Annotated in this window: 28 protein-coding genes and 1 pseudogene (1 of these 29 cut by a window edge); 9 read left to right on the top strand and 20 right to left on the bottom strand. The window is 75.1% G+C overall.

What is annotated here, in order from left to right; genetic code table 11:
- The 14 genes and pseudogenes from FRCN3DRAFT_RS45630 to FRCN3DRAFT_RS0221795 form a co-directional block, all read right to left on the bottom strand.
- On the bottom strand, positions 1-18299 hold an 18299-nt coding region (locus FRCN3DRAFT_RS45630; RefSeq protein ID WP_007509290.1), incomplete at its 3' end, for a non-ribosomal peptide synthetase.
- 140 nt (positions 18300-18439) lie between these two features.
- A complete protein-coding gene (locus tag FRCN3DRAFT_RS0221740; RefSeq protein WP_007509289.1) occupies positions 18440-20116 on the bottom strand; it encodes a (2,3-dihydroxybenzoyl)adenylate synthase in 1677 nt (558 codons plus the stop codon).
- Entirely contained in the window at positions 20113-25224 is a 5112-nt protein-coding gene (locus FRCN3DRAFT_RS45635) for a salicylate synthase (RefSeq protein ID WP_007509288.1), read from the bottom strand. The genes FRCN3DRAFT_RS0221740 and FRCN3DRAFT_RS45635 overlap by 4 nt, the downstream gene beginning before the upstream one ends.
- Positions 25221-25496: an MbtH family protein gene (locus FRCN3DRAFT_RS0221750; protein WP_007509287.1), complete on the bottom strand. Its 276-nt coding sequence runs from the start codon at positions 25494-25496 to the stop codon at positions 25221-25223. The genes FRCN3DRAFT_RS45635 and FRCN3DRAFT_RS0221750 overlap by 4 nt, the downstream gene beginning before the upstream one ends.
- 147 nt (positions 25497-25643) lie before the next feature.
- Entirely contained in the window at positions 25644-26567 is a 924-nt protein-coding gene (locus FRCN3DRAFT_RS57825; RefSeq protein WP_425343350.1) for an ATP-binding cassette domain-containing protein, read from the bottom strand.
- A 3-nt stretch (positions 26568-26570) separates the two neighbouring features.
- A pseudogene (locus FRCN3DRAFT_RS57830) lies at positions 26571-27395 on the bottom strand (ABC transporter transmembrane domain-containing protein); the annotation flags it as partial.
- A complete protein-coding gene (locus tag FRCN3DRAFT_RS45640) occupies positions 27388-29133 on the bottom strand; it encodes an ABC transporter ATP-binding protein (RefSeq protein ID WP_007509285.1) in 1746 nt (581 codons plus the stop codon). The pseudogene FRCN3DRAFT_RS57830 and the gene FRCN3DRAFT_RS45640, both read right to left, overlap by 8 nt.
- A gap of 184 nt (positions 29134-29317) precedes the next feature.
- Positions 29318-30238, bottom strand: coding sequence for an ABC transporter ATP-binding protein (locus FRCN3DRAFT_RS0221765; RefSeq protein WP_007509283.1), 921 nt, complete (start codon positions 30236-30238; stop codon positions 29318-29320).
- 79 nt (positions 30239-30317) lie between these two features.
- Positions 30318-31388, bottom strand: a complete 1071-nt coding sequence (locus FRCN3DRAFT_RS0221770) for a FecCD family ABC transporter permease (RefSeq protein WP_007509281.1) — start codon at positions 31386-31388, stop codon at positions 30318-30320.
- Positions 31385-32440 (bottom strand): FecCD family ABC transporter permease, encoded by a 1056-nt coding sequence (locus tag FRCN3DRAFT_RS0221775; RefSeq protein WP_232794110.1) that lies wholly within the window; start codon positions 32438-32440, stop codon positions 31385-31387. Before FRCN3DRAFT_RS0221775 ends, FRCN3DRAFT_RS0221770 begins: the two co-directional genes overlap by 4 nt.
- Positions 32437-34191 (bottom strand): ABC transporter ATP-binding protein, encoded by a 1755-nt coding sequence (locus tag FRCN3DRAFT_RS0221780; RefSeq protein WP_007509278.1) that lies wholly within the window; start codon positions 34189-34191, stop codon positions 32437-32439. Before FRCN3DRAFT_RS0221780 ends, FRCN3DRAFT_RS0221775 begins: the two co-directional genes overlap by 4 nt.
- Entirely contained in the window at positions 34188-35939 is a 1752-nt protein-coding gene (locus FRCN3DRAFT_RS0221785) for an ABC transporter ATP-binding protein (protein ID WP_007509276.1), read from the bottom strand. The genes FRCN3DRAFT_RS0221780 and FRCN3DRAFT_RS0221785 overlap by 4 nt, the downstream gene beginning before the upstream one ends.
- The gene (locus FRCN3DRAFT_RS0221790; RefSeq protein WP_007509274.1) at positions 35939-37867 is read right to left on the bottom strand and encodes an ABC transporter ATP-binding protein; all 1929 of its coding nucleotides are present in this window, start codon (positions 37865-37867) and stop codon (positions 35939-35941) included. The genes FRCN3DRAFT_RS0221785 and FRCN3DRAFT_RS0221790 overlap by 1 nt, the downstream gene beginning before the upstream one ends.
- Complete coding sequence (locus FRCN3DRAFT_RS0221795; RefSeq protein WP_007509272.1) at positions 37864-39795, bottom strand: ABC transporter ATP-binding protein; 1932 nt, start codon at positions 39793-39795, stop codon at positions 37864-37866. Before FRCN3DRAFT_RS0221795 ends, FRCN3DRAFT_RS0221790 begins: the two co-directional genes overlap by 4 nt.
- A 302-nt stretch (positions 39796-40097) precedes the next feature.
- Between FRCN3DRAFT_RS0221795 and FRCN3DRAFT_RS0221800 the strand changes: the two genes are divergently transcribed.
- The 4 genes from FRCN3DRAFT_RS0221800 (at position 40098) to FRCN3DRAFT_RS0221815 (ending at position 44420) form a co-directional block, all read left to right on the top strand.
- Positions 40098-41102 carry an ABC transporter substrate-binding protein gene (locus FRCN3DRAFT_RS0221800; RefSeq protein ID WP_007509270.1) on the top strand — a complete coding sequence of 335 codons (1005 nt, stop codon included), beginning with the start codon at positions 40098-40100 and terminating at the stop codon, positions 41100-41102.
- Positions 41103-41105: 3 nt separating this feature from the next.
- Positions 41106-42311, top strand: a complete 1206-nt coding sequence (locus FRCN3DRAFT_RS0221805; RefSeq protein WP_007509269.1) for a FecCD family ABC transporter permease — start codon at positions 41106-41108, stop codon at positions 42309-42311.
- A 137-nt stretch (positions 42312-42448) separates the two neighbouring features.
- Positions 42449-43513: a FecCD family ABC transporter permease gene (locus FRCN3DRAFT_RS0221810; RefSeq protein ID WP_035925053.1), complete on the top strand. Its 1065-nt coding sequence runs from the start codon at positions 42449-42451 to the stop codon at positions 43511-43513.
- Between the two features lie 49 nt (positions 43514-43562).
- Entirely contained in the window at positions 43563-44420 is an 858-nt protein-coding gene (locus FRCN3DRAFT_RS0221815; RefSeq protein WP_007509265.1) for an ABC transporter ATP-binding protein, read from the top strand.
- 136 nt (positions 44421-44556) lie between these two features.
- On the opposite strand, the gene FRCN3DRAFT_RS0221820 is transcribed toward FRCN3DRAFT_RS0221815, so the two are convergent.
- The 3 genes from FRCN3DRAFT_RS0221820 to FRCN3DRAFT_RS45645 form a co-directional block, all read right to left on the bottom strand.
- Entirely contained in the window at positions 44557-45312 is a 756-nt protein-coding gene (locus tag FRCN3DRAFT_RS0221820) for a class I SAM-dependent methyltransferase (protein WP_007509263.1), read from the bottom strand.
- A 101-nt stretch (positions 45313-45413) separates the two neighbouring features.
- The gene (locus FRCN3DRAFT_RS0221825) at positions 45414-46247 is read right to left on the bottom strand and encodes an alpha/beta fold hydrolase (protein ID WP_198536016.1); all 834 of its coding nucleotides are present in this window, start codon (positions 46245-46247) and stop codon (positions 45414-45416) included.
- Between the two features lie 307 nt (positions 46248-46554).
- The gene (locus tag FRCN3DRAFT_RS45645) at positions 46555-47163 is read right to left on the bottom strand and encodes a TetR/AcrR family transcriptional regulator (protein ID WP_035925058.1); all 609 of its coding nucleotides are present in this window, start codon (positions 47161-47163) and stop codon (positions 46555-46557) included.
- 432 nt (positions 47164-47595) lie between these two features.
- Here FRCN3DRAFT_RS45645 and FRCN3DRAFT_RS57835 point away from each other — a divergent pair, with 432 nt between their 5' ends.
- Positions 47596-47766 carry a DUF4411 family protein gene (locus FRCN3DRAFT_RS57835; RefSeq protein ID WP_007509258.1) on the top strand — a complete coding sequence of 57 codons (171 nt, stop codon included), beginning with the start codon at positions 47596-47598 and terminating at the stop codon, positions 47764-47766.
- 37 nt (positions 47767-47803) lie between these two features.
- Here FRCN3DRAFT_RS57835 and FRCN3DRAFT_RS45650 read toward each other — a convergent pair whose 3' ends face one another.
- On the bottom strand, positions 47804-49276 hold the full coding sequence (locus FRCN3DRAFT_RS45650; RefSeq protein WP_007509257.1) for an aldehyde dehydrogenase family protein: 1473 nt from the start codon (positions 49274-49276) through the stop codon (positions 47804-47806).
- Between the two features lie 376 nt (positions 49277-49652).
- Here FRCN3DRAFT_RS45650 and FRCN3DRAFT_RS0221855 point away from each other — a divergent pair, with 376 nt between their 5' ends.
- The 3 genes from FRCN3DRAFT_RS0221855 to FRCN3DRAFT_RS0221865 are packed head-to-tail and all read left to right on the top strand — an operon-like array spanning position 49653 to position 52314.
- On the top strand, positions 49653-50675 hold the full coding sequence (locus FRCN3DRAFT_RS0221855) for a daunorubicin/doxorubicin resistance ABC transporter ATP-binding protein DrrA (RefSeq protein ID WP_007509255.1): 1023 nt from the start codon (positions 49653-49655) through the stop codon (positions 50673-50675).
- Positions 50672-51517: an ABC transporter permease gene (locus FRCN3DRAFT_RS0221860; protein WP_007509254.1), complete on the top strand. Its 846-nt coding sequence runs from the start codon at positions 50672-50674 to the stop codon at positions 51515-51517. The genes FRCN3DRAFT_RS0221855 and FRCN3DRAFT_RS0221860 overlap by 4 nt, the downstream gene beginning before the upstream one ends.
- Positions 51514-52314 (top strand): ABC transporter permease, encoded by an 801-nt coding sequence (locus tag FRCN3DRAFT_RS0221865; RefSeq protein WP_007509252.1) that lies wholly within the window; start codon positions 51514-51516, stop codon positions 52312-52314. Before FRCN3DRAFT_RS0221860 ends, FRCN3DRAFT_RS0221865 begins: the two co-directional genes overlap by 4 nt.
- Before the next feature lie 162 nt (positions 52315-52476).
- Here FRCN3DRAFT_RS0221865 and FRCN3DRAFT_RS0221870 read toward each other — a convergent pair whose 3' ends face one another.
- Positions 52477-54648 carry an MMPL family transporter gene (locus FRCN3DRAFT_RS0221870; protein ID WP_232794111.1) on the bottom strand — a complete coding sequence of 724 codons (2172 nt, stop codon included), beginning with the start codon at positions 54646-54648 and terminating at the stop codon, positions 52477-52479.
- 166 nt (positions 54649-54814) lie between these two features.
- On the opposite strand from FRCN3DRAFT_RS0221870, the gene FRCN3DRAFT_RS51710 reads away from it, so the two are divergent.
- Positions 54815-55030, top strand: a complete 216-nt coding sequence (locus FRCN3DRAFT_RS51710; RefSeq protein ID WP_007509249.1) for a 2TM domain-containing protein — start codon at positions 54815-54817, stop codon at positions 55028-55030.
- An 83-nt stretch (positions 55031-55113) separates the two neighbouring features.
- Here FRCN3DRAFT_RS51710 and FRCN3DRAFT_RS0221875 read toward each other — a convergent pair whose 3' ends face one another.
- A protein-coding gene (locus FRCN3DRAFT_RS0221875; RefSeq protein ID WP_007509247.1) for a BTAD domain-containing putative transcriptional regulator crosses the window boundary here: on the bottom strand, positions 55114-57671 show its 3' portion. The gene runs 631 nt beyond the window's last position; only the last 2558 of its 3189 coding nucleotides appear in the window; the start codon falls outside the window, past its right edge; the stop codon is at positions 55114-55116.

Below are 57671 nucleotides of genomic sequence, written 5' to 3' on the forward strand. Positions count from 1 at the left end.
CGGGTGACGACGGTGGCGAGCGCCTCGGGCGTGCGATGGCCGAACAGCAGGCGCGGGGTGACGGTGAGGCCGGCGGCGCGGATCCGGTTGACCAGCCGCATCGCGACGATGCTGTCGCCGCCCAGGGCGAAGAAGTCGTCGTCGACGCCGACCTCGTCGACCCCGAGCACCGCGGCGAACGTCGCGACCAGGGTCGCCTCGATCTCGTTCGCGGGCGCGCGCCCGGCCACCGGCTCGTCGACGTCACCGGCGGGCCGCGTCGGCGGGTCCTCGTCCGGCGGGTCCTCGTCCGGCCGGTCGACGACGTCCAGCGTGCCGTCCGGGCGCCGGCGGGCCCGACCGCCGGTCCGGTTCGTCCACTCGTCCGGGCCGCCGATGTCCAGCACGCTGACCGGTATTTGCTGGTCGGCCGCGACCGCGGCGAGGACGCGCAGCAGCCGCTCGCCGAACCGCTCGGCGGTGGCGCGGTCGAACAGGTCGTCGCTGTAGCGGACACCGACGGCCATGCCGTCGTCGGTGCTGGTCCGCTCGAGGAAGTCGAAGGACAGGTCGAACTTGGCACTCGCGGTCCTGACCGGCTCGGGGCTGGCGCCCACGCCGTCGAAGGCCAGCTCGTCGACGGCGTCGGACGCCGCCAGGTACACGATCATGACCTGGAACAGCGGGTGGCGGGCCAGCAGCCGTGGCGGGTTGACGGCGTCGACCACCCGGTCGAACGGCAGCTCCTGGTGGTCGAACGCGGCGAGGTCGCTGGCGCGGACCCGCCCCAGCAGCTCGCCGAACGTCGGGGCGCCCGACAGGTCGGTCCGCAGCACGACCGTGTTGAGGAAGAAGCCGACGAGGTCGTCGAGGGTGTCGTCGACCCGGCCGGAGACCGGGCTGCCGATCGGGATGTCCTCGCCCGCGCCCACCCGGTGCAGCAGGGTCGCGACGACGGCCCGCAGCACCATGAACAGGCTGGCGTTGTGGGCTCGGCCGACGGCCCGCAGCGCGGCGACGCGCTCGGCGTCGATCGACAGCTCGACGATCCCGCCGGTGTGGGTCGGCTCGTCCGGGCGCGGCCGGTCGGTCGGCAGCGCCAGCTCGGCGGGCAGGCCGGCGAGCTGGCGGCGCCAGAACTCCCGCGACGTGGCGGCGGGGCTCGTCGCGTCCGCCTCGTCGCCGAGCAGCTCGCGCTGCCACAGCGTGTAGTCGACGTACTGAACGGGCAGCGGCGCCCAGTCCGGCGCCCCGCCCGCGGCCCGCGCCCGGTAGGCGGCCGTCAGGTCCCGGGCCAGCGGCCGGTCGGAGCCCTCGTCGGCGGCGATGTGGTGGATCAGGAACTGGGCGATGTGCAGGTCCGGGGAGCACCGGACGACGGTCACCCGCATCGGCGGCTCGCGCTCCAGGTCGAACGCGTAGGACGCGGCGTCGGCGAGGACGTCCGCCAGCCCCGGGTCGCCCGGCTCCGGATCGGGCCTGCCGGCGCCGGCCACCGACGCCCACTCGACGACGTCGAACGGGATCTCCGTGTCGGACGGGTCGAGGATCCACTGGACCGGCTCGCCGCCGGGCGCGGGGAAGACGGTCCGCAGCGCCTCGTGCCTGGCGACGACGTCGCCCACCGCCGCGCGCAGGGCGGCCAGGTCCAGCGGCCCGGTCAGCCGCCAGGTGATCGGGATGTTGTATGTCGGGCTGGGGCCCTCCACCTGCCCGAGCACCCAGAGGCGCTGCTGCGCGAACGACAGCGGCGGGTTCACCGGGCGCCGCGCGCGGCCGACGGCCGGCCGGGCGGCGCCGGCCTGGTCCATCCGCCGCGCGAGCCGGGCGACCGTCGGGTCCTCGAAGACCGCGCGCGGCGTGATCTCCACGCCGAACGTCGACCGGATCGCGGCGCACAGCCGCATGACGAGCAGCGAGTGGCCGCCGAGGGCGAAGAAGTCGGCGTCGGTCCCGACCCGCCGGACGCCGAGGACGGCGGCGAACCGTTCGGCGAGCAGCTCCTCGCGCGCGTCACGGGGCCGGCGGCCGGCCGCCGGCACGGGCGCGGGCGGCCCGGGCAGCGCGGCCCGGTCCACCTTGCCGTTGACCGTCCGGGGCAGGCGGTCCAGCGCGACGAACGCCTGGGGAACCATGTAGGCCGGCAGGATCCGGGCCACCTGCGCCCGAACGGCCTCGACCAGGCCCGACCCGGCCGGCAAGCCCGGCCCGGTGGGGTCGGGTACCAGGTAGGCGATGAGCTGGAGGGCGGGCGGGGCGTCCGGCCGGAACCAGACCGCCGCCTGGGCGACGCCCGGCGCCGCCTCCAGCGCCCGTTCGATCTCGCCGAGCTCGATCCGGAACCCGCGCAGCTTGATCTGGTCGTCGGCACGCCCGAGGAACGCGAGCGAGCCGTCGGGGCGGCGGCGCGCGAGGTCCCCGGTGCGGTACATGCGCTCCCCCGCCGCGCCGTACGGGTCGGCGACGAACCGGGCCGCTGTCAGGCCCGCGCGGCGCAGGTAGCCCCGGGCGAGCCCGGGACCGGACAGGTACAGCTCGCCGGCGACCCCGTCGGGGACCGGGCGCAGCGCCGCGTCCAGGAGGTAGGCGCCGGTGTTCCCGATGGGCGCGGCCCAGCCCGCGCTGTGCCAGCCGTAGGCGTCGACGGAGTACTCGGTCGGCCCGTAAAGGTCGTGGGCCACCGTCCCCGGCAGCGAGCGCAGCCGCTCCCACAGCGCCGGCGGGGTGGCCTCGCCGCCGACCAGGAGCACGCCCGGCCGGTGGCCCTCCGGCCGCAGGAACCCGTTCCTGATCAGTTCCTGGAGGTAGGTCGGGGTCAGGTCGAGCACGTCGATCCGGGTCCGCTCGACGTAGTCGACGAGGGCGGCCGCGTCCCGCGCGACCCGCTCGTCGACGACGTGCGTCTCATGCCCGGCCAGCAGCCACAGCAGCGGCTCCCAGGAGCCGTCGAAGCTGAACGAGGCCGCGTGCAGGACGCGCTGGGCACCCCGGTCGGGACCGGCGGCGCGCTCGGCCTGCGCGATCAGGTCGACCGCGTGCGAGGCGAAGAGGTTGACCAGGCCCCGGTGGGTGCCGACGACCGCCTTGGGCACGCCGGTCGACCCCGACGTGTAGATCACGCTCGCCGCGCCGGCCGGGTCGGGCGCCGGCACGGGCGGCGCGGCCCCCAGCGGCGCGGCGTCGAGCGGCGCGGCGTCGAGCGGGATGACGGCGGCCGCGACGTCGGGCAGCAGCCCGGCGTACGCGCCGGTCGTGAGGACGGCGGCCGGCGCCGCGTCGGCCAGCAGGAACGCGAGCCGGTCCGCGGGCACCTCGACGTCGATCGGCAGGTAGCTCGCGGCCGCCGCCAGCACGCCGAAGATCGCCGGGACCATCAGCGCGCGGGGCAGCGCGAGCGCCACCACGGCTTCCGGGCCGGCGCCCAGGCGGGACACCACGGCCGCGATCCGGTCGACCTCGCCGGCCAGCTCCGCGAAGGTCGTCCGGCCCTCACCGGTGACCAGCGCGACCCGGTCGGGATACGCGGCGACGACCCGGGCCAGCAGGTCCGGCACCGTCGTCCCCGGCGCCGTCGTCCCCGGCGGCGTCGCGGCCGCCGCGGCACCATCGGCGCCGAGGACGGGCAGCGCCCGCCGGGGGCCGCGGGCCACGCGCAGGGCGGCCGCGCGCTCCTCCTCGTCGACGATCTCCAGCCGGCTGACCGGCAGGTCGGGGTCACGGACGATCTCGGCGAGCAGCCGGACCAGCCGGTCGGCCAGCCGGGCACCGCTGCCCGGGTCGAGGACGTCGGTGGCGAACTCGACGAGCGCCGTGATCTCGCCCTGGGCGAACCGGTCGACGAAGGTCACGTCCAGGTCGAACTTCGCCGTCCCGGCCTCGGGGTCGATCCAGGTCACCGGCGCGCCGAGCAGTTCCCGGTCGTCGCCGGCGAGGTGGTGGTAGCCGGCCATCACCTGGAACAGCGGGTTGACGCCGGGCACGCGGCGCGGGTTGACCGCCGCGACGACGTCCTCGAACGGCAGGTCCTGGTGGTCGAAGGCGGCGAGGTCGGTCTGGCGGGTCCGGCCCAGCAGGTCCCGGAAGGTCGGGTCGCCGGTCAGGTCGGACCGGATCACCAGCGTGTTCACGAAGAAGCCGACGAGCCGGTCGAGGGCGGCGTCGGTGCGCCCGGCGATGGGCACCCCGATCGGGATGTCGTCGCCGGAGCCCAGCCGGTGCAGCAGGGTCGCGATGGCCGCGTGGGCGAGCATCGACATGCTCGTCCCGGTGGACGTGCACAGTGCGCGCAGCCCGGTCGCCACCGGCCCGGGCAGCACCCGGACCACCCGCGCGGACGCCCCGTCCCGCTCGGCCGGGCGTGGCCGGTCCAACGGCAGCGGGATCTCCTCCGGCAGGCCACGCAGGGTCTCCAGCCAGAAGGCGAGCTGCCGGGCGGCCAGGCCGCTCTCGTCGTCGGGCCCGCTGAGCAGGTCTCGCTGCCAGAGGGTGTAGTCGGCGTACTGGACCGGCAGCGGCTCCCAGTCCGGCGCATGCCCGGCCAGCCTCGCGGCGTAGGCGGCGTCCAGATCGAGCAGGAACGGGCGGTCCGACCACTCGTCGGTCGCGATGTGGTGCAGGACGGCCACCAGCACGTCGGCGTCCGGGCAGCGCAGCAGGGCGATGCGCAGCGGCGCCTCGCGGGTCAGGTCGAACCGGCGCGCCGCGGCCCGGGTGATCCAGCCGGCCACCTCGTCCTGGGCGCATCTGAGCACCTCGACCCCGAGGTTCGCCTCGGCCGGGTCCAGGATCCGCTGGTAGGGCTCGCCGTCGACGACGTCGATCACCGTGCGCAGCGCCTCGTGCCGGCCGAGGAGGTCAGTGACGGCGGCGCGCAGCGCGGCGACGTCGAGGCGGGCGCCGGTCCGCAACGCGAGCGGGTAGTTGTAGGCGTCGGTGCCGCCGGCCAGCGCCTCGACGAGCCACAGCCGCCGCTGCGCCGGTGAGAGCGGGATCCGCTCGGGCCGGTCCGCCGGGACCAGCGGCGGGCGCCCCGCCACGGTGCGGCTGGCCACCTTCGCCGCCAGCGCCTCGACCGTCGGCGCGTCGAACAGGTCGCGGATGGCGAGCTCCGTGTCGAGCGCGGCCCGGGCCCTGCTGACCACCCGGGTGGCCAGCAGGGAATGGCCGCCGAGGGCGAAGAAGTCGTCGTCGGCCCCGACCTCGGGCAGGCCGAGGATGTCGGCGAACAGCTCCGCCAGGGTCCGTTCGACGGGGGTGGCCGGTGCCCGGCCCGACCGCGGCGCGGCCACCGGCTCGGCCGGTGGCAGGGCCGCCAGGTCGAGCTTGCCGTTGGCGTTGCGAGGAATGGCCGGCAGTGGCACGAACGCCGACGGGACCAGGTAGTCCGGCAGGACCGCGGCCAGGTCGGTGCGCAGCCGGCCGACGAGCGCGGCGGCGGCGCGGGCCGCCGTCGGGTCGTTGGTCAGCGCCGTCCCCGGGTGCGGCCGGCTGGCCGGGTCGGTGGCCGGCCGGGTCACCGGCAGGGCCGCCGGCCCCGAGCCGCGCACGAGCAGGGCGTCGAGCCGGCCGGCGTCGTCGGGGCGCGGCGTGAGGGCCGCCTCGTAGCCGAGGGCGTCGGCCAGCGCGTACACGTCGTCCGGGTCGACCGCGCCGGCCTCGGCCTCCGCCGGGACCACCTCGCCCACCGGTCCGAGCCCGGCCGCGGCGAGGTCGGCGGCGACGCGGGCGTCGGGGATGGCGGTGAGGCGGATCCGCCGCGGCCCATGGGCGCGCACGAGCGCGCCGAGCCCCTCGAGGCTGCGCACCTCGACGCCCCAGGCCGCGACGAGCGGCTCCGACCCGGCGGCGGGCGCCGCGACGGCCGGCCCGGCCGGCAGGGAGTCGCCGACCGGCTCCAGGGCGGGGCGGCGCAGCACGACGTCGAAGCGGTGCTGGGTGAGCTCGTCACGGTGACGTCCGCGCCGGACCCGTACGCACACCTCGAGGTCGCTGGTCCTGGCCACGTCGAGGAAGAACGCGGGCGCGACCACCAGCTCCTTCTCCAGCAGGACGCGCCGGTCGACGGCCGCCGCGAGCCGGGCCGGGTCGAGGCCGGTCAGCGCGGTCGCGGTGTCGGTGCCGGTCGTCGTCTCGGCGGCGGACGCGGTGGCGGCGGATGCCTGGCCGCAGCGGGCCAGCTCGATCGTGCTGTGGAAGAGGCGCAGCCGGCCCAGGTCCCGGACGTCGCCGACGAACAGCGAGCCGCCAGGGGCGAGCAGGTCGAGCGCGCCGTGCAGCACCGAGCGCAGGTAGTCGGCGCTGGGGAAGTACTGGATCACCGAGTTGACGACGATCGTGTCGAAGAACGCTGTCGGCAGCCCGTCGGTCACGTGGGCCGGCTGGTGGCGCAGCTCGACCCGGCCGAAGCGGGCGGGGTCGGTGGCGAGCTCGGCGCGCAGCTTCGCGATGACGGGCGCGGCGAAGTCCGTGCCCCAGTACTCGTCGCAGCCGGGAGCCAGCTGCCCGAGCAGCAGGCCGGTGCCGACCCCGATCTCCAGCACGCGCCGCGGCGCGAGCGCCCGGATCCGCTCGACGGTCCTCGCCCGCCACTCCCGCATGTGCTCGAGCGGGATCGGCTGGCCGTCGTAGCTGGAGTCCCAGCCGTCGAAGCTCTCCGCGCGCAGCGCGGTCGGGATCCGCTCGTACTCGTCGGTGTAGACCTGCCGCCACTCGCCGACCTGGTCGGCCTCGATCGCGGCCCGGTCGGCGGCCGAACGGTCGGCCGGCACGACGTAGGCGACGAGGCGCTTCGCCCCCGGCGTCACCGGGTCGTCGGTCGCGATCACGGCGGACTGGCTGACCGCCTCGTGGCCGTCGACGGCGGCGGCGACCTCGCCCAGTTCGATCCGGTGGCCACGGATCTTGACCTGGTCGTCGGTGCGGCCCAGGAAGTCGAGGTTGCCGTCGTCGGCCCGGCGGGTCACCAGGTCACCGGTGCGGTACATCCGCCCGCCCGGGCTGGCCGGGTCGGCGACGAACCGGGTCGCGGTCAGGCCGAACTGGTCCAGATAGCCGCGGGCCAGGCCGTCGCCGGCGATGTACAGCTCGCCGGGGACGCCGTCCGGGACCGGGCGCAGCCAGCGGTCGAGCACGTAGACGGCGGTGTTGCGGATCGGCCGGCCCACGGTGGGGGTCCTGCTGTCGGCCGTCGCCGCGCCGAGGGTGTTGATCGTGTACTCGGTCGGGCCGTAGAGGTTGTAGCCGGCCGTCCCGTCGGTGTCGCGCAGCCGGTTCCAGATCGAGTCGGGCACGGCCTCGCCGCCCAGCATGACCAGGGGCGGCCGGTGGCGGTGCCCGCTCGCCGGCGCACCACCGTGGTCCGCCACAAGCGACGCCGGCGACGTCGCTTCGACGTACGCCCCGGCGCCGTCGGCGGCCGGCTGCTCGGTCCGGTCCAGCAGCCCGGACTCGAACAGGTGGGCCGCGTACGTCGGGGTGACGTTGACGACGTCGATCCGGTGGCGGTCGCAGTAGGCGACGAGGCCCTCGGCGTCGCGGCGCAGGTTCTCGTCGCAGATGTGCACCTCGTGGCCCTCGACGAGCCAGAGAAGCTCCTCCCACGACATGTCGAACGCGAACGAGACGGTGTGCGCGATCCGCAGCCGGCGGCCTCCCGCCGCCGCCACGGTCGGGTCGAAGATCTCGTCCCGGTGGTTGAGCCACATGTTCGTCAGCCCGCGGTAGGGGGTGACGACGCCCTTGGGCCGGCCGGTCGATCCCGACGTGTAGATCACGTAGGCCGGGTGGTCGAGCCGGTCCGCGCGGTCGCGGGCGAAGGCGCCGAGCTCGGCGTCCGAGAGCACGCCAGGGGTGGTCGCGGCCAGCTCGGCGGCGACGGCCTCGTCGTCGAGCACCAGCCAGGCCGCGGCGGTCCGGTCCGGGTCGCCGGCCGTCCCGACCGTGACGGGAGCCACGGTGCCGGGAGCGTCGGTGCCGGGCTGGGCCGTTTCGCCGGTGAGGTAGCCGCCGGCGGCCCGGGTGGTGACCACCAGCTCGGCCCCCGCGTCGGCCACCATCTCCAACAGGCGGGCGGGCGGATGGTCCAGCTCCAGCGGCAGGTAGGCGGCGCCGGTGCGCAGGACGGCGAACAGGGCGACGACCATGTCCACCGTCCGGCCGATCCCGAGGGCGACGACGGTCTCCGGGCCGGCGCCGTGGGCGATCAGGAGGCGCGCCAGCCGGTTCACCCGGTCGTCGAGCTCGCGGTAGGTCAGCCGCTGGTCGCCGAGGACCAGCGCGACCTGGTCGCCGAGGTCGCCGGCCCGGTCGGCGAGCAGGTCGGACACGGTCTGGCCGCCGACCGGCCGCCACGGCGCCGCCGCGGCGGCCAGCCGGTCCCGCTCGGCGGGCAGCAGCAGATCCAGGGAGCCGACCGGGGCGTCGAGATTGCCGACCAGCGCGTCGATCGTCGCGACGAGCCGGGCGAACAGCGCCTCGGCCACCGCCGGTGTGACGACGTCGGCGCGGTACTCCAGGCGAGCCGTGATCCGCGCCCCCGGGAACAGGACGAACGTCAGCGGGTAGTGGGTGTGGTCGAGGCTGCCGCCGCCGATGATCCCGTGGCGGGCGGTGGTCTGCTCGTTCGCGACCTCGTCGATGAAGTTCTGCAGGACGTAGAGGGTGTCGAACAGCACCGGGTGGCCGCTGGCCCGCTGGATGTCGCCGAGGCCGAGGTACTCGTGGTCGAGCAGGTCGAGGCGCTGCTCCGCGACCCGGCGCAGCAGCTCGCCGACCGTCTCGCGCGGGTCGAGCCGGACCCGGACCGGGACGGTGTTCAGAAACAGCCCGACGACCTCGTCGATCCCGTCGAGCTCGGTCGGGCGGCCGGCGACGGTCGTGCCGAACACGACGTCGTCCGTCCCGGTCGCCGTCGCGAGCACCAGCGCGAGCGCGGCGTTGAAGACCGTGTTCAGGGTGACGCCGTGTGCGCGGGCGGCCGCCCGTGCCGTGGTCGCGGTCGCCTCGGGCAGCTCGGCGGTGATCCGGGCCGGCGCGACCGGCCGCAGGCCCCGCGCCGCCGGCACCACCAGCGTCGGGCCCTCCAGGTCGGCCAGCGCCGAGCGCCAGGCCTTCTCGGACGCGGCGGTGTCCCGCTGGCGCAGCCACACCAGGTAGTCCCGGAACGAGCCGCGCGACGCGGGCGGGGACGCCGGGTCCGGCGCGCTAGCGCCAGCCGTGCCGGTGTTGGTGTCGGTGTCGGAGGCCTCGGCGGGGTCGGCGGCGTAGAGGTCCAACAGCCCCTCGACGAACAGGGCGCCCGACCAGCCGTCCCACAGCAGCACCTGGCGGTTGACGACCAGCCGGTCGCGCCCCTCGGCCAGGTGGATCAGGATCAGGCGGAACAGCGGTGGCCGGGCGACGTCGAACGGGCGGGCGCGGTCGGCGGCGGCGATCCGCTCGGCCTCGGCCGACCGGTCGGGCTCGGCCAGGCCGGACAGGTCGATCTCGTCGACCGGCGCGGGCAGCTCGCTGGCGATGACCTGCACCGGGCGGGGAAGGCCGTCGGACAGGAAGCCGGCGCGCAGCGTCGGGGTGCGGGCCATCAGCGTCCGACAGGCGCGGCGCAGCCGCTTGGCGTCGAGCCGGTGGTCGAAGTCGAAGGTGAACTGGGCGGTGTAGGCGTCGCTGGTCTGGTCGAGGGCCGAGTGGAAGTACAGGCCCTCCTGCAGCGGCGAGAGCGGCCAGACGTCCTCGACCGGGGCAGGGAACGCGCCGGCGATCCGGGCTGACTCCTGCACGGAGAGTGTGAGCAGCTCGACCGGCGGCTGGGCCGTCGCCGGCCCGACGGCCGTGGTCGCCGTGGCCGGCGCGAGCGTGGCGGTGGCCGGCGCGAGCGCGGCCAGCTCGCCCAGGGCGGCGAGGAAGCCGTCGGCGATGCGCGCCGTGTCGCCCGCCGCGAGCACCGTCGTCAGGTAAGTGAACGTCGCGCGCAGCGCCGGCCCGTCGGCGGTCTCGACGCAGACCGCGTCGACGGTCAGCGGGTAGCCGACGCCCAGGCCGGGGTCGGGCCTGGCGGCGAGCGCGTCGAACTCCTCGGCCGGTCCCCAGTCGGCCCGGCGGTCGGCGCCGAACCGGCCCAGGTAGTTGAACAGCACCTGGGCCCGCCCGGCGCGGGCGAGCGCCGGGCCGGCGAGCGGGTTGGCGTAGCGCAGCATGCCGAAGCCGAGGCCGCCGTCGGGCGTGGCCCGCAGCCGGGCCGTCACGTCGGCGAGCGTCGCGCGCACCTGCGGCCGGGCCGCCGGGAGCCTGACCGGCGCGATGCTGGTGAACCAGCCGACGGTCCGGGAGAGGTCGACCCCGGGGACGACCTCCTCGCGGCCGTGGCGTTCGAGGTCGACGAGCAGGTCGCCGTCGCCGGCTCCCACCGGCTCGCCGCCGGGCTGACCGCCCGCCGGCCCTGCCGGGAGCGCGAGACGCAGGCCGGCCAGCAGCACGTCGGTGACCTCGGCACCGGTCGCCACGGGGACGCCGGTGAGCAGCGCGGCCGTGACCGCCGACGGCAGCTCGACGACCAGGCTCGCGGTCTCGGCCACCGTGCCGACAGCCGCCGGGCCCGGCTGGGGCTCGGTCGGGCCGCCGGCGGCGGCGGTGACCGGCCCGATCGGCTCGGCGAACGGCCGCCCGCCCGGCGCGAGCGTGTCCAGCCAGTGGGTCAGTTCGCCGAGCCGGGCCGGGGCGGCCGCCTGCTCACCGAGGACCTGACTGAAGCCGCGCAGCGACGTGCCCACCGGGTCGAGCGCGGGCCGCCCGCCGGACCCGGCCGCGAGGTACCCGGCCTCCAGGTCGGCCAGCAGGATCCGCCACGACACCCCGTCGACGACGAGGTGATGGGCGACGAGCACCAGCCGGCCCGGCTCGGCGGGGCCCGCGTCGAGCCAGACCGCGCGCAGCATCACCCCCGCGTCCGGGTCGAGACGGCCGGCGGCCGAGCCGGAGGCGGCGGCGATGACCGCGCGCAGCGCAGTCGGGTCGAGCCCGGCGACGTCGATCCGGGTCAGCAGGTCGGCGCCCGTCGGCCCGCCCGCCGCCGTCGCGTCCCGCGTCGCCTTGCCTGCCGCCGTCGTGCCCTCCGCTGCCCCGTCACCAGTCGTGGACGCCGCCGGGTCGATCTGGAGCAGCCAGACACCGGGCGCGGGCCGCAGCAGCCGGGAACGCAAGCCGTCGTGGTGCGCGACCAGGGCCGCGAGCGCGGCTCGCAGCGCGGCCTCGTCGGCACCGGGCGGAGTCCGGACCAGGAACGCCTGGTTGAACCGCCGGATCTCGCCGCCCCACTCGGCCAGCCGGGCCACGATCGGCAGCGGGGTGAAGATCCCGGTCGCCGTCGCGTCGAAGGCCGGGAGCATGACCGCGGCCGGATCGGCGGACGCGGTGGCCGGATCGGCGGACGCGGTGAGCCGCGGCGGCCGCCCGGACGGGGCGGATTGACCCCGCGGAATCAGCTCGCCCTCGGGGACAGGTCCGCCCTCGGGGACAGGCGCAGGCTCCACCGCTGCGGCGCGGCCGGCGACGAGTGCCGCGAGCGCGGCCGGCGTCCGCTGGACGAAGACCTCGCGCGGGGTGAGCCTGATGCCCTCGCGGCGGGCCCTGGTGACCAGCTGGATCGCGAGGATGCTGTCGCCGCCGAGCGCGAGGAAGTCGTCGTCGGCGCCGACCCGGTCGAGGCCGAGCACGGCGGCGAACACCGCGCACAGCGCGCGCTCCAGCTCGGTGCCACCGGGCCGGGACGAGGTGGCCGCGGACAGGTCGGGGGCCGGCAGCGCGGCCCGGTCGAGCTTCCCGTTGCCGGTGAGCGGCAGCGCGTCCAGGGCGACGACCGCCGCCGGGACCATGAAGTCCGGCAGCGCCGCCGCGGCCCTCGCCCGCAGCGCCGCGCCGTCGACCCGCTGGTCCGCGCGGGGGACGACGTACGCGACGAGCCGGTGCCGGTCGGCGCCGTCCTCCCGGGCGAGGACGACGACCCGTTCGACCGCCGGGTCGGCGGCGAGGACGGCCTCGATCTCGCCCGGCTCGATCCGGAAGCCACGGATCTTGACCTGGTCGTCGGCCCGGCCGAGGTATTCCAGCGCGCCGTCCTGGCCCAGCCTGGCCAGGTCGCCGGTGCGGTACATCCGGTCGCCGGGCTCGCCGTACGGGTCGGCCACGAACCGGGTGGCGCTCAGGCCCGAGCGTCCCAGGTAGCCGCGCGCGAGCTGACCACCGCTGACATAGATCTCACCGGGGACGCCCGGCGGCACCGGGGCGAGGTGGCGGTCGAGGATCCGCGCGCGCAGGCCGCGCAGCGGCTCGCCGATCAGGCCGTGCCGGCCGCCGACGGCCTGACCGAGGCGCAGGTACGTGACGTGCACCGTGGTCTCGGTGATCCCGTACATGTTGACCAAGGTCGGCGCGTCGTCCGGGTGGCGCTCGTACCAGGGGGCGAGCCGCCCGACGTCCAGCGCCTCGCCGCCGAAGATGACCAGGCGGAGGCTGAGGTCGGCGCCGCCCTCGGCCGCCTCGGCCGCCTCGGCCGCGACCAGCGCGCCGAAGGCCGACGGCGTCTGGTTGAGGACGGTGACGGACTCGCGGCGCAGCAGGGCGAGGAACTGCTCGGGGGAACGGGAGACGTCGTGGTCGACGACGACGAGCCGCCCCCCGTGCAGCAGCGGCCCCCACAGCTCCCACACCGAGAAGTCGAACGACGCCGAGTGGAACAGCGTCCACACGTCCGCGGAGTCGAAGTGGAAGTGGTCCCGGCTGTCGGCGAACAGGCGCACCACGTTGCGGTGCGGGATCAGCGTGCCCTTGGGCCGGCCGGTCGAGCCGGAGGTGTAGATGACGTAGGCGAGGTTGTCCGCCCCCGCCCGCGCGTGCCCGTCCGGGCCTGGTGACGTGGACGTGGACGGGGACGGGGTCGGCGGCTGCTCGGCCAGCGCCGCGGCGACCAGCGGGTCGTCCAGCGCGATCAGGGGTACGCCCGTCCGGGTCGGCAGCGCCGCCCGGGTCGCCGCGGTGGTCACCGCGCACACCGGCGCGGCGTCGCGCAGCATGAACGCGATCCGGTCGGCGGGGTAGGTCGGGTCGATGGGCAGGTAGGCGCCGCCGGCCTTCTGCACCGCCAGCAGGGTCACGACCAGGTCGGTCGACCGGGGCAGCGCGACCGCCACGATCGACTCCGGCCCGACGCCCCGCGCGCGCAGCAGCCGCGCGAGCCGGGAGGCCTGCGCGTCGAGCTCGGCGTAGGTGAGTTCCTCGTCGCGCCAGCGCAGCGCCACCGCGTCAGGGGTCCTGGCGGCCTGGGCCTCGAACAGGTCGGGCAGGGTGGCGTCCGCGCCCCAGGCGCCGCGCCGGGGCGCCGGGGCGAGCGCGGCCTGGTCCCGCTCGGCCGGGGGCAGGGCGGCGGCGGCGCCGATCGGCCGATCCGGATCGGCGGCGATCTCGCCGAGCAGCGCGAGCAGGCGGTCGGCGAGGCCGGCGACGGTCGCGCCGTCGAGGACGCCGCGCTGGTAGCCGAAGGTCAGCCTCAGCCGGTCGCCGGGGATCACCCGGATCGTCAGCGCGTAGTGGGTGGCGTCGTGACCGTCGACGGCGACGAGCCGCGGCCTGCCGGCGGGGATCAGCGTGGCCGCGTCGAACGGGTACGACTCGAGCACGAGCAGGGTGTCGAACAGGTCCCCGTGGCCGGCCAGGGCCTGGATGTCGGCCAGGCCGAGGTGCTGGTGCGCGAACAGCCGGCCCTGGGCGGCCTGCAGGTCGGCCATGAGCTCGGCGAATGTCCGCTGCGCGCTGACCGCGGCCCGGACCGGGACGGTGGTGACGAACAGGCCGATCATGGCGTCGACGCCGGTCAGCTCCGGCGGCCGGCCGGCGGTCGCGGCGCCGAGGACGACGTCGTCGCGGCCGACGGCCCGCGCGAGCAGCACGGCGTGAGCCGCCCGCAGCACGGTGCTCAGCGTCAGGCCCCGCTCGCGGCCGAGCGCGGCGAGCCGGTCGGCCAGCGCCGGGTCGACCTCACGGTCGAGGGCCGCCGCTGGGCCCGGCTCGGCGGCGACGCGGTGCCCGGCGCCCGGTGCCAGCAGGGTCGGGCCGTCGAGACCGGCGAGCTCCGCCCGCCACGCCGCGCGCGCCGCGTCCCGGTCCTGGGCGCCCAGCCAGCGCAGGTAGTCCTCGTAGGGGCGGGCGGCCGGCTGGTACCCCGCCACCGTGGCGGCGGTGTCGGCACCGCCGCCGGAGCTGGAACCGGAACTGGCGTCGGCGTCGGCGTCGGCCAGCGCGAACAGCTCGCGCAGCAGGAGAGGCAGCGACCAGCCGTCGACGATGACGTGGTGGGCGCAGACCGCCAGCCGGGCGCTGTCCGGGCCGGTGCGGACCCAGAGGAAACGGATGAGCGGGGGCGCCGCCAGGTCGAACCTCGCGGCCCGGTCGTCCGCGACCAGCCGCTCCGCCTCGGCCACCCGCTCGGCGGCGGGCCAGCCGGACAGGTCGACGACGGTCCACTCGGGTTCCGCGTGGTCCAGGATCGCCTGGGCCGGTGCCCGGCCGTCGGCGAGGACTGCGGCGCGCAGGATGGCGTGCCGAGCGGTCAGGGTCCGGGACGCCGCCCGCAGCCGGTCGAGGTCCAGCTCGCCCGCCAGGTCCAGGACGAACTGGATCACGTACACGTCTGGCGCGTCGTCGCCGTCGACGAGACGGTGGAACAGCATCCCCGCCTGCGACGGCGACAGCGGCCACACCGCGGTCAGGCCGGGCAGCCGGTCGCGCCAGCGGGCCAGGTCCGCCGGGTCCGCGGGCGCCAGCCCCGCGAGGTCCGGCCCGGCCGGAGAGCCCTGCCCGGCCGGGGCAGCCTGCCCCGGGGCAGCCGTCAGCTCGGCCGCGGTCGTGACGTCCGCCGTCGTGGTCGCCACGGCGGCGAGACCGGCGACGGTCGGGGTGCTGAACACGTCGGCCAGCGCGACCGTCACGCCGGCGGCGGACGCCCGGGTGACCACGGCGAAGGCGAGGATGCTGTCCCCGCCCCGGTGAAAGAACGAGTCGTCGACGCCGAGGTCGGGCTGGCCGAGCACGGCCGCGAAGACGTCCCGCAGGACCGTCTCGGTGCGGGTGGCCGGCGTCCGGCCGGGCTGGGCGGCCGCCGCGAAGTCGGGAGCGGGCAGGGCGGCGCGGTCCAGCTTCCCGCTCGTGTTCGTGGGCAGCGCGGGCAGTGCCACGAAGGCCGCCGGCACCATGTAGCCAGGCAGGAACGACGCCGCGTGCGCGCGGAGCCGGTCCGCCAGCGGCTCGCCGTCGGCCGGGACGGCCTCGCCGTCGACCGGGACGACGTAGGCCACCAGCGCGCGCCCGGCCGGTCCGTCCTCCCGGACGACGACCGCGCAGCGCGCGACCGCCGGGTGGCGTTCGAGCACCGCCTCGATCTCGCCCGGTTCGATCCGGAAGCCGCGCACCTTGACCTGGTCGTCGGAGCGGCCGGCCACGACCAGCTCGCCCGGGGTCCCTGCCGGATCGCCTCCGGCGATCTGGGAGGTCCGCGCGGTCCAGTGGGCGAGGTCGCCGGTGCGGTACATCCGCTCGCCGGGATCGAAGGGGCTCGCGACGAAGCGGGACGCGGTCAGCGCCGGCCGGGCGAGGTAGCCGTGGGCGACGAAGGGGCCGGCGATGTACAGCTCTCCCACGGTTCCGGGCGGCACCGGCATGAGCGCGCCGTCCAGCACGTAGGCCCGGGCGTTGCGCAGCGGCCGGCCGACCGGCGGCAGCCCGCCGCCCGCGCCGGCGTCCCGCCAGGGCCCCGCCGTCACCCAGACCGCCGTCTCGGTCGGCCCGTACAGGTTGATGACGCTCTCCGCGCGCGCGGCGAGCTCCCGGGCAAGACTCGCTGGCATCGGCTCGCCGCCGCACAGGGCGCGCACCCCCGGGTAGGCCTCGGGGGTGGCGTCGAGGATGGACCGCCACCGCGACGGGGTCGCCTGGGCCACCGTGACCTCGCCGGTGGTCAGCGGCCGGGCCAGCTGGGACGGGTCGCGGGCGGTCTCGTCGTCGACGAGGTGGATCGAGGCGCCGACGGTGAGCGGCGCGAGCAGCTCGACCGTGCTCGGGTCGAAGGTCAGGGTGGTCGCGGCCAGCACCCGGTCGTCCGGTCCGATGCCCACGGCCTCGGTGATGGCCACCAGGAAGTTGCCGAGCGACCGGTGGCTGAGCGGTACGCCCTTGGGCCGGCCGGTCGAGCCGGACGTGTAGATCACGTACACCAGGTCGTCCAGGCCGACGGCCGGCGGCCACGCTCCGACGACCGCCGCGGGCTCGGAGCCGGATTCGGAGTCGGGCTCGGAGTCGTCGATGAGCACGAGCTCCAGGCCAGGCCTGACCGGGATCCGCGAGGCGAGGGCGCGTGTGGTCACCACGATCGCCGGAGCCGCGTCCTCGATCATGAACGCGATCCGGTCAGCCGGATAGTCGGGGCCGATCGGGAGGTAGGCGGCCCCGGCACGGCCGACGCCGGCCAGCGCGACGAGCAGGTCGACGCCGCGCGGCAGCGCGATACCGACGACGGAGCCGGGCCCGGCCCCTCGGCCGGCGAGCCGGCGGCCGAACGCGTCGGCCGCGGCGGCGAGCTCGCCGTAGGTCAGCGTCCGCCCGGGCGTGACCAGCGCGGTCCGGTCGGGGTCGCGGCGCGCCCACGCGTCGAACAGCGCCATCCACGGCGCGGTCGGGCCGGGTCCGGCGGTGTCGTTCCAGGCACCCAGGATCTGGTCGCGTTCGGCCGCGCCGAGCAGGTCGGCCGATCCGATCGGCGCGTCGGGCTCGGCCACCACGCGGGCCAGCAACCGCGAAAGCCTCGGGCCTACGGCGCCGGCGAACGTCGCCGACACAGCCGCCGGTTGGTAGGTCGTCTCCAGTTCGAGCGAGTCGGGCTGGCCGGCGTCCCCGCCGAGCTCGGCGACGACCATCAGCGGGAACTGGGCGGTGCCGTTGTGCAGCGGGCGGCGCTCGCCGCGCAGTTCGTCGCTATCGGGGTCACCGCGGCGCAGCGCGGCGGCGGCCGGCGAGCGGACGCCGAGCATCGTGCTGAACAGGCTGGACACGCCATCGGAGCGGTCCGGGTTGACGGCGCGCACGACGTCGACCAGGTCGATGTCCGCGTGCGCGAACGCGCCCAGGCACGCCTCGCGGGCCCGCTCCAGCAGGTTGGTGAAGGTGTCGGCCGGCCCCACCGCCAGCCGGAGGCAGACGGTGTTGCCGAAGTAGCCGATCACGCCGTTGGTCGCGGCGTCGTCCCGGTTGACGACGGGCGATCCGACGGTCACGTCGGTCGCGCCGGTGACCCGGTGGATCAGGGCGGCGTAGCCGGCGACCAGCACCATGAACGGCGTCACGCCGCGCAGGGCAGCGAACGCCCGGATCCGGCCGGCGAGCTCCGTCGGCGCGTGGTGGACGATCTGCCGGCCCGCGTCGCGCCGGCCCGGGCCGCTCCGGCCGGCGTCGCGTTCGCCGGCGGCCGCCTCGGGGAGGTCGCCGGCCGCGAGCGCGTCGGCCGCGCGGTCGTCGGGGGTCGGCTCGGGCAGGCGCACGGGCTCGGCCAGCGGAAGCAGCCGGTCCCGCCAGTAGGACAGGCCCTCGGCCCGGACGGGCGGCTCGCCGGCCGGCACCGCCGCGTCGATGAACTGGACGGCGTCGTCCGCCCCGGCCTGCTGGCCGCCTACGGCCGAGTCGCCAGTGCCTCGGCCGTAGGCGGCCAGCAGGTCGCCGAAGAAGACGTCCCAGGACGCGTCGTCCCAGGCGATGTGGTGGGCGGCGAGCGCCAGCGTGTGCCGCAGCGGCCCGTGCCGCAGGACGGTGACCCGCAGCGGCGACTCGACGGTCAGGTCGAACGGGCGCCGGGCGGCAGCCAGGGCGATCTCCCGGGCACGCCCGTCGCGGTCGTCGGCGGGCTCGGTGGACAGGTCCACGCTGAGCCAGGCCGGTTCGACGTCGTCGCGCGCAACCTGCTCGAGCCGCCCGTCCGGCGTGACCTGGTACGTCGTGCGCAGGATCTCGTGTCGGCGGGCGACGGTCAGCAGTGCGCGGCGCAGCGCCGGCACGTCGAGCGGGCCGGTCAGTTCGAACGCGGCCGAGATCGTGTAGGCGGCGCTGCCGGGGTCGAGCCGCGACAGGAACCACATCCGCCGCTGCCCCGGGCTGACCGGGTAGCCCCGGCCGGGTACTCGCCGCGCCCGGCCGTCGGCACCGCCCGCCGCCTCGCGCGTCAACCGCTCGGCGGCCAGTCGGCGGCGGAGCAGCTCGCGCTTGCGCTGCGCGGAGTCGGGACTTGCCACGATGCACGTCCTTCCGGTGATGCGGCCCTGGGGCGACGAGCGCGAACACGGTGTGGCTGGTGAACACGGTGCGGCTGGTGAGGAGGGCGCCGGGCGCGCCAAGTGGGCCGGCGCCCTGACGGCGCCGGCCCGGGGCGGCGCTAGCCGAGGCGGTGCCGCAGCTCCCGCTTGTCGATCTTTCCGACCGCGGTGAGCGGCAGCGCGTCGACGACCGTGAGCAGGTCGGGGAGCATGAAGCGGGCCAGCCCGCGCTCGCGCAGGAACGCCTTGAGCGCCTTGAGGGTGAGCGTCGCCCCGGATGCCAGGACGACGACCGCGCGGACGCTCTCGCCGACCTGCTCGTCGGCCGCCGCGACGACGGCGGCCTGCGCGATCGCCGGGTGGGCGAGCAGGTGCTGCTCCAGCTCGCCGGCGGAGACGTTCTCGCCACCGCGGTTGACGACGTCCTTGATCCGGCCCTCGACGACCAGGTTGCCGCTGGGGGTCCGCCGGACCAGGTCACCGCTCTGGTAGAAGCCGTCCGGGCTGAAGGCCGTCGCGTTGTGCTCGGCGGCCCGGTAGTAGCCGCGCAGGGTGTAGGGGCCGCGGGTCCACAGCTCGCCGACCTCGCCGGGAGCGACGTCGGCACCGTCGGCGCCGACGATCCGGATCTCGTCGGCCGGCGCGAGCGGACGGCCCTGGGTGGTGAAGGCCAGCTCGTCGCCCTCGTCCAGGCGGGTGTAGTTCAGCAGCCCCTCGGCCATGCCGAAGACCTGCTGGACGCCCGCGCCGAGGGCCGGCGGGATGCGCCGGGCCAGTTCGGCGTCCAGCCGCGCGCCGCCCACCTGCAGCAGGCGCAGGCTGGAGGTGTCAGGCCGTTCCCACTCGGCCGCGTCGACCCAGATCCGCGCCAGCGCCGGCACCAGGGCGGTCACCGTGACCCGCTCCCGCGCGATCAGGTCGAAGGCGACGTCCGGGCTGGGCGAGCTCGCCATCACCACGGTCGCCCCCACGCCGAGCGCGCCGAGGATCCCGGGGCAGGCCAGCGGGAAGTTGTGCGCCGCGGGCAGCGAGACCAGGTAGGTGTCCTCGGCGGTAAGCCCGCACAGCTCGGCACTGGCCGCCGCATTGTACGCGTAGTCCCAGTGGGTGCGCGGGATCAGCTTGGGCTTGCCGGTCGTGCCGCCCGAGATGAGCAGCACCGCGACGCCGGCCGGGTCGGGAGCGGGCGGCGTCGCGGCCCGGCCGTCGGCCCGCGCGGCGGCGCCGGCCGCCGCGAGCGCGTCGAGGCCGGTGAACTCGCCGGCCTCGCCGGCCACGAGGACGCGGCGCACGGACGGGACCGTCGCCGCGATCTCCCCCGCCAGCACGCGGTGGTCGAAACCCTCGTGGGTGTCCGGGACCGCGTAGGCGACGGCGCCGGACAGCCGGGCCAGGTGCTCGATCTCGACCCGGCGGTGCGCCGGCAGCGCCAGCACCGGGATGACGCCGAGCCGCAGCGTCGCGAACAGCAGCGCCACGAACTCGGCACGGTTCGGCAGCTGGACCAGGACGCGGTCGCCGGGGGCGATGCCGAGCTCTGTGAGCCCGGCGGCCAGGTCGTCCGCGGCCTGGTCGAGCTCGGCGTAGGAGAGCCGGACCGGGCGTGACGCCGGCCCGGCCACGACGGCCGTGGCCGCGGCGGACCGGGCGGCCCAGTCCCGGAGCCGGTCGCCCAGCGGGCCGCCGTCCCAGTAGCCCTCGGACACGTAGCGGCGGGCGAACTCCTCCGGCCAGCGGACCCAGCCGTCCGCCGCGTCCGGCTGGGCGGTGAGGTCGGTGACCGGCGGGGCGCTCACCGCTGCGTCCCGGCGACGTCGGCGGCGCCTACCTGCTCGGCCTGATCGGTCCGCGCAGCATCGTCGACCTGCTCGGGCGCGTCGGCCTGCTCGGCCACGTCGAGGAGCCGGGCCTCGATCTCGTCGTCGGAGAGCGCGGCGATCTCCCAGGCGATCGCCGCGACCCGGTCGAGGCGGCCGGGCGTGGCCTCGGCCGCGCGCATGCCGTCCGCGAGCCCCGCCACCGTCGGCGCGCCGAAGACCATCCGCACCGTCACCTCGCCGGTGTCGAGCTCCTCGCGCAGCCGCGCCACGACGGACGTGGCCAGCACGGAGTCGCCGCCGAGGGCGAAGAACTCCTCGTCTACCCCGAACTCGCCGACGTCCAGCACCTCCCGCCAGACGCTCTGGATCACCCGCTCCAGGTCCGACCGCGCCGGCGCCGAGGCGGGGCGGGGGCCGGCCTGCTCGCGCTCCAGAAGCGTGCCGACGGCGCGCCGGTCGATCTTCCCGTTGGCGCTCAGCGGGAGCTCGGCCACCACGACGACGCGGTCGGGCACCATGTGCGGCGGCAACAGCGCCCGCAGGCCCGCCTGAACCGCCCCCTGTGCCCGCGCCTCGTCGGTCCCCGCGGTCAGGACGACGACCGCCCCGAGCGCGGGCGGGCGCCCGGCGGCGCCGGGGGTCAGCGCGGCCACCCCGGCCCGGACCCCGGGCACCGAGCCGAGCGCCGCCTCGATCTCGCCGAGCTCGACCCGGAATCCCTTGATCTTGACCTGGTGGTCGCGGCGGCCGAGGAACTCGACGGTGCCGTCCGACTGGTAGCGGGCCAGGTCGCCGGTGCGGTACCAGCGGGCACCCTCGTGGGTGACGAACCGGTCGGCGGTGCGCTCCGGGTCGCCGCGGTAGCCGCGCGCGACGCCGGCGCCGCCGATCCACAGCTCGCCGGCCACGTGATCGGGGCAGTCGCGGCCCAGGGCGTCCACCACGCGCAGCGCGACGTTGCGAAGCGGCGTGCCGTAGGGCACCGAGCGCCACTCGGGCGGCACCGGGCCGCCCCCGGCGACCTCGCACACGGTGGAGTGGATCGCGGTCTCGGTCGTGCCGCCGAGGCCCAGGAACCGGCAGCCGGGGACGGCCGCCTCCAGCCGGCCCGGCAGATCCACGCCGACCCGGTCGCCGCCGAGCAGCACCGCGCGCAGGCTGTGGCCCAGGGGCACGCCGGTGGACAGGACCAGGTCGAGCACGGCCGGCACGCAGTTGAGGATCGTGACGCCGCCGGCGATGAGCTCGGCCCACCGGGTGGCCTCGCGCCGGGACTCCTCGTCGACGATCACGACGGCGCCGCCGCAGGACAGCGGGGCGAAGACGTCGAAGACCGACAGGTCGAAGTCGAGGGCCGAGACGGCCAGCGTGCGGTCCGCCGGGCCCAGCCCGAGGCGGTCGATCAGGTCGTCGATGGTGTTCATCGCAGCCCGGTGACCGACCTCGACGCCCTTGGGCTGGCCGGTCGAACCCGAGGTGAACAGCACGTAGGCGGGTTCGTCCAGGCGGTGGGGATCGTCCGCCGCGCCCAGTGTGAGCGCGCCGCGCGGGGCGGCCTCGCGGGCGTCGTCGAGGCGCAGCGGGGTCACGCCGGCCGGCCATTCCTGGCCGGCCGGCAGCGCGATGACGGTGCGCAGCCCGGCCGTCGCGGCGATCTGCGCGACCCGGGCCGGCGGCTGTTCCACGCCGACCGGCACGTAGGTCGCTCCGGCCGCGAGCACGCCGAGAACGGCGACGACCTGGTCCGGCCCCTTCGGGAGGCTGACGCCGACCAGCTCGCCGCGCCGGGTGCCGCGGGCGATCAGCGCGCCGGCCACGGCCGTCGCCCGCTCGGCGAGCTCGCCGTAGGACAGCGAGCGGCTCCGGGCCGCTCCAGGCGCGGACGCCGGCTCGTCCCAGAGCAGGGCGGGCGCGTCGGGACGGCTCCGCGCCGCCGCGAAGAACCCCTCGTGCAGCAGGCGGGTAGACGCCGGCCCGGCCGTCGCCGCGACTCGGCGGCGCACCGCCCGGGTGGACTCGTCGAGCAGGCCGTCGACGGGCTGGTCCCAGGCCCCGCCGCCCGCGCTGCTCGCCGAGCCCAGGTCGGCCAGGTCGCGCACGAGCCGTTCGAACGCCGCGAACATCGCGTCGACGACGCCGGGCGCGAAGGAGCCCTCGCGGATGTCCCAGTTGACCAGCAGCCCGCCGTCGAGCTCGGTGACCTGGGCGTCCAGCAGCACCTGCGGGCCCTGCGAGATGATCCACACCGGCTGGCCGAACTCCCGGCGCACCGGGGCGTCGAACAACTCGCCGAGGCCGAGCGCGCTGGTGAACACGACCGGCGCCAGCACCGGCTCGCCGTGGCGGCGGCCCAGGTCGCGCAGCACCTCGACGCCGGAGTAGTCCGCGTGGGCGGCGTCGGCGTGCAGCCGGGCCTGGACCTGGCGGCTGCGGTCGACGAACGGCACGCTGTCGGTCAGGTCGATCTCCAGCAGCACCGAGCTGGTGAAGTCGCCGACGACCCGGTTGACGTCGGGGTGCAGCTGCTCGCGGTCGAACAGCGGGACGTTGAGCAGGAACCGCGGCTGCGCGCTCCAGCCGCCGAGGACCTCGGCGAACGCGGTCGCGACGGCCATCGCCGGGGTCACGCCGCGCTGGTGGGCCGCGCGGCCGAGGGCCTCCCGGGCCGACGGCGGCAGCTGGAAGTGGCGCCGGGACACGCGCGGCACCGCCGCCGGGTCGCCGGGTGTGGCTGGCTCGCCGGTGCCTCCGGTCGCCACCGGGGTCGACGCGAGCGCGAGCTGGGGCGCGCCCGGCAGGCTGGGCAGGCGGTCGAGCCAGGCGGCACGGGCCTGGGTCACCGCCTCCGGACGGGCGGCGCCGTGCTCCGCCCGGTAGCGGCGGTAGCTGTAGGCCAGCGGGGGCGCGACGTCGTCCGGGCGCTCGTACAGGTCGGCCAGGTCGGCGAGCAGCACGCGGTAGCTGACGGCGTCCGCGGCGACCATGTCGACGTCGAGGTGGAACCGGGTCGCGCCGCCGGGCCGCAGGCTGAGCGCGGTCGAGAAGACCTCGCCCCGCTCGATGTCCAGCATCTGGTGGGACAGTGCGTCGCGGACGGCGGCCAGCCGGGCGGTGGCGGTGTCCTCGTCGAGGTCGCGCAGGTCGTGGACGGTCAGCCCGCGCCAGCCGGAGACCGGCTCGACGACCTGGCCGCCGTTGTCGGTGATCCGGGTACGCAGGGCCTCGTGCCGCTCGACGAGCCGCTCGATCGCGGCCGACAGCCGGGCCGGCTCGAGGCCGCTCCCGTCGAACTCGGTGTAGATGTGGGCGGCGACGCCCCCGTAGGTCTGGCCCGCGGCGCGCCCGACCCAGTAGGCGTGCTGCATGAGCGCCAGCGGGAACTCGGCGCCGGCCTCGGGCTCCGCCGCCGCGGAACCCACTGGCCCGACGGCCGCCGGCGTCGTCCCGGTCCCGGCCTCGGCCTCGGTCCGCGGCGGGGCCGAGGGCCGCCGGCTGGTCAGCAGCTTGAACCAGCCGTCGAGGGTCGGGGTCTCGGCCAGCTCCGCGAAGTTGACCTCGATCCCGGCCCGCCGCCACTGCCCGATCGCCTTGATCAGGGCGATCGACTCCAGGCCCAGTTCGAACAGGTTGTCCTGGTCCCCCAGCGCCGCCGGGTCCTCCTCCAGCAGCTCGGCGACGGCGCGCCGCAACGCCTCGAGGTCCTCTGCCGCCACCGAACCGACCAGCCCCGAGCCGGGGGCGACCGCGGCCGGCGCTGGCGCCACGGGCGGCCGGGCCGGCACGAGGAAGCGGCTGACGCTGCGCAGCTTCTCGCGCGTCTCCTCCAGCTCCCGCTCCGGGCGCGACGCCCCGACGATGCCGGCGCCGGCGCGCAGCCAGGTACGGCCATCGCGCTGGAACACCGTGCGCAGGACGAGGGCGGCGTCGATGGCGCCGTCCGAGGTCGCGCTGATCACGGCGCCGCTGTAGAGGGCGCGCTGCCGCGGCTCGTAGCCGCGGATCGCGGCGCACGCGGCGTCCTTCGGCACGCCGGTCGCCGTGATCGACGGGAAGACGGCGGCCAGCGCGTCCCAGCCGTCCTTGCCGGGAACGAGCCGGCCGCTGACCCGCGAGGCCAGGTGCTGGACGCTGCCCCGCTCCAGGACGTTCATGAACTCGTCCACGACCAGCGTGCCCGGCGCGCACAGCGGCCGCAGCTCGTCCTGGACCGCCTGTACCGACACCGCGTGCTCGTAGATCTCCTTCGGGTCGCGCAGCAGGTCGTCGCGCCGGCCCGCGTCGCCGTCGTCGCCGAGCAGCGCCCTGGTGCCGGCCAGCGGCTGGCTGGAGACCCGGCCGTCGGCGCTGACCTCGACCACGGTCTCCGGGCTGAAGCCGATCGCGCGCTCACCGGCCAGGTCGACCAGGAAGGACCGGGCGGGCGTGTTGCCGCGCCGGCCCAGCTCGTAGGTCGCGACCAGGTCGATCTCGCCCTCGACCGGGACGACCCGGGAGGCGATCACCTTGCGGATCCGGCCGGCCGCGATGTCCTCGACGGCACGCGCGACCGTGCGCCGGTACTCGTCGGCGTCGTGCTCAAGGTCGGCCAGCGGCCGGGCCTCGCCCGCCACGGCGGCGTCCGCGCCGGTCAGGATCGCGGCCAGGGCGTCCAGGTCGGCCGGGTCGGCCGCGCGCAGCAGCGCGCCGGTCGCCGACAGCCGCGCCTCGCGGGCCGGGATGACCAGATGGGCGAGCGGGTCGGCGCTGACCGGCCCGGGCAGCCCGAGCTCGCGGGGGCCGAGCTCGAAGCCGGCCCAGCCGCACGCCCGCCAGTCCGCGATCGGCAGGACCGACAGGACGCGGGCGAGGGCGCGCAGCGGGGAGCCCTCGACCGGTTCCACCCGCCAGCCGCCGTCCGTCCGGTAGCGGATCTCGTCCCAGTACAGGACGATCTCGGCCAGGGCGCCCGAGCCGCAGCGCCATTCGCCGTCCTGCTCGTACACGGTGACCGGAGCGGCCGCGCCGCGGGCGAACCGGGCCGCCGCCGCGAGCGGGTCGCCCACTCCGGGCACCGTCCGTTCGCGGTAGACCACCGGAGCCGTCATCGCGACGTACCGGACTCGACGCCGTCGCGGCTGGCGTGGACGGCGAGCGAGGCCGGGCGGTCGGCCTCCATCCGGGCGATCAGGCTGGCCGGACGCAGGTCCGTCCAGTTGGCCTCCACGTACTCCAGGCAGGACGCCCGGCTCGCGGCCCCGTGCACGGTCGTCCAGCCCGCCGGCACCGGCGCGAACGTCGGCCACAGCGAGTGCTGGCCCTCCGCGTTGACCAGGACGTAGAAGCTGCCCATCTCGTCATCGAACGGGTTGGTCGACATGAGGTGCCCGTCTCCTTGGATCTCTGCCCGCTGAGTCTCAGCCCGCGACTTAGGCTCGCTTTACTTTAGGTAATCCTTACCTAAAATCGCCACATTCGTCTACCCCTGTGGGTCCGGATTCCTGTAGCTCCGGCTCGCCGAGCCGGGTCAGCTCAGCCGGCCGGCCTCGACCCGCACGACCCGGGGCAGGCGCTCGATGGTGGTCGGCCGGTGCGCGATCACGATCAGGGTCCGGCCGGGCCGGAAGCGTTCGACGGCCGTCTCCAGGCGGCGCGCGATGTCCGGGTCGAGGTCGGCCGTCGCCTCGTCGAGCACCAGCACCGGCGGGTCGACCAGCGCGGCCCGCAGCAGCCCGACGATCTGCCGCTCGCCCGCCGACAGCCGGTCCCCGCGCGCGCCCAGGTCCGCGTCCAGCCCGCCCGGCCGCCGGGCGACCCAGTCCGCCAGGCCGAGGAGCTCGACCGCGCGCTCCATCGCCGCCCGGTCCGGCGCGCCAGGCGTGAGTGCCAGGTTCTCGGCCAGCGTGCCGGTGATGATGTGCACCTGCTGGGGGATGAGGACGATCCGCGACCGGACCCGTTCCGGCGGGACGGAGCGCAGGTCGACGCCGCCGTAGCGCACCGTCCCCACGTCCGGCTCGTAGAGCCCGGCCAGCAGCTTGGCCAGCGTGGTCTTGCCGGATCCGGTGGCGCCGACCAGGCCGGCCCGGTCCCCGGCGGGGAAGGTGACCGAGACGCCGCGCAGCACGTCCGCGCCGTCGACGTAGCCGAACCTCACCCCGTCCGCGACCAGGTCGCCACGCGCCGGCAGGTCGCTCCCCCGCCCCGGCGGCCCGTCCGACCCCGACACCTCGAGGGATCTGGCCGTCTCGATGTACACGGGCGCCTCGGCGTGGCCGGTCGCGGCGGCCGGCGGCAGCGTCTCGAGCAGGTCCGTCAGACGGGCGAGGCCCACCCGGGCCAGCTGGGCCTGCCCGGCCAGCCCCGCGAGGGTGAGCCAGCTCTCGAACAGGTTGCGGGTCGCGACCACGAACACGACGACCGTGCCCACGCCCAGGTGCCCCGCCCGCACGAGCCAGACGCTCAGCAGCAGCAGCGCCGCGGTGGCCAGGCCCTCGATCATCCCGAACAGCTCCAGGCGGTTCTGGACGGCGATCGTCCGGTCACCCGCCCGCAGTAGCTCGTCGTTGTCCGCCCTGAACCGGCGGACCCACTCGTCCGGCCGGCCCGGCGCCACCAGCGCCTCGAGCGCGCCCAGCGACTCGGTGAAGGTCGCGGTCATCGCCGCGTCCGCCGCCGCCTGCCGGCCGAACGCCGCCGGTGCGCCCCGGTTGAACCAGGTCACGACCACGAACGCGACCGGCACGAACAACACGAGGAGCAGCAGCGCGAGCAGCCACGAGTAGACCAGCAGCAGCACTGTGGTCAGGACGACGGTGAGGCTCATGCCGATCAGGTTGGGCAGCTGGTCGCGCAGGAAGAGGGTCAGGTCGGAGATCTCACCGGTCGAGCGGCGCAGCAGGTCGCCCGTCCGGTGCGCCTCGATGAAGCGCAGCGGCGCGCCGGCGAGGCGTTCGACGACGAGGTCGCGCAGGCCGCGGATCGTCCGTTCCCCGGCCGCCGACAGCAGCACCTCGGACCACCGCAGCAGGAACATCCGGGCGACGACGAGCCCGGCCATCAGGACGACCGCCCACCACAGCCGGCCCCGGTCGCCGGCCGTCACGGCGTCGACACCCGCGCCGATCACCGGGGCGATGCCCACCACCGCCGCGGTGCTCGCCAGGCTCGCTAGCACCGCGCCGGCCAGGATCGCCCGGTGCGGCCGCAGGTAGGGCCAGAACCGCCGGAACACCCCGGCGGTGGACGGCTCGTCGGCCAGCACCCGGACCTCAGCCATTCCCGCCTCCCACCCCGACGGTCTCGTCGTCGCCCTGCTCCCCCGCCGGCACGGATTCCCGTGCCGGCCCCGGCCGCGGCGTGCCGTCGGAGGGCGCGGGCGTGCCGTCCGCCGTCAGCCGCAGCACGCGGTCGGCGGCGGCGAGGACGGACGGGCGATGGGAGATCACGACGAGCGCGGACTCGGGCGACCACGCCCGCAGCCGGCGCAGGATCGTGGCCTCGGTCGCGGCGTCGACGGCCGCGGTGACGTCGTCGAGGATGAGGACGTCCGGGCGGCCGACCAGCCCGCGGGCCAGCGCGAGTCGCTGCCCCTGGCCGCCGGACACGGACGCCCCGCGCTCGCCGAGCTCGGTGTCGTAGCCGTCGGGCAGGCTCATCACGAAGTCGTCGACGGCGGCGACCTCGCACGCCGCCCGCAGCTTGCCGAGCTCGATCTCGCGGCCGACCCGCAGGTTGTCCGCGACGGTGCCGGCGAGGATCAGCGGCCGCTGCGGCACGAGGCCGATCCGGCGGGACAGCTCGAGGCGGGAGACCCGGCGCAGGTCGACGCCGCCCAGGCCGACCGCGCCGGTCGCCGGGTCCTCCAGCCGGCACAGCAGGTGGGCGAGCGTGGACTTGCCGCTGCCCGTCGGGCCGGTCACGGCGACGAACTCGCCCGGCTCGACGCGCAGGTCGACCGGGCCGAGCACCCGGCGCCCGTCGCGGTGCGCGGTCGCGGCGGTGGCGCGCAGCGAGCCGCGCGGCGGCGGGGTCTCGGCGTCGGCCGGGTCGTCGTCCTCGACCGAGGTGTCCAGGACCTCGGCGATGCGCCCGGCCGCGACCCGGGCCTGGCCCCGCTGGGAGAGCAGATCGACCGCGACCGTGACGGCCAGCGTCAGGGTCGTCATCCAGGAGGTGAAGGCGACCAGTCCGCCGATGGTGAGGTCGCCGCGCAGCGCCGCCAACCCGCCGACGGCCAGCCCGGCCGCGATCGAGAGCCGGGGCACCGCCGGCGGGATGGCCGTCCACGACGCCGAGACGCGCGCGGCCGCCATGGTGTGCGTGGTGAGCACCGCGCTGCGGTCGTGGTGGCGGCGGACGAGGGCCGACTCGCCGCCGATGCCGCGCACCGCGGCGCTGGCCGAGAGCAGGTCGTCCACGGCGTCGGCCCGGGCGGCGAACGCGCCGGAGAGCTTCTCGTTCGCCGCGTCGAACCGGCTCGGGAAGTACGCGTTCGCGAGCGCCACGAGCGGGATGGTCACCACGCCCACGACGAGCAGCGGCCAGGAGAGCAGGGCGAAGGCGGGCAGGACGACCAGGACGGTCACGACGATGCGGACCCAGATGGCGAGGCTCTGCACCCACAGCCGGACCAGGTCGACGTCCCGGGTCACCCGGGTGGCCAGGTCGCCGTGCCCGTAGCGGGCCAGCGCGGGGCGGTCGAACGCGGACACGCGCTGGACCAACGCCGCGCGCAGCGTGTGCGCGACGCGGTTGGCGGCCCGGCCTGACCACCACTGCCCGCCGGCGGCGCCGAGCATGAACACGACGGCGACCAGCGCCGTCAGCCCGGCCCAGACGAGCGTGCCGTGCACCGAACGCGGGGTGATGCCCCGGTCGAGGGCGCGCTGGATCCCCCACGGGAGGGCGAGCATCCCGGCCTGCTGGACGACCGTCGCCATCCCGCCGAGAGCCAGCTCGCGGCGTCGTGCCCGCAGTTGCGCCCTCAGCAGTCGGATGCCCGCCGTGCTGTCCAACCCCGCACCGTCCTGACCGGATCGAGCCCGCGCCATCCGACCAGCCGCTGGGCGCGGCTGCAGGCGGGCGAGGTCGACAGCCCGCGGCCCGCATGATCGGAGACAGCGAGCAGCGGTTACCTGCCCGAGAAACTTAGGTATAGCTAACTTAATATTTACATGGCAGTCAACCCATGTCGACGGGTCAGCTCGCCTCCGTGACCGGTCCGGCCGGTCCGGCCGGTCCGCTCGACGCACCCGCGACGCTCGGCACCCCGACCGCATCCACCGCCGCCACCGGGGTCGCCTCCACGGCCTCGTCCACCGTGACCGGACCGCGGCGCCGATCCCGGTGCACCGGGATCACCAGCGGCGTCCCCGACTCCGGGTCGTCGATGACCCGGCAGTCCAGGCCGAAGACGTCCGCGACGAGGTCGGCGGTGACGACCCCGGCCGGCGGCCCCTGGGCGACGATCCGCCCATCGCGCATGGCCACCAGGTGATCGGCGTACCGGCTGGCCTGGTTGAGGTCGTGCAGCACGGCCACCAGCGTGTGCCCCTCGTCCGCGAGCAGGTCGGCGCACAGGTCCAGCACCTCGACCTGGTGGGCGATGTCCAGGAACGTCGTCGGCTCGTCGAGCAGCAGGATCGGCGTCCGCTGGGCGAGGACCATCGCGAGCCACACCCGCTGGCGCTGACCGCCGGACAGCTCGTCGACCAGCCGGTCGGCGAGTTCCGTGACGTTGGTCCTGGCCATCACCTCGGCCACGACCCGCTCGTCCTCCCGCGACCACTGCCGCAGCAGCCGCTGGTGCGGATAGCGGCCACGGGCGACGAGGTCGGCGACGGTGATGCCGGCCGGCGCGGTCGCCGACTGGGCCAGCAGGCCGAGCCGGCGGGCGACCTCCTTCGTCGAGTACGACGAGATCAGCGCGCCGTCGAGGTGGACCGCGCCGGCCTGCGGGCGCAACAGGCGAACGAGCGCGCGCAGCAGTGTCGACTTGCCGCAGGCGTTCGGGCCGACGATGACGGTGAACGCGCCGTCCTGGATGTCGATCCCCAGCTCGCGGGCCACGACCCGGTTGTCGTACGCCAGGGTGAGGTCACGGGCGCTCAGCCGCGTCATCGGCGGTCCTCCTTCGTCGACCGGTCCGTCGGCGACCGGCCGGGTACGGCGCCGGCCCGAGGGCGGCGCCGGCGCGGTGTCACGCCGGCCGCCGCTGGCGGACCAGCAGGACGGCGAGGTAGATGCCGCCGATCGCGGCGGTCGCCACGCCGACGGGGAGCTGGGTGGGGGCGAACAGGCGCTGCGCCGCCAGGTCGCTGACGGTGACCAGTGCCGCGCCGGCCAGCGCGGTCGGTACCAGCGGCGGCGACGGTGCCGCCGTCAGCCAGCGGGCGAGCGGCGGGGCGGTCAGCGCGACGAAGCCGATCGGTCCAGCCGCCGCCGTCGCGGTCGCCGCCAGCGCCGCCGCGGCCAGGATCAGCGTGAGGCGGCACCGCTCGACGTCGACCCCGAGCGCCTTCGCGGTGTCCGTCCCCAGCTCCAGGTAGGCCAGCCGGCGGCCCTGGTAGATCCCGATGGGCACCAGGACGACCAGGGCCACGGCCAGCGGCCGGGCCTGCTCCCAGCCGCGGCTGTTCAGGCTGCCGATCAGCCAGACCTGCGCCGTGACCGCGTCCGCCAGCGTCGCCCGGGTGATCAGGTAGGAGTTGACGGCATTCAGCAGCGCGGCCGTCGCGATGCCGACGAGGACCAGCCGCGCACCGGCGAGGCCGCGCCGGTAGGCCAGCAGGTAGACCGCCGCGCCGGTGACGACGCCGCCAGCCAGCGCGCCGAGCGACGCCTGCGTCGCGTCGCCGCGCAGGACCAGCAGGACGATCACCGCGCCGGTGGCCGAGCCGGTGGTGAAGCCGAGGATGTCCGGGCTGCCCAGCACGTTGCCCGAGACGCTCTGGAAGATGGCGCCGGACAGCGCCAGCGCGGCACCGACCAGCAGGCCGGTCAGCAGGCGCGGCAGCCGCAGCGTGTTGACCACGAAGTCCGTGCCGCCGTCGCCGTGCCCGAGCAGGGCGCGCACGACGTCGCCCACCGGGATCGAGTAGTCCCCGGTCGTCAACGTGGCGACGCCGGCGGCGACGATCACCACGACGAACCCGACGCTCAGCGCGACGGAACGCGGGACGACCCGGACGGACACCGCGTCGCCGCCGAACCGGGCCACCCGGTGGCGCCACACCGACGGGCGGGCCACGGAGGTGGCCGAGGTGGTCACGCCCGACCCAGCCGGGCGCGGCGGCACAGCACGATGAACACCGGCGCCCCGACGAAGGCCGTGACGACCCCCACCTGCAGCTCCCCCGGGGCGATGATCGTCCGGCCGACGAGGTCCGAGCCGATCAGCAGCACCGGGGCCAGCACCGCGGAGTACGGCAGGACCCAGCGGTTGTCGGGCCCGGCGATCACGCGGGCGATGTGCGGGACGGCCAGACCGACGAACGTGATCGGCCCGGCGGCGGCGGTCGCCCCGCCGCAGAGCAGGACGACGGCGACCGCGCCCGACACCCGGGCGCGGTGCAGGCGGACGCCGAGCCCGCGCGCCGCCTCGTCGCCCAGCGCGAGCGCGTTCAGCGGCCGGCCGAGGGCGCACGCGACCAGAAGGCCGACGGCCATGAACGGCGCCGTCGCGACCAGGCTGCCCGATCCCCGCACCGCCAGCGAGCCGACGTCCCAGTGCCGGAACTGGTCGAACGTGCGGGTGTCGAGCAGCAGCGCTGCGTACACGAACGAGCCGAGGATCGCGGTGGCGGCCGCGCCGGTCACCACCAGGGTCGCCGGCGACGTCCCCGAGCGGCCGGTGGCACCGATCGCGAACACGGCCACCGAGGTCAGGGCGGCGCCGACGAGCGAGAACCACACGTAGCCGGCCGGGCTGGTGAGGTCGAAGACGGAGATCGCGACGACGACCGCGGCGGACGCGCCGATGCTGACCCCGAGCATCCCCGGCTCGACCAGGTCATTGCGGGTCAGCGCCTGGGTCAGCGCCCCGGCGACGCCGAGCGAGGCGCCGACCATTAGGCCGAGCAGCGTGCGCGGGATCCGCAGGTCGTGGACGACCACCGCGGCCTGCGAGCCGTCGTCGTGCCAGAGCACCCGCCACACGACGCCGAACGAGAGGTGGTTGGCGCCGATCCAGACGCTGAGCAGGCACACCCCGGCCAGCACGAGCACCGCGAGCACCAGGCCGGGCAGGCGCCGCCGCCGCGGCTCCCAGAGCCGCCACCGGACCTGGGCCACCGGCTCGGCCTGGTGCTCTGTCAGGATCACGGGCACCCCGGCTGGTCCCGGCGCTCGACGCCGTGCAGCCGCCAGCCGCGGGCACGGCCGCGCTCGCGCCAGAACGCGGCGTACCGCCCGTCCCGGGCGAGCAGCTCGGCGTGCGGTCCGCACTCGACGACGCGGCCGCCGTCGAGCACGGCGATCTGGTCCGCGCGCACGATGGTGTCCAGCCGGTGCGCGATGACCAGGACCGTGCGGTGGACGGCGAGCTCGGCGAGCGCGGCGTGCACCGCGGCCTCGTTCTCCGTGTCCAGGGACGCGGTGGCCTCGTCGAGCAGCACGATGGGCGCGTCCTTGCACAGGGCACGGGCGATGGCGACGCGTTGGCGCTCGCCGCCGGACAGCAGCCGGCCGCCCTCGCCGACGCGGCTGGCCCAGCCGTCCGGGAGCCGGGCGACGATGGAGTCCACCCGCGCGCGCCGGGCGGCGTCGCGGACCTGTTCCGGGGTGGCGTCGGGGTTGCCGAAGCGGATGTTGTCCTCGACGGTGGCGTCGAACAGGTAGACGTCCTGGAACACGAGCGCGAGGTGGCTCAGCAGCTCGGCGCTGGTGAGGTCGCGGACGTCGACGCCGCCGACGCGCACCGAGCCGGCGCCGACGTCGTGGAAACGGGCGATGAGCTTGGTGACGGTGGTCTTCCCCGAGCCGGACGCGCCGACGAGCGCGGTGGTACGGCCGGCCGGGATCGTCAGCGTCAGCCCGGTGAGCACCTCCGGGCCTTCGGGGTAGCCGAAGCGGACGTCCGCGAGCTCGATCCCGGCGTGGCCGATCCGCTGGCCGGCCGCGGGTTCCGGCAGCGGCTCGACCGCCAGGAGCTCGTCGATCCGCCGGGCGGACGCCTGGGAGCCGCGCAGCGCGCCGCCGAGGCCCACGAGCGCGTCGAGCGGCCGCAGCAGGCTGATCCCGAGGACGACGACGGCGATCATGCGGGCCGGGCCGAGGTGGCCATGCGTGGCCAGGGCGAGGCCGGTGAGCAGCAGGGCGGTGAAGGCGAGCTGGATGCCGAGCTCGCCGAGGTACTCGCCGGGCAGCGAGCCGACGACCTCGCGCCGCGCCGCCCGGTGCTGGCCGGCCAGCGCCTCGTCGAGCGACGCCCGCCCGGCGGCGGCGTTGCCGGTGGCCCGCAGCGTCGGCTGGGCGCCGGCGAACTCGACCAGCCGGCTGCCGGCCTCGGCGGTGGCGGCGTGGTGCGCCGCCTCGGTCCGTTCGGTCAGCCGGCGGCCGACCGCGAGCGCGACGAGGACGACCGGGACGACGAGCAGCGCGGCGATCCCCACCCGCCAGTCGAAGACGAGCAGGAACACCGCGATCGTGGCGGGGGTCAGGACCGCGCCGAGCAGCGCCTGGGCGAGGAACACGGTGTTCGCGACCCGGGCCACGTCACCGACGATCAGCTGCGGCACCTGGCCGGCGCGGGGCCCGTCGAACCAGCCCAGCGGCAGCGTCAGCAGCTTGTCGCCGATGCGGGTGTAAAGCGCCCGCCGCAGCGCTGCCGACAGCCGCAGCGCCCGCGACCCCAGGTAGTAGTGCGCGAACCAGCCGACGCCCGCCGCGGCGGTGAGCGGGATCAGCCACCAGGAGGCGGTGGCGGTCCGGCCCTCGAGCAGGGCGATCAGCAGTGGGACGAGCACCCCGAAGGCGACGCCCTCGCTCACCGCGTAGCCGGCCACGGCCACCAGGTAGCGGCCCAGCGGCCGGTGCTGACCGGCCGGGATGGCATCCCGCAACGGGCCCGTCACAGCTCACCTCCCTGCTGGGCGCGCCACAGCTGCGCGTAGCGCCCGCCGGCGGCGAGCAGCTCGTCGTGCCGGCCGCGTTCGACGAGACGGCCCTCGTCGAGGACGAGGATCTGGTCGGCCTCGGTGACCGTGTACAGGCGGTGCGCGATCACGAGCAGGGTCCGGCCGGTGGTCAGCTCGGCCAGCGCGTCCTGGATCGCCGCCTCGGAGTCCGGGTCGGCGAACGCGGTCGCCTCGTCGAGGACCACGACCGGCGTCCCGGCGAGCAGGGTGCGGGCGATCGCGACCCGCTGCGCCTCACCGCCGGACAGGAGGGCGTCCTCGCCGACCACCGAGTCGTAGCCGCGCGGCAGCGCGCGGATCCGGTCGTCGACGGCGGCCGCGCGGGCGGCGGCGCGCACCGCCTCCTCGGTCGCGTCCGGGACGGCGAGGGCAATGTTGTCGCGGATCGAGCGGCGCAGCAGGACGGCGTCCTGCAGCAGGAACCCGACGTGGCGGTAGAGGTCGTCCCGGTCGAGGTCGCGCAGGTCGACGCCGCCGAGCCGGATGGCGCCCTCGGAGACGTCCGCGAACCGCGCGAGCAGCATGGCCAGCGTCGACTTCCCCGCCCCGGACGGCCCGACCAGCGCCGTCACGGTGCCCGGCGCGAGCGTCGCGCTGACCCCGCTCAGGACCCGATGCCCGTCGGTGTAGCCGAAGTGGACGTCGGCGAACTCCACCGTCAGCGGGCTGCCCACCGGGCGGGCCCTGCCCGGGTCGACGGTCGTCTGCCGGGGCTCCCGCAGCAGCTCACCGATGCGGCCGGCCGCTCCCTGGGCGCTCTCCCGCAGGTCCTGGGCCAGGTAGATCGGGGTGAGCTGCTCGAACAGGCCGACCGCGAGCAGGGCGAAGGCCACCAGGTCCACCGGGTCGCTCCACCCGGCCGCGACCAGCCCGGTCCCGACGGCGGTGACCGCGAACACCACGGTCGCCGGGGCGACCGTCGCCCTGGCCACGCCGCGGGGCCGCAGGAAGATCCGCTGTGCCTGCTCGTCGGCGTCGACGTACTCGGCCGCGGCCGTGGTGAACCGCGCCGCGCCCCGGCCTCCGGCGAACGTCTTGACGACGCTGATGCCGCGCACCGTCTCGAGCACGGCCGCGGTCAGCTCGGTGTTCGCCGCCGCGATGCGCCCCATCTGACCGGTGGCGCGGACCTGGACCCGCATCCGGATCGCCTGGGCCGCGCCGACCATCAGCACCGTCACCAGGGCCAGTGGCCAGTCCACCCAGAGCAGGTAGCCGACGACCACCACCGGGCCGGCCACGGCCGCGGCCAGGTCCCCGCGGGCGTGCGCCACGGCGTGGTGCAGCGTCGCCACGTCGTCCTGCGCCGTGGCGCGTACCCGGGCCGACACCCCGCCCGCGAACCAGCTCAGCGGCAGCGCGCCCAGCTGCTCGGTCAGGCGGCGGCGCAGCAGGTAGGCGAGGTCCGCGTCGGCGAGATGGGCCAGCAGGCTCGCCGACGCGTACAGCGCGAACCGGGCCACGAGCAGCCCGACCGCCAGCCACGCGAGCGGCCAGACCGACTGCCCGGACCCACTGAGCTGTCCCGACCCGCCCAGCAGCCGCCGCGCGATCTCCACCAGGACGACCGCCGGCGTGACCACCAGCACCGCGGCCAGCGCCTGCAGGCCGGCCGCCACCGTGACCCGGACCCGGACCGGCCGCCGCAGCTCGGCGAGATCAGGCGTGACCAGTTCGGCGGCCATCAGGCCCTTCCTTCGACGGGAGCCAGCACGGACCCGCCGAGGGGGTCCGGGCGGTGGGCGGTCCAGGCCGACCAGAGGGTGGCGTAGGGGCCCGGGGTGGTCACCAGCTCGGCGTGCGGGCCGGACTCGACGACCCGGCCCTCGTCGAGCACGACGACGCGGTCGGCCGTGGCCGCCTGGGCGAGGCGGTGGGCGACCAGGATCGCGGTCCGGCCGCGCAGCGCCGCGTCGGCGGCGGCGTCCAGGGCGCGGGCCGCCGCGCTGCCGGCCTCGGCGGTGGCCTCGTCCAGGATCGCGACCGGCGGGTCGGCGAGCACGAGGCGCGCGAGTGCCAGCTGCTGCGCCTGCGCGACGGTCAGCCGGTGCCCGCCCTCGCCGACGACCGTGTCCAGGCCCGCCGGCAGCAGCCGCGCCCAGGCGAGGGCGCCGACCACGCCGAGCGCGGCGTCCAGCTCGTCGTCGGTGGCGTCCGGCGCGGCCAGCCGGAGGTCGTCGGTCAGTGGGCCGGCGAACACGTGCACCTCCTGGGTGACCAGCGCGACGGTGCGTCTGGCCGCCGCCGGCCCGAGTTCGTCGAGCGAGACGCCGCCGATCGACACCGAACCGCCTGACGGCCGGTGGATACCAGCGATCAGCTTGGCCAGCGTCGTCTTGCCGGCGCCGCTGGCGCCGACCAGCGCGACCCGCTCCCCCGCCTGGACCGTGAGGTCGACGTCGCGCAGCACGTCATGCCCCGGGCGGTAGCCGAACGTCACCCCGGCAACGCACACGGACGCCGCGCCCTGTTCGATCAGGGCGCTCGGCGCCGCGGGCATCGCCGTCGCGACCGGCGCGCGTGGCCCCGACCGCGCTACGGCGGGACCCGGCTCGGGCTCCGGCGTGCTCTCGGCCGGCAGGTCGATGACGCCGACCAGGCGGGCGAGGCTCGCGCCGGCGGCCTGGGCGTCGTCGACGAGGCTGAGAGCGGCGTTGATCGGATTGAACAGGTTGTGGAAGTACAGCGCGGCCGCGGTGGCCGTACCGATGCTGACCGCGTCGTGCCGGACCAGCAGGAACCCGGTCGCCAGCACCGCGGCGAGCCCGACGAACTCCGCCAGGTTCAGCCGGCCGAAGAACCGGGTGAGCAGCGCCGTCCCCGACAGCGTCCAGCGCACGGCCGCCGCGGACCGCTCCTCGACCCGTCCCAGCTGTCGGGGGCCCAGGTGGAACGCCCGGACCGTCGCCGCTCCGCCGACTGTCTCCAGGAGCTGCTGCTGCTGTGCACCGGCGGCGATCCGCTGCGTGGCGTACACCGCCGGCGCGGTCCGCGCGTACCACCGGACCGTCACGGCCTGCACGGGGGTGGCCAGCAGCGCGGCCAGCAGGAAACGCCAGTCGAGCACCGCGAAGCCGACCAGGGTGAGCCCGATCGTCAGGCCGGCGCGGGCGAACTGCGGCAGCGCCGACCGGACGACGTCGGCGATCATCCCGACGTCGTTGGTTACCCGCGCGGTGAGGTCGCCCGTCCCCGCCGCCTCGACCCGCTCCAGCGGCAGGCGCAGCGCCCGGGCCACCAGTCGTTCGCGCAGCTCGGCGAGCATGTCCTCGCCGAGGCGCGCGACCAGGGACTCGCCGAGGACGGTCAACCCGCCGGCGACGATCGCGACCGCGACCAGGAGCAGGAACGGCGTCGTCATCGAGGGGGGCCCTTGGCCGTCGACGGCGAGGTCGACGAGGTGCCCGAGGATCGGCGCGGTCAGCAGTCCGACGCCCGTCGCGGCCGCGACCGCTGCCAGCGCGACGACGGCCAGCGCCCGCCGCGTGCGCAGCAGTTCGCCGAGGGCGGCCCGGGTGCGCGCGCCACTCGCTGTCGGCAGCAGCACCGGGCCTGGCGCCGTGTCGGCCGTCGACCCGGTGTCGGCCGTCGACCCGGTGGCAGCGGCGGTCACGCGAGCACCGCCGCGCGGTAGCCGGCGTCGCGGTCGAGCAGGTCGCGGTGCGTGCCGTCGGCCCGCACACCGCCGCCGTCGAGCACCACCACCCGATCGGTCACCGCCAGCAGCGCCGGGCTCGTCGCGACCAGCACCGTCGTGCGCCCGCGCCGCAGCTCGCGCAGGCCGGTGGCGATCCGGGCCTCCGTGACGGTGTCGACGGCGGTCGTCGGCTCGTGCAGCACCAGGACGGGCGGGTCGGCGGCGAGCGCGCGGGCGAGCGCGACCCGCTGGCGCTGGCCGCCCGACAGCGACCGGCCGAACTCGGAGATCTCCGTGTCGACGCCGTCGGGAAGCGCCCGCGCGACCTCGTCGGCCCCGGCCGCCGCCAGCACCGACGACAGGTCGGCGACGCGCGGTGGCGCCTCGGCCGCGCCGGCTCCGATCGTGGCGCCTCCGCTCGTGACGGGTCCGCTCGTGACGGGTCCGCTCGTGACGGGTCCGGCCGCGCCGCTCGCGGCGAAGCCCGAGGCGACGTTCTCGGCGAGGGTGCCCGCGAACAGGTCCGCGTCGTGGGCGGCGACGAGGAGCAGCCGGCGGGCCTCGCCGGGCGGGAGGTCCGCGAGCGAGACGCCGTCGAGCTCGACGACGCCGGCGTCCGGGTCACGCTCGCGCGCCAGGCAGCGCAGCAGGGCGCCCGCCGCGTCCGGGTCGGTGACGACCAGGCCCAGCAGCTCTCCCGGGACGACGTCGAGGTCGACGGCGCGCAGCTCGCCGGCGCAGGCCAGGCCGTCGATCCGCAGGCGGCCGCGCGCCGGATGCGCCGGATGCGCCGGCGGGCCCGCCTGTCCGCCGGCCACCGCCGGCCGCGCGCAGAGGACCGTGGCGATCCGGGTGGCCGACGCCCTGGCCTGGGCGAACTGGCCAAGGACGGTGGTCAGCATGCTCAGCGGGCTGAGCAAGTACTGGGCGAGCCCCACCGCGGTGACGAGACCGCCGATGCTGATCTCGCCGTGCGTGGCCAGCCGCCCGGCGACCAGTGCCACCACCGCCAGGAAGATCCCGTTGAGCGCGAGCACCGCACCCTCGAACCCTGCCTGGGCCCGGGCTGCCCGCAGCGTCGCGGCCAGCGAGTCCCGGCTCGTGCGCCGGTAGCGGGCCACAGCGGCGTCCTCGGCGCCGATGCCCTTGAGCACCCGCAGGCCGGTGGCGAGGTCGGTGGCCACGCCCGACGCGCGCGCGGCGCGTTCCTGCTCGACCGCGCTGCGCCTCTCCAGCGGCCGGCCCAGCAGGTGCGAGATCCACAGCAGCGGGGGTGTGCCGAGCAGCACCAGCAGGCCGAGCACGACCGACACGTTCAGCAGCGCGACGGCGGCGACCACCAGGCCGGCAAGCCCGGCGGTGCCGCCCGGCATGACCAGGTTGACGGCGCTGGCACGCCGGACGTCGCTGGTTGCCAGGTTCGTGAGCTCGCCGGCGAGGCGGCCGGCCTCGGCCCCGCCACGGTCGTCGACGACCCGGGCCGCCACCCGCAGGCGCAGGTCGTGTCCAGCCCACTCGGAGGCGTTGACCGTCACCCGGAAGCCGAACCGGAAGCCCATGGACAGCAGGACGAAGTCCGCGGCGAGCACCGCGAGCCAGAGCAGCAGGTCACTCGTCGCGCCGTGCGCGACCGCCCGATCGATGATCACACCGATCAGGACGGGGACGAGGGCCTCACCGCCCTGGTGACAGATCGCCCCCACGACGCCGCCGACCAGCCGGCGCCGCTGGCCGCGCACCGCCGCGTGCAGCAGGTCCCCACCCGTCGGATGGTCCCCACCCGTCGGATGGTCGTCGCTCGTCGGACGGTCGTCGCTCGTCAGGTCCGCCGCGCCCGACGGTGGTGCGCCACCCGCGGCGGGCTGCGCACCACCGTCGGTGGGCGGTGGCACGACGACGTTCACGGGCAGCTCCCTCCGTCGAGTCCTGGCAGGTCCGAGGGCTGCGCGGGACGCGCCGCGCCGCGCGCGAGGGCCGGCCCCGCGCCGTCGGGTTCGCGCCGGGCAGCCGGGCACCTCAGGTGTCTATCAGGTTAGGTAAGCCAAAGCTAAACATGTCATGCTATGACCTGGAGCGATGCGCGCTGTGCGCTGCGTGGGCGAGCCTCTGACGGGCGGGCATGGCGAGGCGTCCAGTCGGACGTGTGACGGACGCCACGCCGCCGGCTGGATGACGATGGACTTGTAACTAAGGTAAGGCTAACTTCATGCTCAGATCCAGCCGAATGTGGCGAATGTTCCTGGCGCTGGTGGCGGCGGTGCTCCTCGCCGGCACCGCCGCCGCCTGCGGCTCCGACGACGACAGCGACGCGGCGCCCGCCGCCACGGCCGACTCGCAGACCCTGCCCACCCCGGTCACTGTCCAGCACGTCTACGGCAGCACCACGATCAAGACCATTCCGAAGCGGGTCGTCACCCTCGACCTGCAGTGGACCGACGTGATGCTCGCCATGGGCGTCACGCCGATCGCCTACACGGTCGACCCGGGAATGCCGGCTGCCGGCGTCCCGTGGGAGAAGCTGCCCGCGGACTCCGTGAAGCTCTCGGCGACCGACGGCCTGCCGGTCGAGAAGATCCTCGCGCTGAAGCCGGACCTCATCGTCGCGGCCTACGCGATCCAGGACGAGGAGACCTACAAGCTGCTGTCCGCCAGCGTGCCGACCATCGCCGGCCCGCCAGGCGACGCGGTGCCGGCCTGGCAGGACCTCGCCCGCACCGCGGGCAAGCTCCTGAACGACCCCACCAAGGCCGAGAAGGTGATCTCCGACGCGGAGGCGCCGGTGACGGCGGCGGCCAAGGAGCTGCCGGAGCTGAAGGGCAAGACGTTCGCCCTGGCGCAGTACATCGTCGGCGACTCGATGTACATCGTCGGCGACCCGAAGGACGGCTCCAGCCTGTTCTTCGAGGACTTCGGCATGACGCTCTTCCAGCCGGTCCTCGACGAGGCCAAGAAGACAGGTGAGACAAGGGTCAACGTGAGCACCGAGCGCGCCGACCTACTGCGCGCCGACCTGCTCGCCTTCCTCGTCAACGGTGGCGACGAGAGCGACCTCAAGGACATCCCGGGCTTCGACCAGCTTCCGGGAACGGTGGCCGTCCTCGACTACGCGACGATCGTCGGCCTGAACACGCCGTCGCCGCTGTCGATCCAGTACTCGCTGGAGAAGCTGCGGCCAGCCCTCGACAAGGCCGCGGGCAAGGCCGGAGCCTGATCGATGACCCCGACCGTGCCGCCGTCGGCGACTCCCGCCACGTCGGCCGGCGTCACCGCCGCGGCCCCGCCGCCGCCGGTGACGCCGGTCGGGGCTGACCGATCACCCGCCCCGTCCACCCCGTCCACCCCGTCCGCACCGGCCCTCACGGCCGAGGCGGCAGGGACGACCGGGGCGGCCGGGGCGGCCGGGGGGGCACCGGCGGCGTCACGGCACCGGGGACGACTGGTGCTCGGGCTCGTCGCGCTCGCCGTCCTGCTGCTGGCCGTGTCGCTGCTCGCGATCGCGGTGGGCGCGCGGCAGGTCGGCCTCGGGGTCATCCTCGACGCGCTGCGCCACCAGCAACCAGGCAACAGCGACCACCAGGTGGTCATCAACCGGATCCCCCGGCTGTGCGCCGGCCTGCTGGTCGGCGTGGCCCTGGGACTGTCCGGAACGATCATGCAGGCGGTCACCCGCAACCCACTGGCGGACCCGGGGCTGCTTGGGGTCAACGGCGGCGCGGCGTTCGCGGTCGTGTGCGCGATCAGCCTCGGCGGGATCACCTCGGCTCTCGGCTACGTGTGGTTCGCGTTCGCCGGTGCCCTCGCCGTCGCCGCGCTGGTCTACGCGATCGGCGCGGTCGGCGGCGGGGGCGCGACGCCGGTCAAGCTCGCGCTCGCCGGCGCGGCCGTGCAGGCCGCCATGCTCTCGGCGACGACGGCCGTGCTGCTGACCGACACCGCGACGTTCGACCAGTTCCGGTTCTGGAGCGTCGGCTCGCTCGTCGGCCGGCGCTCGGAGCTGGTCGCCGAACTGGCCCCGTTCGTCATCGTCGCGGCGCTGCCCGCGCTGTGCTCCGGACGGCTGCTCAACGCGCTGGCGCTTGGCGACGAGGTCGCGCGCGGTCTCGGGCAGCGGGTGGGGCTGGCACGCGCGGGCGTCGCCGGCCTGGCCGTCGTGCTGTGCGCCACGGCGACCTCCATCGCCGGGCCGATCTGGTTCATCGGCCTGCTCGCTCCGCACCTCGCCCGGCCCTTCACCGGGCCGGACCACCGCTGGATCCTTCCGTACGCGGCGCTGATCGCCCCGATCCTGCTGCTCGCCTCCGACGTGCTCGGGCGGGTGATCGCCCGGCCCGGCGAGCTTCAGGTGGGCGTCGTGCTGGCGTTCCTCGGCGGCCCGTTCCTCATCGCGCTCGTCCGCCGCCAGCGGATGGCCGAGCTGTGACACAGACCTCCCAGGCCGCCCCGGAGCCCGCGTCAATGTCCACGTCGTCCATATCCGCCTCCGCACCCGCCCCCACCTCCGCCTCCGCCTCCGCCGTTCGGGCCGGGCCGGCCCCCGCACCTGGGGACACGGCCGCGGTGGCTCGGGCGAGGTCCGCGGCGGAGCTGGACGCGGTGGCCAGGGCAGCCATCGTCCGGGCGCGGCGGGTGCGCGACGCCCGCCAGGCGGCCGTGCTGCTCACGCTCGGCGCGCTCTGCTTCTGCGTGCTGTGCGTCTCGCTCTCACTGGGCGAGGTCAAGATCCCGGTGCTCACGGTCGTGCGGACCCTGTTCGGGGCCGACGAGGGCAGCGACGGCTACATCGTGACGAGCCTCCGGCTCCCCCGGGCGCTCACGGGTGTGCTGGCCGGCGCCGCCTTCGGGATGTCGGGCGCCATCTTCCAGGCGCTGCTGCGCAACCCGCTGGCCAGCCCCGACGTCATCGGGATCACCGACGGTGCCAGCGCGGCGGCCGTCATCGCGATCGTCGGGTTCGGGCTCGGTGGCTACTCGGTGTCGGTCATCGCCTTCGTCGGTGCTCTCGCCACCGCCACCCTCATGTACCTGCTGGCCTGGCGCCGGGGCGTGACCGGCTACCGCCTGGTGCTGATCGGCATCGCGGTGGGCGCGATGCTCAGCAGCGTCATCTCGTACGTCATGACGATCTCCAAGGTGTACGAGGCACGGCAGGCGCTCGGCTGGCTGACCGGCAGCCTCAATACCAAGTCGTGGGACACGGTCCGGCCGCTCGGCCTGGCCATGGCCGTGCTGGTCCCGCTGGTGCTGCTCGCCGGGCGGCGGCTCGCGGTGCTGCGCGCCGGGGACGACGTCGCCCGGGCTCTCGGCGTGACCGTCGAGCGGTCCCGTCTCGCGCTGCTGCTGCTCGGCGTCGCGCTGACGGCGGTGGCCACCGCGGCGGTCGGCCCGGTCGCGTTCGTCGCCTTCACCTCCGGGCCGATCGCGCGGCGCCTCGTCCTCGACGGCGAGGCCGCGGTCATCCCGGCGGCGCTCGTGGGCGCCCTGATGATGACGACGTCGGACCTCGTCGGCCAGCACGCCATCCCCTCCATCGACTTCCCGGTGGGTGTGGTGACGGCGATCATCGGCGCGCCCTACCTGCTGTGGTTGCTCGCCGCCACGAACCGCACGGGCCGCGGCGGCTGACCGCGCGCGACCGGTGGACGACGACCTGGACAACACCAAGGAGTGGACGATGACGACCGGGGCAAGCACGACCACGGTGGCGCAGCCCCGACTGTCCGGCCAGGCGGTGACGCTCCGCTACGGCCCACGCGAGATCGTCAAGGACCTGTCGGTCGACATCCCGACCGGCCGGATCACCGTGATCGTCGGCGCGAACGCGTGCGGGAAGTCGACGCTGCTGCGTGGCCTCGCCCGGCTGCTCGCGCCCGCGTCCGGCGCGGTGTACCTGGACGGCAAGGACATCCACTCGCTGCCGACCAAGGCCGTCGCCGCGAAGCTCGGCATCCTGCCGCAGTCGCCAGCGGCGCCGGACGGCATCAGGGTCGTCGACCTCGTCGCGCGCGGCCGCTACCCGCACCAGGGCTGGTTCCGCCAGCTCAGCCCTGGCGACGACGCGGCCGTCGCGCGGGCGCTGGTGGTCACGGACACCGTCGAGCTCGCGTCCCGGTCCGTCGACGAGCTGTCCGGCGGGCAGCGCCAGCGGGTCTGGATCGCGATGACCCTGGCCCAGGGCACCGACCTGCTGCTGCTCGACGAGCCGACCACCTTCCTCGACGTCAGCCACCAGGTCGACGTCCTCGACCTGCTCACGGACCTCAACCGGCAGGAGGGGAAGACGATCGTCATCGTGCTGCACGACCTCAACCTGGCCTGCCGCTACGCCGACCACCTGATCGCCATGCGCTCCGGCGCCGTCGTCGCGGCCGGCGACGCCTCCGAGATCGTCACCGAGGAACTCGTCACCACCGTCTTCGGAATCCGCGCCCGAGTCGTCCCCGACCCCGTCTCCGGCACCCCGATGGTCGTCCCCATCGGCCGCTACCACGCGGACGCCAGCTCCGAGCCGGCCGGCGCGGTCACGCCGTAGCTCTGGGCCAGCCGCCGTGGCTCTGGGTTAGCCATCTCCTCGACGGGTTGCCGTCGGCCATCCGAATGGTGGACGCGCTCGGCTGGCCGCCTGTCGTCTGGCGGAAAAGCTGTCGTCCGACGGAAAAGCTGTCGCACTAACGCGCTTTGACAACACGCAAGAACGTGATGCCGCACCATGGGCCGCCGTACCAGTACTCGGGCCCGAGTGGGCGCAGCGTGCCCTGGCCGATGTGCGCGGCGTACTTCCTGGCCATGGGCCAGAGGTCGGCGACGAGCAGCTGCCCGCCCGGGCGCAGCACCCGCATGGCCTCGTCGACCGCGCGGTATCTCCCCTCGTACGACGGGATGTTGTGGATCGCCAGCGCGCTCGTCACGACGTCGAACGAGCAGTCGGCGAACGGCAGGGCGGTCATGTCGGCCGTGTGCACCTCCACCCGGTCGGCGACCCCGGCCGCGGCGGCGTTGGCGAGGGTGGCCTCGGGACCGTTGCCGCTCTGGTCCTTCCCGGACCACAGGTCCGCGCCGTAGGCGCGTCCCGCCGGTAGCCGCCTGGCCGCCGCGATCAGCACCGCGCCGCGGCCGCAGCCCAGATCCAGCAGTCGCTCGTCACCCTTCAGGCCGGCCCGGTCCAGTTCCCGCTCCCAGACGCGCAGCTTGCCGCGCAGCGTGGTGTGCAGGTACACGCCCGTGCTGGCCAGCAGCACTCCCCCAGCGGCGGCCATGGCGACCCGGCCTGGCCGTCGCCGGGCGGCGGCCAGGGAGCAGGCCGCCCCGGCGGCGCCGAGGGCCGCCACGAAGGCCGGCGCGTCGACGCCGTACCGCGGCCAGCTGAGCATTCCGGAACGGCGGGAAGCAGGGAGCCTGGAGAGATCGATCGGAGAATCAGGCATTCCGAGACGTCCTTCCTGCGGTTGATCTTTCATCTGGTGCGGACTGCATCTGGTGCGGACTGGACGCCGCGCGCCGTCCAAGGCGCCGCCGCGTCAGGGGGTCACACCCGCGTCGCCGCGAAATCCAGCAGCAGCGCGCTGGTAGCCGCAGGCGCCTCGAACATCGGCGTGTGCCCGACGCCGGGGAGCATCTCCACCCGCGCGTTCGGTACGACGTCGTACGCATGGGCCGACGACCCGTCCCAGCGGCGGTCATCAGCGCCGAAGATCACCAGGACTGGGACGTCGAGGTCGGCGAGGCGCGCGGGAAGCGCCCGCTCCGCGAGGTAGGCGGACAACCGCAGCGGCGCCATCCTGAACGCGCCGTAGGTCATGCCCCGCACGGCGGCGACGAGGTCAGCCGGAATGTCGACCTCGCGAGTGAAGGCGGTGCCGAGCCCACGGCGGATCATCGCGTCCGAGCGCAGCGACCAGGCGATCCGGCCGAGGGGCGGAGCCGACAGGACCCGCAGGAGCGCTGGCTGCGGCAGGAAGGCCGCGAGGCTCGGACCGGTGTTGATCAGAGCGATCGCGCTCACCAGACCGGGCCGCAGCTCCGCGAGCGCGGTGGCGACGTAGCCGCCGCTGGAATGCCCGATCGCGACGACGGGAGACGCACCGAGGTCGTCGAGCACCGCGGCCACCCGACCTGCCTGCCTGGACACGTCGTACGACGGCGCCGGCGGCGATCCACCGTGGCCCGCGAGGTCGACCCGGATGACACGGTGGCGTTCCGCGAGCGCCGGAAGCACCGGGTCCCACCAGGCGGCCGAGGCCGCGGTCCCGTGGATGAGCAGCAGCGGATCCGCCTGCCGAGGACCGTCGTCGAGCACGCGCATCGCGGACGTGTCGTACTCGTCGACCTCACCGGGCGCGGGCGATCTCCGATCCTTCACGTTCTTTGACATACCGTAAGAGTTATGCGAACTCATACAGCTTGTCAAGGTTAAGACGGGCCGGCGCCTCCGCTACCGATGACAAACCGACTCGACTGCCGATGGCGGACCCAGCGGCTACCGATGACCTAGCGGCTACCGATGGCGGACAGGCTCGACCATGCGGCGCCGACCCGACGAACGGCCATGGCGTCGGGTCGGGCTGGCTGGCTGGCTGGCTGGCTGGCTGGCTGGCGACCGTCACCGGGCGAGCCGGTTGGCGACGCGGCCGAGGACCCTCGGAAGGCGCGGCTGGAGCCGATCCCGCCTAGCGGTGTGCGTCGACGGCGCCGCAGAGCCGCAACGAGCTCGCGAGGAGCACGGCCGGCGCCTCGCCGGCCGCGAGGCGCCCGGCCGCGACCTGCTCGGCGGCGGTGTGGCCGAGGTCGAGAATGGCGGCGGCCAGCCAGCTGGCGGCGAGGGTGCGGTCGAAGTCGCCGGTGCGCTGGCCTCGACGGATGAGTCGTTCAAGCCAGGAGGCGACAGCGAGGTGCGGGTCGCCGCCGTCGAGACGTCCGCTCCTGTTCAGCGCGGGGTCGAACAGCAGCGGGTAGTCGCGCAGGAGCTGCCAGCCGATCTCGAGGAACCGGCCCAGCGCCTCGGCGGGCGGGGCGCTGTCGAGGCGGGCGGCGTCGAGGGCGGCGAGGCCCTGCACTCTCGCCGCCTCGACGAGGGCGGCGATCAGAGCGTCGCGCGAGGGGAAGTGGGCGTAGACGGTCTGACGGGTCACGCCGGCCGCGGTAGCGATGTCCTCCATGCTGGCGTCGGGCCGCTCGCCGAGCACGGTCCGGGCCGCGTTGAGGATGGCCTCGACGCTGCGCCGGGCATCGGACCTGCGGCGACGGGTCGGCGGCGAGCCATCAAGCGTGTCAGCCATCAGCGCGAACGTACCTGCCCGACCATAATCTTGACAAGCTGTAAGAGATTGAGCCGCGACGCCGGCGAGCGCGGTCACCGGACGCACCGAGGCCTCCGAGTCCACTTTTCATGATCTGGTGGGATCCTCGGAGTCAGAGCGAGGAACCGAAATTACTCAGGTCCGGGCCAGAAGATCCGCATGACGCCGGTCACCTATGCGTGGGGCACGCCGAAGCGGCATCGCACCCGCGCCGACTCGTGCTCCACCAGGCCGTACGGCCTGCCTGCCACCAGCCTCTGGCGGACCGTGGTGGACGAATGACCCCATAGGCACGCCCATCCGACACACGTCCGTTGTCCTCGTGGGATCTGTGTCATGTGAGCGTGCCTATAGAAGGCTCATCTGCCGCGATTCGCACTCGGTGGAGCCGTCCGGCGAGAGCGCACCACCGTGCGGGTTCCCCGGGCACTCACCCTGGGCTACTCCGTCGTCACAAACGAGCAACCGGAGCCGGTTTCCAAAAAGAGGATCAAGATTCCAGACGCCTGTAACGCCGTGGGCGTCCGCTGGATGAACTCATTCCAGATGATCAAGCGGGAGAAGGTGCGGTTCGTGCTGTAGGCAAACAGCGGGCCGAGCAACGCCGATTGCCCGCGGGTCAGACAGGGTTGGTCGCCGGGCTGGGATCGTCGAACAGCTCGGCGGCGCTTGGCACCTGGGACGGCCGGGGGTGGGACACCGTCGTCCGGTTGAACAGGTGCCGCCAGCTCACGTTCTCCGAGACGCTGCCGCCGCCCCACGTGCCGGTCGACACGACCGAGGTGAACTCCATGCCGTTGCCGAAGCCGCCGGCGTTGCCCATCGTCGACTGGTTGACGAGCACCCGGCAGACCTTGGTGGCGCTGGCCAGCCGGTCGACCCTGGCCTCGGCCACCGGGCCGTCGCCGGTGTGCAGCGCGCAGCTGTGGCCGCGCCCGCTGCGCGCCAGGATGTCCTGGACGTCGCGGACGGCGCCGTCGAACGTGCGGTAGGGCGCGAGCGTCAGCACGGGCGCCAGCTTCTCGGTGAACAGCGCCCGGCCGGGCTGCGCCGTCGCCGCGGTGGCGACGAGCGTCGTGACGGGCCGGCCAGCGGGGACGGGAATGCCGCACGCCCACGCGATCTCGGCCGCACTCCTGCCGACCAGGAGACGCTCCAGCCGGCCGCCCGGCCACAGCCGGCGTTCCAGCCGCAGTGAGTCCTCGTCCGACAGCAGCAGTGCTCCGCCGGCTCGCAGCCGCTCCCGGAACGCGTCCAGCACCCGCCCGTCGACCAGCACGTTGCTCTCGGACGAGCAGGACGTCCCGTTGTTGAAGCAGGCACCCTTGTTGGTCAGGTCGGCGGCGGTGTCCAGGTCGGCGTACTCGTCGACGACGACGGTCGCGTTGCCGGGCCCGGAGGAGACGGCGGGCGTGCCGCTGGCGTACCCGCGGGCGACCGTCCCGGCACCGCCGGTCGCCACGACGAAGTCGGCGGCGCGCATGAGCTCCCGGCTGCTGTCCCGGTCGGCGCCAGCGACCAGCTGCACCAGGTCCTCGTTGGCGTCGACCTCGCGCAGCGCGCTCCTGATCGCCTCGACCAGGCGGGCCAGCGGCTCGGCGGTCGCGGGGTGCGGGCTCACGACGACGCTGTTGCGGGTCTTCAGCAGGGAAAGAGCGCTGGTCGCGAGCGCCGTGCACGGCGCGGTCGCCGGCGTGACCAGGGCGACCACCCCCAGCGGCTTGGCCCACGTCGTGGTGCGCCGCTCGTCGTCCCGCGCGATCACGCCGACCGTCCGCTGCCCGTGCAGGTCGCGCATCGTCCCCAGCACGCGCAGCCGGTGCAGCTCCACCAGGTCCCGGACGGTGCCCATCCGGGTCGCGGCGACCACCTGCGCGCAAAGCGCCCGGACCAGCTCGTCGTCGTAGCAGGCTCGACCCACGGCGCGCACGACCTGGTCCACGCGCGCCTGGTCCCAGTGATCCGCGGAGTCGCCCGCGGCCTGCGCCCGCGTCAGCAGCGCGTCCAGCGCGTCGGGAGGGTGGACGCCCTCGCCGAGGGGCGCCCGGTCGCGCAGGGCGACCCGGTCGCCGCCGGTCACGCGCTCAGTCACACCAGCCACCGCGGTCGGCTCATCCCCGGCCGGGGGCAACGCGTCCCCGTCGGCCTGGTGCCCGGACCTTCCTGGTGGATCGACATCCCGCTCCTCGTGTTCCGTCCGCCTCGGCCAGGTGTGGAAGACGCACCCTCGACGCCCTAAGTTGGCGTCTTAAGTTAGCCTTACCTTCTATAGTTCCGGCATCTCACCACAGCGCGCCGCACGGAGCAATGCCGCACGGAGCAATGGAGACGGCGCCGACCGGCCGCCACCCCCGCACCGCCGGCGCCGGTCGGATGACCAGCACCCGCATGAGCCAGCACCAGCACCCGCACCAGGAAGGACGACAGATGGCGAGCTGCCACCCGACCCTGCGTCAGGGGGCCGAACCGTGACCGCGGCCGTCGAGGCCGACGCGCTCGTGAAGACCTTCGGCGGCATCCGGGCGCTCGACGGACTGTCGCTGCGGGTCGAGGCCGGCACGATTCTCGGGCTGCTCGGACCCAACGGGGCTGGCAAGACCACGGCCATCAACGTGCTGACCACCCTGCTGAGCCCGGACGCGGGGCGCGCCACGGTCGCCGGCTACGACGTGGTCGAGCAGCCGGCACTCGTGCGGGCGGCGATCGGCGTGACCGGCCAGTTCGCGGCTCTCGACAGCGGGCTGACCGCACGCGAGAACCTCGTGCTGTTCGGCCGGCTGATGAAGCTTGGCCGGGCCGAGGCGCGGCGGCGCGCCGACGAGCTGCTGGAGCGGTTCACGCTGACCGAGGCGGCCGGCCAGCGTACGGGAACGCTGTCCGGCGGCACTCGGCGCCGTCTCGACCTGGCCGCGTCGATCACCCGTGAGCCGGCCGTGCTGTTCCTCGACGAGCCGACGACCGGGCTCGACCCGCGCAGCCGGCTGGCCCTCTGGGAGGCCGTCCGCGAGCTGCGCGCGAGTGGCATCACCATCCTGCTCACCACCCAGTACCTGGAGGAGGCGGACGAGCTCGCCGACCGGGTCACCATCATCGACCGCGGCCACGTGGTCGCCGAGGGCACTGCCGAGGAGCTCAAGCGGCGCGTCGGCGGCGCGGTGTGCCACATCGCCGTCGCCGACGCGGCCGACCGTCAGCTGGTCTCCCAGACGCTCGCGTCCCTCGGCCCGGTCACCGTGCTGCCCGACGGGGTGAGCCTGCCCGCGAGCGGGCCCGAGACGCTGGTCGCCGTGGTGCGCGAGCTGGACGAGGCCCGCCACAGCGGCCTGCCCATCGCCCGGATCGACGACATCGGCCTGCGCCGCCCGACCCTGGACGACGTGTTCCTGGCGCTGACCGGGCATCCGGTCACCCCTGACGGCCCCGCCGACGCCGCTGGTACCGACGATGAGGCCGAGCGGCCGGCGCGGCCCGCCGCCGAGGTGGCCTCATGACCACGGCCACCCCGACCGCCGCCGGGGCCTTGGCCCTGCCGGGGCCGCCGCCGCGGGGCGCCGCGGGCGGGGCTCCCCGGCCGTCGCTGACCGCCGACGTCGCGGTGCTCGCCGAGCGGCACCTGCGCCTGATGAGCCGCCGCCCCGCGTCGATCATCAGCGCCATCGTGCTGCCGCTCGTGTTCGCGCTGCTGTTCTTCACGGTCTTCAGCCGGGTGATGCGGCGCGGCGGCATCGACTACATCGACTACCTGCTGCCCGCCGTCGTCATCCAGGCGGTGTTCTTCACCGGGATGTCGAGCGCCATCCTCGCCGCCGAGGACGCGCTGGGCGGCACGCTGCGCCGGCTGCGGACCATGTCCGTCAGCCGGCCGGCGCCCGCGCTCGGGCTGCTCGCGGCCGAGCTCACCCGCTCGCTCCTCTCGCTCGGCGTCCTGCTCGCGATCGGAGCCGCGCTCGGCTTCCGCTTCCACGGCGGGCCGTGGAAGGCGCTCGGCTTCCCGGTCGTCATGCTGGCGTTCGCCGCCGCGCTGGTCACCTGCCACATCGCGCTGGGGCTCGCGATCCGGCGGCTGGAGGCGGTGACGACCACGACGAACCTGATCTACTTCCCGTTCATGCTGCTGTCCAACGCGTTCACGCCGGCAGCCGCGTTCCCGTCCTGGCTGCGTCCGGTCGTCGAGCAGCAGCCGGTGAGCCGTGTCGCCGACGCGCTGCGGGCGCTGGTGGCGCAGGACGCGGCGCTCGCGCGGCCGCTGCTCATCGCGGGAGCCTGGCTGCTCGGGCTGGCGGTCGTCGGCGTGCTGGGCGCGAGCCGGGCACTGGGGAGGGCCGCCGCATGAGCGAGGTCGCGCTTCTTCGCCCCGCCCCGGTGGGGGACACCCTGGCCATGGCCGGACGCGCGCTGCGGCTGACGCTGCGCGACCCGGTGACCTTCGTGCTGGCGGCGTTCTTCCCGCTGATCCTGCTGCTGCTGATGACGGTGAGCTTCGCCAAGGTCGTCTACCCGGGCGCCGGGTACGACGACTACGTGGACATCAGCCTGCCGCTGTTCGTCCTCATGGGCATCGCGTTCGCCTCGCCGTTCACCGCCGCCGCCACCGCCTCCGACCTGCGCGACGGCTTCGACGCCCGGATTCGCACGATGCCCGTCTCGGCGTTCGCGCCGCTGGCCGGGCGCGTCCTCGCGGACACCGCGCGAAGCGCCATCACGATCGCCGTGGTCGTCGCCGTGGGCGTGCCGCTCGGCTTCCGGTTCACGGCAGGGCCGTGGGCGGCGATCGGCTTCCTGCTGCTGCCGCTGCTGTTCGGGCTCGGGCTCGGTTTCCTCGGGCTGCTGGTGGCGATGCGTTCCCGGGACGCCGAGACGGTCGTTGCCGTGCTCAATCCGCTCCTGCTCGTCTGCTCGTTCCTGTCCACCGGCCTGGTGCCGAGGGCGGAGCTGCCGGGCTGGGTGCAGCCGATCGCCCGGGTGAATCCGTTCTCCGTGGTGATCGAGGCGATGCGGGCACTCGCGCACGGCGGCGCCACCACCCGCCCGGTGCTCGAGGCGGTGGCCTGGTCCGTCGTCCTGATCGTCGGATGCGGGGTGCTCGCGGTCCGCGGCTACCGGAGCAGGAGCGACCGCCTCGCTGGCTGAGCCGGCGGCGATCGCGTCCTGGGGGTTCCGCGGGGCCCCGGCGCTCAAGGCATGCGACCGGGTTGATGCCGTCCCTGCCGCGCCTCATGATCTGGTGGGACCTTGGGAGTTCTGGCTCCGAGGATTCCACCAGATCATGAACGGCTCACGCGTTTGCCTGGATCAGCTGGCGGGTGTGTGGGCTGGTTGGGGGCCGCGGTCGGCCGCGGGTGGCGGGTCGTCGCCCTCGTGGAGGCCGTGGCGGACGTAAAAGCGCCGCAGCGGTGCCGGCGCCCACCAGTTCGCGTTCCCGAGCAGGCGCATCGTGGCCGGGACCAGCAGCGCCCGGACGATCGTCGCGTCCACCAGGATCGCGATGATCAGCGCGACTCCGATCAGCTTGATGAACGTGATCCCGGAGATGGAGAACAGGCCGATCACGACCAGGATGAGCAGCGCGGCGCTCGTGATGATCCGGCCGCTGCGCTGCAGCCCGACCGCGACCGCCATGGTGTTGTCGCCGGTCCGGTCGTACTCCTCGCGGATCCGGGACATCAGGAAGACCTCGTAGTCCATCGACAGCCCGAACACGACCGCGAGGACCAGGATCGGCTGGGTCGCCTCCAGCGTCCCCGTGGAGGTGAAGTTCAGCGGGCCGGACAGGTGGCCGTCCTGGAAGATCAGGACCAGTGCTCCGAACGAGGCGCCGAGCGACAGGATGTTCATCACGATCGCCTTGATCGGCAGCACGATCGAGCCGAACGCGAGGAACAGCAGGACGAACGTCGCGCCGGCGATGATCAGCGCCATCCAGGGCAGCAGATCGCCCACCCGGTCGAGCTGGTCAGCCAGTCGCGCGGTCATGCCACCCACCAGCACCTCGCCACCGGGCGGTGCCGGTACGGCGCGGATCCGGCTGACGAGATCCCGCGCCTCCGCCGAGATGGGGTCGCCCTGGTAGTTGATGGTGACCCGGGAGACGTCGCCGGACTGGCCGGTGACCTCGGCCGTGCCCACCCCGTCGACCCCCCGGACCGCGGCGACGTACCGCTCCAGGCCGGCCGGGTCCGGTGAGGTCACGATCGCCTCGATCGGCACCTGGCTGTTCTGGACGAAGTCGCGGTCGACGGTCTCGGAGACCACGCGGCTCTCGGTGCCCGCCGGGAGCACCCTCGGGTCGATGCCACCGAACTCGACGCGCAGGAACGGCGAAGCGGCCAGCAGCAGGACCGCGAGTACGCCGACCGCGTAGACGACCGGGCGGCGCATGATGCTGTGCGCGAGCCCGTACCAGAACCCGTGGGTGACCTCGGCCTGCGCGGGAGCCTTCGGTGGGCGTCGGAACAGACGCCGTATGGACAGTGCCTCCACCCGTGGGCCGAGGATGCCGAGCAGGGCGGGCAGCAGGGTCAGCGCCGCCAGCATCGCCACGACGACCGCGGACAGGCCGCCGAAGCCCATCGAGCGCAGGAAGGTCATCGGGAAGATCAGCAGTCCGGCCAGCGAGACCGCGACGGTGACGCCGGAGACCGCGACGGTGTGCCCGGCGGTGGCCATCGTGCGGGCGACGGCGTCCTCGACGCCGAGCCCGCGGGTGATCTCCTCGCGGAACCGCCCGACCATGAACAGGCCGTAGTCGATCGCCAGGCCCAGCCCGAGGATCGTCACCAGATTTATCGAGAAGACCGAGACGTCGGTCAGGTAGCTCAGCCCATGCAACGCAGTGAACGCCCCGAGGATCGCCAGACCGCCGATCGCGAGCGGCAGGCTCGCCGCGGCCACCCCGCCGAAGAGAAGCACCAACAACACGAGCAGCACCGGAATGGAGATCGTCTCGGCGCGGGCGATGTCTGCCGCCACCCGCTCGCGGATGTCGTAGCTGACCGCCGTGACGCCGCCAACCTGGGTCCGCAGGCCGGGCGCGCCGAGCTCGTCCTCGATCTGGGCCAGTGCGTCGCCGCGCTCCGTCTCATCGTCGCCGGCCATGGTCAGCACCGCGAAGGTGGCGTGCCGGTCGTGGCTGACCAGGCCGGGGCTGTTCGTGCCCCAGTAGGTGAGGGTCCTGGTCACCACGTCGCGCGGGAGCGTCCCCAGCGTCTCGGTGACCGCCCGCTCGAACCGTGGGTCGTCGACCGTCATGGCGCGGCTGGTATAGAGCACCACCACGTCGTTGCCGGTCCGGCCCAGCGTCGCCTCGGCACGGTCGAGGGCGCGGGAACTCTCGCTGGCCGGGTCCTCGAACCCCTCGGTGGTCAGCGCGCCGAAGACCTGCGTACCCCAGATGCCGGCGAACGCGAAGAAGGCCACGGACAGGCCGACCACCCACCACCGCCGGCGGAACATCGTGCGACCCAACCGCTCGAACATCCTGTAAGCCCTTCGGTGTCCGTCGTTGTCAGTGAAGACCGGGTCAGCGTAGAGCGAGGTAGTTTACGAGCGCTGAACGACGCCGGACGCGACGCGGGCGGCGGGTCCACGAACGGTTCACTGCTCATCAAGTGCGTTGATCTAGCCTGCCGGCATGAATGCGAATAAAAGTGAAGCCGCCCTTAAGTGGGGCCTGTGGAGCCACATTCTCTGGTATGTCCTGGCCAATGTGGCTCAGGTCATCCTGTGGGCGCTACTCACCCCGGACCACTTCTTCTGGCCTCTGTATTCGATACTGGCGTGGGGCGTCGGGCTGGGGTTCCACATCTGGGCCGTTCGCGCACCGGCCAAACTGAATGCCAGGCACTGAATCGAGTCCCAGGCCCCGTTCCACGCCCCGATCCACGTCATTCTTCCTGCCGGCGTCACCGGGGGCTGGGCCAGACCGAGGCGTCACGCCTCGGCCCGTCCGGCCAGCAGCTCTCCGGCGAGCAGCTCCTCGGCGCGGCGGGCGAAGAGATGGGCCTCGCGCTCGACGGACAGCGCCCGCGCCCGCTCGGCGGCGGCCCGGGCGGCGGCGACCGGCTCGCCGCGGGCTCCCATCAGCCGCGCCCGCAACAGGAGCAGAAAGCCCTCGGCGTAGCGCTGGCCGTACATGTCCAGGAACGAGTCCGCCCGGTCGAGCGCCTCGGCGGCCTCGTCCAGCTTCCCGGCCACCAGCCACATCTCGCCGAGCAGCCCGTACCAGGTGGCGAGGCCCGAGCGCGGGGGGTCGGCCAGCGCGGCGTCGATGAGCTTCTGCGCCTCCTGGGCGGCGCCGGTCGCGTCCTCGCCGGTCACCGCGCGTGCCCAGCACCGGGCCAGCCGCTGGTAGCTGCCGAGGAAGACGAAGGAGAACTCGGGATCCAGGGCGATCCCCCGCTCCGCCGCGCGCAGTGCCCACGCCGGGTCGCCGGCCAGCGCCGCCACCGTGACGGCGAAGGCGGCCCAGACCGTGACCATGTAGGAGTCGTCGCCCGCGGCGGCCTCCAGCAGGTCGAACAGTGCCCGCGCACCGTCGACGTCACCGTGCAGGCCGGTCATCAACGCGAGCATCACCGGCGAGAGCAGCTGCAGGTCATGCCGCAGCGGAGCCTCCTCGCGCCGGACCAGGTCGTCGAGCCCGGTCGAGTCGGGCTGGTTCAGGCACCTGAACGCCTCGCCGACGTTGCCGACATCCCACTGGTGGATGCCCCAGGCGTGCCGGCCGTACGCGCGCACGATCGGGTCGGCGGACGCCTCACCCCGCAGGAGCAGCCGGCGCGCCAGCCGGCCGCCGTGCTCGAGCTGGATGCCCTGGGAGTACGCGGCCCAGCGAGAGAAGAGGAAGTCGGCGGCCTCCCGTTCCAGCCCGAGGCCGCGCGCCAGGTGCTCGGCCCGCTCCAGCAACTCGAGCGCCGATCCGACGTACCCGGCTCGCATCCCGTCCACCGCGGTGAACAGCGACAGAGCGGACAGCTCCAGCTCCGCCAGTCCCGCCGTCCGCGCCACCCGCGCCGCCAGCCGCAGGTGCCGCGCGGCGTCCTCCAGCGCTGACTTGGTCGCCGCGCAGCGGCCCGCCCGCACCAGCGCGGCCGCGGTCCTGCCTGGGTCAGCCAGCGGGCCGGCGGCCCACAGGTGGTGGGCGAGGCGTTCGGCCACCGGCTCGTCGTCCGGCGCCGGGCGCTCCAGCGCGTTCGCGACCAGCAGGTGCAGCCGGGCCAACCGCCAACGCGGGGTCGCGCCGGCGACCGACTCGCGGACGAGGTCGTGCGCGAAGCGGACCGAGTACGGGTCCCCGGGCGCGGGCTCGAGCAGGCCGAGTGCTTCCAGCGGTTCGATCCGCCCGAGACAGGTCTGCGCGTCGAGACCGGCGGCGCGCGCGAGCAGCGCGAGCTCGACGTCCCGGCCGATCAGCGCGGCGGTGTGCAACAGGACGCCGGCGTCGTCGTCCAGCGCGGCCATCCGGTCGCGAACGACGTCCCGGACGGTCGCCGGCACTCCGGCTCGTGCCACGGCGTCCTCGGTGAGCACACCGCCGTCGGCGAGGAGCCGGGACAGCTCACGGACGAAGAAGGGGTTACCGGCGGTGCGGGCGTGGATGCCGCGGGCCGCACCGGGGCCGGGGTCCTGGCCGGTCTCGCGGCGGACCAGCTCGGCCACCTCGGCAGGGCCGAGCGGTCCGAGCCGGATCCGACGGTGCCGGGGCAGCCGGCTCGCCGCGGCGAGCATCCGCGCCAGCTCCGAACCGGGCATGGGCGCACGATCGCGGAGCGCGCCGATGACCACGGTGCCGCCCGGTAGCCGAGCCGCCAGGTGACTGAACATCCGCAGCGAGGCGGCGTCGGCCCACTGGAGGTCGTCGACGACGAGCGCCACTGGCCGGCGCGCCGATGCCCGGCCGACGAGCGCGACGACCTGCTCGAACAGGCGGAACTGGGTGCCGCTGTCCGGCAGCACCGGCGTCGCGGGAGCGCCGCCGTGCGGTCCCACGAGGCGGCCGAGCTCGCCGGCGTGCCACGCTTCTCGTGCCGCGGCGGGCAGGCCGTCGAGGATCGCGCCGACGGCCTGCACCCACGGCCACATCGTCGGCGTCCCGTCGCCCCCCAGGCAGCGGCCCCAGACGACGAGCGCGCCCTGCCGGTCCGCCTCGGCGCCGGCGGCCTCGAGCAGGCGGGTCTTGCCCACCCCGGGCTCTCCCTCGACGACGACGAGCCCCGCGCCGCCGGCGAGCGCAGACTCGACCGCCTGCCGCAGCACCGCGAACTCCTCGTCCCGGCCGACCAGGCCGTCAGCGGGCAGCGGCGCGTGGGCGGAGTCCCGCGGCCGCTCGGAGGGCGTCTCCTCGGCCGGTACGGCTTGCAGCACACGCCGCTGCGCGGCCACCAGCGCCGGGCCGGGATCGATGCCCAGCTCGTCGATGAGCCGGATACGGACAGCTCGGAAGATGGACAGCGCTTCCGCCTGCTGCCCGGCGGCGCCCAGGGCGATGA

Source organism: Pseudofrankia saprophytica (genome assembly GCF_000235425.2).
Taxonomy (GTDB): domain Bacteria; phylum Actinomycetota; class Actinomycetes; order Frankiales; family Frankiaceae; genus Pseudofrankia; species Pseudofrankia saprophytica.

Excerpts from the sequence above, each read along its gene's own strand:
- FRCN3DRAFT_RS45635 (WP_007509288.1), bottom strand. The coding sequence starts at position 25,224 with ATGACGGCTCCGGTGGTCTACCGCGAACGGACGGTGCCCGGAGTGGGC.
- FRCN3DRAFT_RS0221750 (WP_007509287.1), bottom strand. The coding sequence starts at position 25,496 with ATGTCGACCAACCCGTTCGATGACGAGATGGGCAGCTTCTACGTCCTG.
- FRCN3DRAFT_RS0221765 (WP_007509283.1), bottom strand. The coding sequence starts at position 30,238 with ATGACGCGGCTGAGCGCCCGTGACCTCACCCTGGCGTACGACAACCGG.
- FRCN3DRAFT_RS0221785 (WP_007509276.1), bottom strand. The coding sequence starts at position 35,939 with ATGGCCGCCGAACTGGTCACGCCTGATCTCGCCGAGCTGCGGCGGCCG.
- FRCN3DRAFT_RS0221800 (WP_007509270.1), top strand. The coding sequence starts at position 40,098 with ATGCTCAGATCCAGCCGAATGTGGCGAATGTTCCTGGCGCTGGTGGCG.
- FRCN3DRAFT_RS0221805 (WP_007509269.1), top strand. The coding sequence starts at position 41,106 with ATGACCCCGACCGTGCCGCCGTCGGCGACTCCCGCCACGTCGGCCGGC.
- FRCN3DRAFT_RS0221815 (WP_007509265.1), top strand. The coding sequence starts at position 43,563 with ATGACGACCGGGGCAAGCACGACCACGGTGGCGCAGCCCCGACTGTCC.
- FRCN3DRAFT_RS0221820 (WP_007509263.1), bottom strand. The coding sequence starts at position 45,312 with ATGCCTGATTCTCCGATCGATCTCTCCAGGCTCCCTGCTTCCCGCCGT.
- FRCN3DRAFT_RS45645 (WP_035925058.1), bottom strand. The coding sequence starts at position 47,163 with ATGGCTGACACGCTTGATGGCTCGCCGCCGACCCGTCGCCGCAGGTCC.
- FRCN3DRAFT_RS0221860 (WP_007509254.1), top strand. The coding sequence starts at position 50,672 with ATGACCACGGCCACCCCGACCGCCGCCGGGGCCTTGGCCCTGCCGGGG.
- FRCN3DRAFT_RS0221865 (WP_007509252.1), top strand. The coding sequence starts at position 51,514 with ATGAGCGAGGTCGCGCTTCTTCGCCCCGCCCCGGTGGGGGACACCCTG.
- FRCN3DRAFT_RS51710 (WP_007509249.1), top strand. The coding sequence starts at position 54,815 with ATGAATGCGAATAAAAGTGAAGCCGCCCTTAAGTGGGGCCTGTGGAGC.